Source organism: Leptospira terpstrae serovar Hualin str. LT 11-33 = ATCC 700639 (genome assembly GCF_000332495.1).
Taxonomy (GTDB): Bacteria; Spirochaetota; Leptospiria; order Leptospirales; family Leptospiraceae; genus Leptospira_A; species Leptospira_A terpstrae.
On sequence record NZ_AOGW02000016.1, the window covers coordinates 1 to 57,671 of the forward strand.

Consider the following 57,671-nt stretch of genomic DNA (forward strand, 5'->3'; position numbering starts at 1 on the left):
ACGCACACACTAATTTACGCACACTTTACTTTAATTGAATTTCCTATGTAATCAATCATTTCAGGATCATTTGTTTCGAGTAATGTTACCTGGTAAGAACAAGGACCTGTCCAAACAATTTTTTCTTTCAAAAACACCAGTATGGAAACGGGAACAACGAATTGTTCCTTCTTTTGTTAAATTCATATTACTGGAATGAATTGAGAATACAAATAATAAACTAATTGCAATCAGCGTTATATATTTCATTCAACGACCGCAGACTTATTGATAGTGATCAAAAAATCTTTTTTTATATCTACTAACTCACGCCAATCATTCACTACCCAAACCCAAATTCCTACAAATAGGGATGTGGCAATCCAAAGTCCAATGGTGGAACCGGGTATCAAAAGAAAATCAACTACCCCGTGTTGCATGACTGCTAACACAAATCCAAAACCAATGTATAACCTTTTGCTCGCAGAATCCATTTTCGTGTTACTCTTTAGTAAAAACATTGAAAAACAAAGATTGATAAGCAAATGGATGTTAGAAGAATGAACTGTCCGAGCAAAAAATAGATCTAACTTTTTTTCGTCCGGTTCTCTTGCAATATAATGTGTGTTTTCGATAAAAGAAAACCCCATCGCTACAAAAGATCCAAACAATACTACATTAGGAGAAAAGGTTTTAGTTTTTTTATCATAACCCAACACAAAAGACAAAATCATAATAAAAAAGATTTTGAATGTTTCTTCGGTGATCCCTGCTTGTATGAAAGCCAGATGGGCTGTTTGAGAAAGAAGACTTATTTTTTTCTTTGGCATAAAATCAGTTTCTGGCCAAAGGATAGGATGGAGTCTAAGGATGAGATCTGTGGACAACCAACCAAAAAACAATGCCAAAAGAATTCCTAATACTTCCTGCCAACCTTTCTTAGGTTTGTATGCTTTCCATATGACGATGGCCCAAGGAAGAACCGTAAGCGATCCAATCAAATAATCAATAGAACCAACTTCTTTCATTCTGATAACTCTTCCATATAACGGCCGTCAAATAAGTTGATCATTTCTTTTTGTAAGGGGGTGGGAACAAATTCAGGGTCAATCGGACCATTCCAGAATAACTCAGTCACTCGAATGTCATTTTTGGTTCCCGGCGGTGGCATCAGTGGACCCAAACTCTCCACAAGTTGTAAGGTCCGTAAATCTTGGTCTGGGTAATCAGAGGCTTCCACAAGTTCTACATCAATCACATCCCCATCTTGAGTGATCGTGTAGGCAACTACAGAAGAATATGGATGCGGGGCTTTTGCCCAGTAGTCCATATAACTTTCGGGAATACGCATCTTAGCTGAGATATAATTAGAGTAAGTTGGTGGAACTTTTTTCCCGCGAATTTTTTTGATATAACCTTTGACCGGGCCATTGTCTGCGACTTTCTCGTTGGAGATTTTTTCCCCTTTCTCTTTGTTTTCTGTTTCATTTCCAGTAACAATTCCCCCGTTGAGTCCTTTGGTATCGTCGGGGACATTGGGATCAATAAAATAGAATTCCATTTTTTCTGGCCGGTAATGTTCATTTTTTTGAGAAGACTGGTCTTTCTTTTTATTCCTTTGGAGAGTGATAGGAATCAGAAAAACTAGAGAAATCAAGATCAAATGAAAGAGTAAAGAGAGTGGAAGTACGTTCCGAAAACCTTTGCGTAAACCTGGTTTGAAAAATGGTTCTGACTCCCCAATTTTATCTTCCTTAACGCCTAAGTTTTCCAAACTAAATGATTTTTCGAGTAAGTAAGAAGAGTAAAAATAAATTCCGATTAGTGCCAAAACTGAAAATCCCGCATAAGCTACGTTTTGTGCCGAAATAAAAAAATCTTTATCAGGAACTCCGGGTTTTAATCCAAACCCTGCCAAAAATTGAATTCCAAATATGGGACTTAAGTAAGAGAAAACCCAGACTGCAGAAAACAAAAACAAAAGAAGGGTTAAAAATAAAATAGGGAATCCACGCCAATACTCATAAACATAGACATGTCCAAATCCTGGTAGGATCCGATCTCTAAATTTGGCTTTTTCTTTTACGACTAGTTCCAAACGAAACGGGAAGTGACTCTCTGAAACAACGGCAGCCTTCCATCTTTCTCGAATTCGAATTCCTTCCATATAACTTAGGTAAGGTTTTGCAATCAGAGATGGGATTTTGTTTCTATTAAAACTAAAAAGTAAAATACAAAGAGAAATAGAATAATTAAATACAAATTGGTAAACGTCCACAAGTGGTGCCAGTGGCGAAAGAGATTTATTGGGATGTAATTTTTCGGAGAAATATTGAAATCCGAAATTAAGAAGAAGAGCAAGGAATAATACAAGGAGGAGTGTATCAAATTTTGCATCACGGATTCGCATCTCAGTTCGAATTGTGGAATGTGGATTTTCTGTTTGTAGTTTTGTTTTTCGAACTGTCTCTCTTTTCTGGTTACGACTTCTACTATGGAAGTAGTTTGATATGAGTAATAAAAAACAAAGAACTACAAATCCAAACTTCAACTGAAGGCTTCTAGAATCTTTTGCAAGGAATTCGTTGATCACTCCTTCCCATTCCAAGCCGGACCTGTGAAGAAGTTCCACTGGATAGAATACAATCCAAGAAAGGATATAAACTGCAATGACTGCTAAGGCACGAAGGCGTAACCTGAATTCCCCAGGGAAAGCGAATAGGATTCCAAATGCCAGAAATGGTCCCAAAGAAAACAAGGGGGACATCCAAAGGAAGAAGGTTAAGGATTTTTTAGCCCAGGGAGAGAGTGTTTTTACGTTTGCCGAATCCATTCTTTAGTCTTATCTCAAGGAAAATACTTTGAATTTTCATGGAAAACAAAAAATTTGGCGGATATGGCACAGCCGAAAGAGAAAGAAGAGCAGTCGCTCAAACCCATAGTTGCAGTCTCCAAACGAAGAGGCTTTGTTTTCCCAGGATCCGAAATTTACGGAGGCCTCTCCAACACATTTGACTATGGACCGAACGGAATCGAAGTATTAAACAACCTAAAACGACTTTGGTGGGAATACTTTGTGCACAGAAGGGACGATGTTTTGGGGCTTGATTCCTCCATCCTCCTCCACCCTCGCGTTTGGGAAGCCTCTGGCCATATTTCCAACTTCAATGACCCGCTGATGGACTGCAAAAAATGCAAAACACGAGTACGCGTGGATAAGTTTTTAGAAGATAAGGAAGGGGAAGGTGCCGCCACCGGAAAAAGTTTAGAAGAACTGACAAATACCATAAGAGACAAAGCTTACGCCTGCCCAACTTGCGGAACGGTGGGAAGTTTTACCGATGCCCGCCAGTTCAATTTAATGTTCAAAACCTCCCACGGTGCTTCCGAAGAAGGAGCCACTGACATTTACCTTCGTCCAGAAACCGCACAAGGGATCTTTATCAATTTTAAAAACGTAACCCAAATTGCTCGGAAAAAAGTTCCCTTTGGAATTGCACAAATTGGAAAGTCCTTTCGAAACGAAATCATGGCTCGCCAATTTATCTTTCGGACTCGAGAATTCGAACAAATGGAGATGGAGTTTTTCTGTGAACCTGGAACTCAAAAAGAATGGTTCACCTACTGGGTAAACTACTGCATGGACTGGCTTGTGAATGTAGTGGGACTAAAAAAAGAAAACCTACGAGTGAGAGAACACGCCAAAGAAGAACTTTCTTTTTACAGTGATTCTACAAGTGATATTGAATACAAATATCCCTTTGGTTGGGGAGAACTCTGGGGTGTTGCTTCTCGGACCGATTATGACCTCACCCAACATGAAACCTTTTCTTCCGAAGATTTGAAATACCATGATTTGGATGCAAAGAAAAAATACCTTCCTTATGTTGTTGAACCCGCACTGGGCTTAAATCGACTTTTCCTTGCGGTTCTTTGTGATGCTTACGAAGAAGAAAAGTTAGAAAAAGATGAAATTCGCACTGTCCTTCGTTTTGGAAAAAGAGTGAGCCCGATGAAAGTGGCTATTTTTCCACTCATGAAAAAAGACGGACTCGATCTTAAGGCCAAAGAAATTTATTCTGAGCTTCGCAACCATTGGTATGTGGATTATGATGACAGTGGTGCGATTGGAAAACGTTACCGTCGTCATGACGAAATCGGAACTCCTTATTGTATCACAGTGGACTACGATACGATGAGTGATGGAACTGTCACCGTCAGAGAAAGAGATTCTATGAAACAAGAGAGAATTCCTGTGACAGAATTAAAAACTTACCTGATCAATCGAATGGTTTAGGTGATTAGAGACTTAAACGAATCTGACAGAAACCAAACCATCGAACTCGTAAACCAGTTTTACCGAAAAGTAAACGAACTCGAGTTAGATGGTTTGTTTCGCATCCGTCCAAGGGCCGCAACTAAATTCACCGACATTTACTTCAAACTGATAGGCACAGGGAAAGTTTATATGCGTGGTTCCTTTGAGGAAACGGAACTTGTATCCTTACTCATTGGCCGAGTCGAAGAAAAACCCCATTTAGAAGAAGAAAGAAGCCTATTTATTGACCTTGCCGTGACCAAACTCGGCAAAAAGAAAAAAGGATATATGACTTCACTTTTGGAAGACGTAGACCAATGGTGCAAAGAAAAGTCCATCCCTGCCATCGAACTAAGAGCCATTTTACAAAATGAAGAGGCAGTTCGCTTCTGGGACAAATCTTCCTTTGAAAGGTTTTATATTCGTTACCGCAAAAGAATTTTATAGAACCTTCCTACCAAAAGAATGATTTCTCTATAAAGAGAATCGCAAAAAAACAAAATTAAAGATTCTTATGCTTTCGCAATTTTTTTTGCGATAGGATTTCCTTTCACTAATCGAAACATCCGAAAGATAGGACCCATTACATTTTTAAACAATGGAAAATTTGAAAGTTTAATGAGTTTAAATATCAACTCTAATGAATCATTCATTAATAGTTTTGTATTGATGTATGACTTGGAAGAATCAGACAACCAAAAGTAAACAAGGCCCATTTGTTCCATCCAAAGTAATTCAGGTAATATCACAGCAAGGTCATCTCTGATTTTTAAACTCGATGTTTCTAAGGCATCACGAATGATACCCACTGCTTCCTCTCGTATAAGGATAGTCTCTGGACTAAAAGGAGAAAGGGAATGGCTTGGGTCTCCTGCATGCCTTGCTAACACTTGCAAAAAGATTTTATAATCAGAAAAACTTTCTAATTGGGTTAGGATTATGAATTTAAGTCTGGCTTTAAAATCCTTTGTGGTTTTGAAGAACTGGGTGGACAGTTGTTTGACATCAATTTGTGACTCTCGATAAAAATGTAAGACAATCTCTTCTTTTGTTTTGAAGTGATAATAAGTTAACCCAAGCGAAACTCGAGCTTCTCTAGCGATCCGACGCATAGTAGCAGGTTCATACCCTTCTTTTCGAAACAAAGAAATCGCAGAATTATAGATTCTCTCCTTAGTGGCTTCTCGTTTAGTCAATGTTTGGTTAGATATTTTTTTAGGAACTGAGTTTGGCATATAGAATAAAACTAAAATTAATTTAAGATAAACTGCAAATTCCGGAAGCGCAAGTAATAACTGAACATGTTCAATTATTACAAAAAACCAGGCTTTTTTTCAAAATGACTACGAAAATATCCTTGCCCCAAATAAGGCAGATTGACACAGTTTTATCTTAGAAAATTCAGAGGTGAAATATTTATGATCCGAAAAGGTCTTTTAGCCATTTTTATCACAGTTGCTTTAGCAAGCCCCGTTCTCGCTAGTTCCGGTTCTTCTTCAAAACCACTTGCCGGTACTTACCCTATCATCCTTTCTCATGGCCTTTTCGGCTGGGGCGAAAACTCCGGTGGAATCATTAGCATTGTAAATTACTGGGGTGGAACAGACGATTACCTTAGAAGCCAAGGTGCTACCGTATTTGCTCCAGGTAAAACGGCAGCAAACTCCAATGAAGTCCGTGCTGGGGAATTGAAAGCAGCCATCCTGACTTATGCTGCTGCCACAAACTACACAGGGAAATTCCATATCCTTGGCCACTCCCAAGGTGGACTCGATAGTCGTTATATGGTTTCAAACCTTGGACTTTCAGGACGTACGGCATCCCTCACAACTCTCAATACTCCACACTACGGATCTCCCATTGCAGATATCATTAAAACTGTGCTTCCAGGTTGGATCCAACCATTTGTGGCAAGCATTGTTGAAACTCTTGTCAAAGTAGTTTACGGTGGAACCAACCAACAAAACGCTTTGGCAGCATTGTCTTCTTTAACCAAAGAAGGACTTAGTTCTTTCAACGCCTACACTCCAAACAAAACTGGTGTGAAGTATTTCTCTTACGGATCTTACATCACTCTTCCTGACCTCATCCAACACCCGCTGATGGGAATCCTTCACCCTGCTTGTGCCGCTGGTGGACTTTTCCAAGGCCAAGGTGCTACTAACGACGGACTCGTTCCGCTTTCTTCTCAAAAATGGGGAACTTGGAAAGGTGGACCATCTTATGGAATCTTCACTACTGGTGTAGACCATTTGCAGGCTTCCAACACTCTTCGATCTGGAAGTCTCTGGTATGATGTAGAAGGTTACTATCTAAACATTGCTTCCAACATGAAGGCCAATCAGTAAATAGATCCGATGATTTTTCGAAAACCCAAGCGTTTGCTTGGGTTTTTTTGTTTGCAGAACTTTCCATCCACCTTTTACTACAATACCATCTCCCATGAATGTTAAAAATTTACGTTACCTTAGTTACGGCATTGGAGCTTTACTCCTTGTTTACATTATCTTTCGCACCTTTAGTCCCAACACAATGGAATCCACAAATGATGAAAATCCGAATGATAAAGCAGAATCTTACTTTCGCACCCAAAGCGATGGATTTTCTGTAGACCCTTTTTATTTAGAATCAGCAAAGACCATCTTTACTGCGGATGGACAGTTTTTACGATTTGAGGATATCCTCTCTCGTGCAAAATCAGGAGAACTAAATTTAGTCTCTGAACTTTGGAACTTACGTAGGCAATGTCCTGAAGGAAGCACAAGGGAACAATGCCATGAATACATTAAAGCATTTATCCAAAATGAATACAGTGGAGAAGACGCCAAACGATTGATTGGTATGTTATCCAATTATTTAAAGTACGAAGAAGCAATGGTTCAATTAGATCCAACAAGTAAATCATACACAAACCAAGAAAGATATGAACAAATCAAACAACTGAGAAGGAAGTATTTTGCTAAAGAAGATGCAGAACTCATCTTCGGCTTAGAAGAAGCCACAGCTGATTTTAGTTTTAATAGAAAAAATTTCCTGGATGAAACCAAAAATCTAAAGGCAGACGAAAGAATTCGTTTGTATGAAGACTATCGCAAAAAATCCTTTGGAACTTTCTATAACGCAGTGGCAGCAAGAGAACCTAAGTTTGATAAATTTGAAACTGAAATGGATCTCAGACAAAATGAACTTTCTAAGTTATCTGGAACCGAACGAGAGACAAAAGAAAAAGAAGTTCGGATTCGTTACTTTGGTAAAGATGGAAACGACCGGATGGAAAAGGTTTTAAAAGAAATGAAAGAGGAGGAGGAAAAAATTTCGAAATTACAAGTGGAAGAAAAAAACCTTCTAAAAGCTTATCCTAATCTTTCAGAATCGGAGCGTGAAAAAAAATTAATGGAGCTTAGAGTGCAAACCTTAGGTTCTAAGGAATTGGCAGAGGAATATTCAAGAAGAATGGAATATGAGAAAACACTCAAAAATTCCGGAAATTAAATACCCTCTTCTTTTACTCCTACCAGCTGCGATATTTTTTGCCCTGGCACTCGAACCCTTCGGATTTGCCTCTGCAGGGTTTGTTTGTATTTTCCTAATTCTTTATTTCACCAAACAACTCACAATTGTATCCAGTGGGAAAAAAACACTGCTTGCGACTTTTCTTTTTTCTAGTTTTGTGACTCTCACTAGTTTCTATTGGATTTGGAATGCGATTCGTAATATTTCCGGGCAGGGAGTTGTCATTTCCTCTCTCCTATTTTTAGTGTATGCACTCGTTTCCTTTTATAAAGTGGGAATCATTTTTTTTGGGTCAGTTTATCTCACAAAATTTCGCAACATCAAGGACTCACATTTTTTATTATTTGTCATCCCTTCTCTTTTCTTAATCTCTGATTGGATTTGTCCCATGATCTTTCCTGTGTATTGGGGAGATTTATTTCGGAACAATATACTATGGCGACAGATGGCAAGGTTAGGAACTGAGGTCCTGGGATTTGTCTCCGTTATTTCTACATCCCTTATCTATTTGATGATTCTAAAATCCGATAAAGGTATTCGAACTTATAGCCTATACCTTTTCCCAATTTTTTGTTTTTTCTCACTCAATTTATACTTTCTTTCAGAAACCATCCCCCAAGGCCCAACTCTCCATCTCGCATTACTACAACCAAACACAGAATATGCGAAAAGAGAAGTTCAGGAAAACCATGCCTGGATGACAAAAACCATTCAATCAGTCTATGATATTGGTTTGGAGGCCATTCGTAATTCTCCAAAACCAATTGATTTACTCGTGATGCCAGAGTCCGCCATTCCATTTCTGGGAACCCTTGATTCCAAGGATACCGAATCAACATATAGCAAAAGTTTTGTGGATGTCACGGAGAGTCTTGTCCGATTCAATAATGCACCCCTTGTATTTAATGAACTGGTCTCAGACCAAGGATCGAGAAACTCCCTCACCCTACTGCATCCTATCTCCATGGTTTCAGAACGGAGATACAAACAAGTCTTACTTCCTTTTGGAGAGTATTTACCAGGAGAAAAACAAATTCCCTGGCTCCGAATTTTATTACCGGAGACAAGTCACCATGTTCCCGGAAAACTAACAGACGCTTTAGGGTTTCAAACCAAAACGGGCGAAATAGTTACATTTAGTCCGCTCGTGTGTTATGAAGTAATGTATCCTGAATTAATTCGTAAAATGATGGTTCATTCCCCCTCGGAATTCATTCTCAATCTCACTAACGATTCTTGGTTTGAAAGTCTTACGGAAACACAACAACATGCAGGGGCGGGAAGGCTTCGCTCCATAGAATCTGGAAGGCCTGTTGTGCGAGTAGCAGTGACAGGCCTCACAACTGCTTATGATCCCTGGGGACGAGAGATGATGGGTGAATTACAAACATTCCAAAAAGCCATTGGGTATTTGGATTTGCCGACAGTATTAAAGGAAAGAACAACTCCTTATATCCAAATTGGTCCGAGTCCTTGGCGAATCATGGCCGTTTTTCTTCTATTTTTTGTTTTTTTCCGTAGTCCACGTCGGATACTCCCTCATAAAATGAAAAATGAAATTGAAATTTAGGTAAGGAAAGAAAGGCTATTCGAATATGGAATGGGAAAAAATACTTCGCGATGCAGTCAAAGAAAACTCAATTAAGGAATTGTATCTCCGAAAGGTACCTTCTTTAAAGACCTGCGAAGATTGGAATAAGGTCGTGGAAGTGGGAATGGTAGACCACAAAACGAAGTATGCTTATTATAAGGGTGGTCTTGTAAAATATGGAGAAAGATTGTTTTTTGTAACCCAAGAACGTTTGGATGCAGTCTCTCCCTTTCGTAAATGGGATTTTAAAAACAAAATCAAAGTCACTGATCCGGAACTCACGGTCGGCGAAAAAAAATAAGTCAATTTCTTTCGATTTGGCATGTTTCTAAAAAAAAAGACCAACACATGTTGGTCTTTTTCGTTTATGGGGAGTTTTTACATACTACCGATTCAATCGGATGATCATATTTAATTTTTCTGAGATGGCAATCACTTCCATCACTTTGGATTTCTCAATAATGATTCCCGTTGGGCTCACTTCTTCCAATACAAACTTTTTCCCTTTGATCTGACCGAGGAGTAGTTCCATCACTTGTGAGTCTTTGGTTCTAAGTAGAACCGAGTCCTCTGTAATAGTCACAATGGGTAGATTATTTCCCCAATCATCGAGTAAGAAGAGTAAGTTTTGTGCGAGTTCCGCTTTAGAGGATTCACGTAAGAAATGAATGAAAGTTTCTTTGTCGTACCCAAGGAGAATTCCCAATTGGAAACTATCTTTCGTAAGTAAAAAAGTATAAACTCTGTCGTAGTCTTTCAACTCACAGAATGCTTTTAACAAATGAATTCCATGCAAAGACACTCGATCTGGGAATGCAATGATCGAGAAGTCAGGGTTAATGGTGATTCCACCTTTTTCTGTGACAGTCACGAGAGCTTCATGGTTGAAGTAATGAGCTCCCAGTTCCGAAAGGCTTAAGTTTCGTTGCGGGTATTCCACTTCGATGAGGCCAAACAGTTGTAAGTAGAAAATAGCAGAAATGATTTCTTTTCTTAAATCAGCCAAATCTTCTTCGTAAGTTTTGATTTGGAAAGTAGGTGAAAAAACCAAATGGTCACGAATGATATGAGAAAAGATAACTGATGTGTTGATCTTTCCGTGTGCCATGATGAGTTTTACTGTTTTGTCTAAAATTCCTTTTTCGTAGAAAGGAACCTCAGTAGCAGTAAATACTTCAGCAGGATTTAGACGACGAGTCCTTGCTTCATTCACTTCATGAATCACAAGTTTCATGATTTCAAAGATATCTTTCTTTAGAAATTCATCTGTATCCTGAACTAGAATTACATTCTCACCTTTGATATCTACATAACCCAAGAGTTTCAAGATAGGAAGAATGAGCTCAATTTGGTAAACTTGGCTCTTTTCAGGGAAAATTTCAATATCAGGAGATAAAAGTTCCGTTTCCGTTCTTTTATGATCTGCCTGTTTGATTTTTCCTGATTTCGCAAGGTTCAAACCTTTACGGGAAATATAAGAAATGAGTTTTTTAACGTTTAAGAAAAAATCAAGGCCATTGGCAGAAATTTTTTCCTGACGAACTCGAGTGCCTTTTTTTACCGGAGGTAAAATAGGGGAAAATTGCAAATGATCTAAAATTTCTTTCGGAATCACAATGACCCGAATGAATTTATCTTCTACATAATATAAATCACGTACAAGGTAAAGAGATGTTAGATGAGGAATAGTTTGTTCAAACCTACCTCGGTTCACAGTAATATAGTTACGGATTGTATCCGCTTCAATCACACCACCATGAATATAAATCTGATGAAGAACGTCTTTGTCAAAATCAGATAGTTCATCGATTAGCTTTTGAAGGAATTCTGCATCGAGAGCATTCTTTAAGAATGTTTCAATGTGTTCGCCTTTTTTAGCACCAACTGCTTCTTTCCATTCCTCAGGAAGTTCCGCAAGAGTTGCTTTGTGTAAAGCCTTCTCAATGGAGAACTTAAACTTCTCACCCTTTGGATTTGTTTCTACCTTAATGAGTCTTAAGTATTCATCATAGGTATGGTATTTGTCTAAATTGTTAGTTAGGCGTTCGCGATTCTTTCTTTGGTATAGTAGATAGTATTTGCGGAGAACATTTAGTTCCATCTCCACGTTGATAGGTGGAATGTTGACCTTTCTCGAAATTTCTCCGAGTGTCATCACCCCTTTGTTCTTTAAAATGGATGTTAGAATATTGACTTGTAAAGGGGTGAACTTTTCCAGGATCCCTTTTAGGTAAAACTCGTTCTGGAAAGTCTCCATGAGGCCCAAAATTGTCGATTTTTTGTCCTTTCCCGGGATCTTTTGGATGTTCCAAAGGCTTGCGATTTTTTTGATCTCGTTGAGATCGAGTTTCTCTAACTCTTGGTACAGGACAGTTTCTTGGCTCATGGGTGCGATTTGATAAGTTTTTGTTTGAGACCTATTCCTGCAACTCTATTTCAATTGCAGAAGCGAAGGGGATTTTCTCGTTTCCAATCCCGATTTAGGTCTCAAACTAGGGCGTATGGATTCCCTTTCTGAACTTGTTTCTTTTGGTTGGCAATCAAGCCTTCGAGTCGCTCATTCCAGTTTTGTGTTCACTTCCAAGGCGATAGGGATTCTCACCCAGCTAGCGAAAGGACAACCCAATCACAGAGACATTGCGATCACCCTAAGAGAAGCATTTGCAAACCTTGGTGCCACCTACATCAAATTAGGTCAGTTCATAGCCAGTGCCCCTTCCCTCTTTCCCAAAGAGTATGTAGAGGAAATGCAGGCCTGTTTGGATTCTGTCCGCCCCGTTGCCTTCCGGGACATACGATCCTCCGTAGAACGGGAATTGGGTGGAAAATTAGAATCGTTATTCCATAGTTTTGAAGAATCTCCTCTAGCCTCTGCCTCCATTGCACAAGTCCATGCGGCCGTCACCAAAGAAGGTCTTGATGTCGTTGTCAAGGTCCAGAGGCCTGATGTCCACCTAACGTTAAAAACTGATATGCAGATTTTAGGAATCCTTACTAAAATTTTGGAGTTCATTGCACCTGAATTTAAAAAATCCGGACTTACTGCAATGTTTGATGAATTCCAAATTTCTATTTTACAAGAAATTGATTTTATCCAAGAAGCAAAGAATATTGAAGAGTTTGAAGAATACTTATTACGAGTGAAAGAATCTAGAGCCAGAGTTCCCCGAGTTTATCATACTCTTTCCACAAAAAAAGTTTTGACCATGGAACGATTCTATGGTGTCCCCATTACCGACGAAGCGGGTCTACGGAAATTCACAAACAATCCAAGAAAGGTTTTAAGTGATGCACTCGAGATTTGGTTTTCTTCTTTATCCAACCAAGGTTTTTTTCATGCGGATGTCCATGCAGGAAACTTAATGATTCTAAAGGATGGAACCATTGGTTTTATTGACTTTGGAATTGTGGGTAGGATCTCTCCTAAAATCTGGAAGGGACTTATGTTATTTACCCAAGGAATTGGAATTGGTGAACCTACATTAGTGGCTCAAGGTTTGGTCGAAATGGATTCAACTGATAGCGGTGTAAACCCTACGCTACTTGCAAAAGAATTAGATTCAGTTTTTAATGAATTAGAATCAGTTTATGTTCATTTGACCGACAATGAGATGTTTGACGAATCCAGGGTAAATCGAATCATGTATGACATGAAGGAAATAGCCGAAAAAAATGGATTAAAAATCCCAAGAGAGTTCGCTCTCCTCATGAAACAAATGTTATACTTTGATCGTTATGTAAAATCCATGGCTCCTGAAATCAACCTATTCCGCGACTCACAGAAATTTGCAATCTCGTAAACCAAAAACATGACAATACAAGATTTAAAAATTGGAGAAACAGCGGAGATAGTTTCTTTGGATTCTAAACTACTTCCCAAACCCATGTTAACTGAGTTACTAGAACTCGGCTTTTTCCCAGGTGCAGTAATCACACTCAAACACAAATCATTGTTACTTGGTAAAATGGTTTGTACCTTGAGCGGAACAACCATTGCTTTACGAATCAATGATGGGAATGCAATAGAAATTAAATTAAGACAAACATGAAAGAAAAACGAATTTATTTAGTTGGAAATCCCAATTGCGGAAAATCAACTCTCTTTAACCAACTTACAGGCCTCAAACAAAAAACCGGAAACTTTAGTGGAGTCACAGTCGAAAAAAGAGAAGGCATCCTAAGCTTAGATGATTCTGACTGGATTATCACCGACTTACCAGGGACATACGGTCTTGGTGGAATTGCAGAAGATAAAAAAATTGCCTACGAAATTTTACTTTCTAGAAAACCGGAAGAACAAGTCATTTATGTTTTGGATGCTTTAAACTTAGAGCGGGGTCTTCAGTTTTTACTTCAAATCATTGATATGGGAGTTCCTGCAATAGTGGTACTTACCATGAAAGATGTTTTAGAAAAAAAAAGAATCCAATTGGATCTCGAAAAACTAAAAAAATCGATAGGACTCCAATTTATTTTGGTAAATGCAAAATCGGGTGAAGGAATTGATACCTTAAAAGAAGTATTAAAAAACCCAAATAGTTTTCAGAAACGCACTCGTTTATGGACTTGGGGATCGAAAGAGGAATCTTTTTTAACCTTAGCAAAACGAAAGCTCGGAATTACAACAAACGAAGCAGAATTCTTTTTGTCTCAATCTCTAAAATATATAAATAAAGATCCACATTTAAGTGAAGAACGTTATTTCTCTAAGTTTCCCGAAGATACAAAACACTGGTTACGAACAGAGGTAGAGGGAAAAGGTTTTTCCTTTTATTACCAAGAAGAAATGATTTATCGGTCTTTCTTTATTAAAAAAGTTTTGGCAGATGTGATTACATATCCGAAATCCACTCCTGGTAGTTGGGAAGAAAAATTGGATTTAGTTTTATTACATCCAATTTTTGGATTTGTATGTTTTTTTCTTTTGATGGGACTTCTTTTCCAAAGTTTATTTAGTTTTGCCGAACTTCCTATGGACCTCATAGAATCAGGGATCACAAACTTACAATTGTTTGTGGAATCTTTCTTAAGTGAAGGTCTATTCAGATCTTTGGTGGCCGAAGGAATTATTGGAGGAGTGGGAAGTGTGATTGTTTTTATTCCTCAAATTGCTCTTCTCTTTTTATTTATCGGAATATTAGAAGAGTCAGGTTATTTAGCCCGCGCCAGTTTTTTAATGGATCGGATTATGGGTAAATTTGGTCTCTCTGGAAAATCCTTTATCCCTTTGTTATCTTCTGCGGCCTGTGCGGTTCCTGCAATCCTTGGAACAAGAACCATCGAAAATAAATCTGACCGTTTTACAACGATTATGGTGTCACCACTTGTGATGTGTTCCGCAAGGTATCCGGTATATATTTTAATTGTGGGAACAGTATTTAGTTTTCCACCTGTATTTGGAATTTTTAATATCCAGGGGTTTGTTTTGTTCTCAATGTTTTTTTTGGGAATGATCACTAGTTTTGGATTTGCTTTACTCTTTCGCAAAACCGTATTCAAAGAAGTTGCTTCCTATTTTGTGATGGAACTTCCAAGATACAACATTCCTTCTATAAAAAGTTTATTTCATACAGTTTATGGAAAGGTAAAATCATTTTTATCTACTGCAGGTCAGATCATTCTATATATTTCTGTGCTTCTTTGGTTTTTAAGCCACTTCCCTGCTGAATATAAAAATAACGAATGGAAAACTAGTCCCATAGAAAGTTCTTATATTGGAACGGTCGGGAAGGTTATGGAACCTGCAATTGAACCTCTTGGTTTTGATTGGAAAATTGGGATTTCCATTATCACTTCCTTTGCTGCCAGAGAAGTGATGGTCTCCACCTTAGCGGTATTATATGGATCGGAAGAAAACGAAGAAGGTGAATCATTACGCTCCACACTTCGTACAGAAACAAGAGCAGATGGAACTCTCGTTTGGACGCCACTTTCTGGTCTTTCTCTTCTAGTATTTTTTGCCTTTGCGAGCCAATGTATGTCCACCCTTGCTGTTACCAAAAAAGAAACAGGGACTATATTTTGGCCGATCGTACAATTTTTATATATGACAACTCTTGCCATTACCGCCTCGTTTCTAATTTTCCAATTGGGAAAAATTTTAGGATTTTCTTAATTTGCCGACAATGAAGGAAAGAAGGGCAACTTGGATTTTAAAATTGGCACAAAAACTTTAACTAGAAAATCAGAACCATATCTGGTAGCAGAAATCGGCCTAAACCATAATGCCGACATGGAAATTGGAAAACGAACGATCGCAAAAGCCAAAGAGTCCGGAGCCCATGCGGTCAAATTCCAAACCTACCGAACCGAAGAGTTTATCGATGAGTCGAATCCCGATGTAAAGTTTCTTTTTGATATATTTAAAACTTATGAATTGAATGAAACCGAACACCTAGAATTGCAAAAGACTGCTCTTGATTTAGGACTCGACTTTTTTTCCACTCCTCTTTGTGAATCCGCAGTAGATCTGTTATGTGGACTGAATGTTCCTATTCTAAAAATAGCATCTGGTGATATTGTCAACCTACCCTTACTTAAAAAATCAGTCCAATCAGGAAAACCACTAATCGTATCCACAGGGGCTGCTTTACCCGAAGAAGTGACGAGAGCTATTTCATTTTTTCAAAATAACCAAACGGAAGTTTGTTTACTCCATTGTGTGTCCATGTATCCCACTCCCTTAAACAAAGTAAACCTTCAGTCCATTCCTTTCTATTTAGATACAACTGATTATGTGGTAGGATTTAGTGACCATTCCGATGGAACTATGGCTTCTTCTGCTGCTTGTGCTTTAGGAGCCGTTGTTTTTGAAAAACACTTCACTTTGGATCGAAACCTAGAAGGGCCCGACCATGGAATTTCTATGGATCCAATTATGTTTTCAAAACTTGCCAATGACTTAAAACAAAGTTTTGAAATGGGTGGGAAGTATGGTAAAAACGCTCATTCAGAAGAAACCAGTGGTTGGTTTTATGGCAGACGGTCTTTATACAAAAAAGGTAGTTCTATTTTGAGCCTAAGGCCAGCATTACACACGAAAGATAAAAATGTTTTGGATTCTTGGGAGATCGATAGAGTGGGAAATCCTTCTGGAATACCAGAAGGACCGGTCCGTTTATCACCTACTTCTAAGTAGGTGATAAATTCAAATTACATTTTTTGGATGATTTGTTCGAGGAGTGTTTTTAGAAAAATTGGATTTGGAGTTCCACTTTCAATCTTTCTATCATTGACATAAAGGGAAGGAGTGGATTGAATATTTAACTTTTCTGCTTCATCAATTTCAGAATTCAATTGGTTTTGTGCTTCTTTGGATGCCATACATGCCTTCAATGAATTCACATTAAGTCCTATCGAATTTGCTAAATTCACTACACTAGATCCAGAGTGAGCCACACCTTTTTCTAAGTTATCATAAAGTCCACGATACATAGGTTCGAACTTTCCTTGTTTGTCAGCACAAATAGCAGCAATGGCAGCGACGCAGGAAGAGGCATCAGGTCTTGGTTGTTGCATCAGACGGTTACAAGTTCCATCTAATGGGAAGTTTTTATAAACCACTCGAACCATTCCATCATATTCGGAAAGCACCGTATGTAAGATATGGCTTGTATGCAAACAATGACCGCAGTTGTAGTCTGCATACTTAACAATAGTTATAGGTGCATCCTTTTTACCAATAAAAGGGGAACCTGCCACTTGGATTCCGAGAGTTGGTTCTTGAAAATATACAGCAATTTTAGATTGGATTTCTTTTGAGTCCATTCCTCTTGAAGTTGCTAAGGTATTGGAATTAGATCCGCTGACCCACATTTTGCTTGATGCATATCCCAACGAAAAACTAAAAAAATAAACGAGACCTAAAGTTGTGATCCCTTCTTTGATTGCCACAGGGAAATTAAGTTTTGGTTTTCCTTCTGTTTTCCAAAGTAAAAACAAAATACCAAGTAAAGCTATTGTTACAATATAAGTAACAAAACAAAGTTGGCAAATGGTTCCGATGATACCCACCGAAATTCCAAAGAGAACCAAGTCAAGAATCAATCCCAAAACTAAAACTGGAAACAGGAGAGAAATGAACTTAGAAACTTCTTCGTTTGATTTGGCTCTGGTCACCAAAAAGAAAGAATAAGCTAACAATCCATAAAAACCAAATCCAAGTAAGGCAATGGGTACGTTCCCTAAAAAAGGAACTCCAGGAATTGCCGAATAAGCACTCTCTGCTACCTTTAAACAAGAGTCACCACCACCTAACGCGGAGCATGCGGAATTGGCTATGTTTTCGGTTCCAACGCCAAAGTATTCGATTGCCAATAGGAAAGAGACAATGAGTCCAATGACTCCACCGATCACTCCTGCTAATGCTAAATTCTTACGATTCATCAATTTTCATTCCTCTTCTTACTTAGAATCCTGATACTTTCTTTTAGGTCCAATTTTCCTTCATAAATGGCTTTTCCAGTAATAGCTCCAAAGAGTTTTCCTTTAGAAGCTTCATACAAATCCACTAAATCCTGCGTTGAAGAGACCCCACCCGAAGCGACAAGTTGCAAATCGGGGAATAAGGATAACAACTCCAAATACACCGCAGTGTTTGGTCCCGCCATCATTCCATCTTTTGATATGTCTGTAAAGATCACATGGCGGATTCCCATTCCATACATAGTTTTTAAAAATTCAGTATATTTAATTCCAGAATTGGTCTCCCAACCTTTGGTTCGAACCAATCCGTCTTTGGCATCCACACCAATCACGATGCGATCCTGGCCAAAAATTTTTAAACCCTCTTCTACAACTTTTGGGTCTTCGACAGCAACAGTTCCTAAAATGAATCGAGTTACCCCTAACCCATCATAAAATTTCATATTTTCAAGAGAACGAATCCCACCGCCTAATTCTAATTCTACGGAACAATTGTCTTTGATTTTACGGATTGCTTTTTCATTTTCTGACTTTCCGGTTTTGGCTGCGTTTAAATCCACAATGTGGATGAGAGTGGCACCTTGTTCTTCAAACACTTGGATCATTTTTTCCGGTTCAGAAGAATACACAGTTTTTTTGGAATAATCGCCCTGGAGTAAACGTACGGCTTCGTTATCTAAAAGATCAATCGCAGGTAATACTAACATATTAAAGTTCTATAAAATTTTTAAGGATTCCGAGTCCCGTTGTATCTGATTTTTCTGGATGGAACTGGGTTCCAAACACAGTTTCTTTTTCCACAACAGCAGGAAAAGACTCTCCATAATAATGACAGTTAGCTGTGATATCCATTCTATCTACACCAACGGGCCGGTAAGAATGGATAAAATACATAAAAGATTCGTTAGGAATTCCTTTGAGTAATTTTGTATTTTTTGCTTTGATATCAAAAAGTTTGTTCCAACCCATGTGCGGAACTTTTAGATTTTGTTTTCCTTCAAACTTTCTAATTTTACCACGAATGAGTCCTAAACCGGGAATGGTGGTTCCTGTTTTGGATGTCTCATCTGAATCTTCAAATAACACTTGATATCCGATACAAATCCCAAGAAGTGATTTTTTAGCTTCTACATGTTCTTTTAAAACAGATGAGAATCCTGCTTCGTTTAAATTTTGCATTGCTTTATCAAAATGTCCGTCGCCCGGCAATATGATTTTATCTGCTTTTTTAACTGTTTCGATATCACTTGTAAATTGAAAATCACTTGTGTATAAAGAAACAGCCTTGAGTAAGGAATGGATATTCCCCATTCCAAAATCTAAAACTGCAATCACTCCAACATACCTTTGGTAGACGGGATTTGATCACTGGCAGCAGCATCAATGGCAATCGCTTGGCGTAATGCCTTACCTAGTCCCTTAAAAATGGACTCGTGGATGTGGTGGCGGTTTTCTCCATAGTGAACCACTACGTGTAAATTCATCTTGGCATTCAGAGCAAATTTTTGAAGGAACTCGAGTGTCAGTTCTGCATCGTAAATTCCGAATTTCCCATCCAAAGGTGGGCCCGTGTATTTAAAATAAAACCTTCCCCCAAGATCCACTGCAACAGTGGTCAGCACTTCATCCATGGGCAAAGTAAAATGACCATAACGAAAGATCCCTTTTTTGTCACCTAACTGGTTGTGGATCATTTGTCCCATAAGGATGGCAGTGTCCTCCACCGAGTGGTGGCAATCGATACCAATATCTCCTCGGAGTTTGAGGTTCATATCAATGAGGCCATGTTTGGAGATATGGGAGAGCATATGCTCAAAAAACGGGATTTCTGTATCGAACTGGTAAACCCCGGTGCCTCGGACGTTTAGGTCGAGCCGGATGTCTGTTTCGGATGTCTTTCTTGATTCCACCATATTCCTAGCATGTTTGGTAGAAAACCCAGGTGTCAAGAGAGAATGTGGGGAGGTTTAAGAGGCGAGGCTTAGAACCCCGGCCAAATCATACCCAACAAACACCCAGAAAAAATAAACCATGGCAATGACAGAAAAGATAAGAATGCGTTTCCAATGTTCCTTCAAAGAAGTCCCTCTATGGAAACCAACAACTACCCGAAAGATTCTTCTCAGTTTTTTAGGGAAATCCTATGGATTTTTTCAAACAAAGGAGAGAAACTTTTATTTCCCAAAACGTTGGTTGAACATACGTACAAGCTCCGAAATGGAATCTTCTACATACTTAAAGTGTTTGGGTTTCATAGGATCCAAGGGCATCATATCATGGATTTTTTTATAACGGTCAAATGACTCACGAATGTATTCCAAATATTTTTGGCTTGTGATTCCATACCGTTTGAATAGAGGTTCGTTCTCTAGGAACATCCTCTTGAAATCATCCGCATAGGTTCCATCGTTTAAGAAGTAGAAACGCAGGTCCGTTTTTGCCTGAGAAAAGGCGATATCAATATTGGTAATGAATTTTGAAGTTTTAGCTGTTTCGGGACTAGTTTCTGGGCTCTGTTCAGACAATTTAGCGGCCGCTTGTTCGATCGCTTTTTGTTCCGAACTACGTTTTTCTTTTTCGAATTCTTTTGCTAATTTTTCGCGTTTGAGAACCTCTTCCACTGAGGATTTCTTGTCTACAGGCATGATTCCATTATCCTCATCTTAAGAGACTGTCAAGAAATTAGACGAAAAATTATTCTTTTGCCTTTCGTAAGGCGCAATTTACTAACCACTCACAACGCAAACAAATCGGATCCTCGGTGTTATACGTAGACGGAGGACAAATATTGGCATTTGCCACTTGCATTCCTTGTAAATAATTTATTATCGATGGCAGGTCTTTTTTAGAATCAATCTGACCGAGAACGTTTTCATTGATTTTTTTTTGATCAAGGAAAAGATCTTCAATGACTTGTGGTTTGGTTTTGGACTGGATTTTGGTCTCTCTAGGTGCTTCCCATTCCAATCCAGGAATATAAGGAAGACTTCCTGGTTTGATTTGTTTTTGAAACAGTTTGTAGAGGAGCAAAGCCGTAAGGGCTCCACCCAAATGGCAGGTGTTAGAGATCGCTCCATTTCCAATTTGAGAGATTAAGTATCCAATCACTAAGGAAACCCAAACCGCATTTTTTGCCTTCACAGGAAAAATAAACAGAAGCAGTTCCGCATTGGGATAAAAAATTCCAAAGAGAGCTAGGAGTCCAAAAAGAGCACCGGAAGCACCGATGGTTTGTGTGGTCATAGATTCTAATAAAGGAATGTTTCCACCTAACATTTCATTTAGATAGGCTGACAAAACTACAAAAATTCCAGCACCAATTTGGGAGGCAAAATACAAAATCGTAAATTTAGTTTTTCCAATGATAGGAATGATGTTGGATCCTAACATGTACATTCCATACATATTCACAAGTAAATGAAATGGAATCAGTTCTACCGCATGTAAAAATCCATATGTGAATACTTGCCAAACAGCTCCACCTAACACGAAATCAGGTGTTAATCCAAATCGATAGATCAACTGTTGGTTTGCAAAGTATTGGAGGAAAAAAATAAGACAATTGATTATGAGAATTACATTCAGGGGATGAAGGATGGGATTCCCAAATAAACTAGGACTCTGGCCTCGATTTCTAGACATGTAACCTCCAGAATTTAGATGGCTTGGAAAGAAACAAGGGAAATAAAAAAAGGGGGTATCCTTTCGGAAAGCCCCCCCGGGAGTGACTTAAGGTAAAATCAGGCAACAGACCCTACCTTGATTATCAATCACTACTACCATCGGAATTCCGGTGCTTACGCTTAATAGACCTGAGGAAAAAAATTAGGCGATTTTTGAAAGGGAATACAAAGCTTCCCTGTTCAGAATATCAATGCGGTTTTTGTCTACGGAAATGAATTCCCTTGCTTTGAGGTCAGAAAGTGCCCGAACCAATGTTTCCGTTTTGGTTCCGATAAAGGTAGCGAGGACATCTCGTGTCACTTTTAATTCCACTTGGTTTTTTCGACCTTGTGCATTGTCCAAAACGATCAGTATTTCTGCTAATTTTTCGTGAACCTGTTTGGTTCCCAGAGAAACCACATGTTCCTCCATTTCCTGCCATTCCTTTGCCATTTGTCTGAAAACTTCTTTTTGGAAGTTGATATCATCGGCAACTAAGGCTTCGATAAGGACACCTGTGATGTAACAAGCATGGGTGTCTTCTACAGCGATCACATTATGGTGAGAAATTGAATCGGATATACAATCCCGAAATCCAACCCAGTCCCCAGGACCACTGAGACGTAAGGTTTGTTCCTTCCCGCTAGCGAGTTGGACATAACTGCGAACAAGACCCGACTTGATAAAGAAAAAACCATCGGCTTTGACCCCAGAAGTCACTAAGTGTTTTCCCCTAGGAAAAATGGTAAAGTCCTTACCCTCATTGATTCTTTCTATGGTTTCATGTGCAGCACAATGCAGAACATTGTGATTTTTATAATCACAAGCAAAACAGTCAGGATTGAGAGGAAGTTCGGCCATTTTAGTTTTGATCTAACCTCTTAAAAAATCCTTGTCGAGTCATAAATTTAGAAGTCTTCTAAATTTTTCATTTGCCGGTAAACTTTGGTTCCCGCTTTTCTAGGATACTTTTTATCGTCTCTTTAAAGTCGTCCGAAATAAAGTTGCGGGCTTGCGATTCTGCTTCTTTTTTTAGCGCGGAATCGAGTTGTTTCCAGGAATATAAATTTTTCTTTAACTCTTGTAAGGCGAGTGGCGCAGCTTTGGATAATGATAAGGCAAGGTCCATTGCACGAGAATACACTTCTGATTTGGGAACACTGTCAAGAGCGAGGCCACAAGTTTTTGCAAACTTACCATCAAACGTTTCTCCCGTGAGTAACAACCTACCTCCTAAACTTTTTCCGAGTAGTTCAGGAGATAAAAAACTAGAACCCATACCTGGATGGATCCCAAGTCGTACAAAATTAAAGGAGTACTTTCCTTCCTCTGCAAAAATTCTCAGATCACAACCAAAGGTTAGGGATAAACCAGCACCAATGGCATGTCCATTGACTGCAGCAATGACAGGAACGGGAAGTTTACGAACAGATAAAAAGAAACCGTAAAACTTTCTCATATCACGTCTGTTTTGCGAAAATGTTTTTTCAGAAAAGGATCGTAATAAATTTAAGTCTCCGCCAGCACAAAATACATCGTTACGGCCAGAGATGATTACAGCTCGAGGTAGGACTTTTTCTTTTTTAATGGAATGGATTAGGTCTGCGAACTCTTCCCCCATTTTCCAAGTCATGGAATTGCGAGAGGTAGGATTGTTTAAGAAGATGGAAACGATTTTTCCATCTTCGGTTTCACGGGATTCAATTTCTAGGAATTCATACTCTTTGGATTCAAATCGCGATTTCATCTATCTGAAAGGATTCGTACCAGGCTTTATCTTGTAAAGATAAAGGTTTATTCCCGATCTCCATATTTTCAAAGTAATTGAGTAGAATTTCTAGGTGTTGGGTTTCCAAATTTTCATTGGGAAGAGCCGCATCGATCCCTTTGCTTACTAAAGCTTCTGCTCTAATTTTGTCTTTGTAATGGTCCGGTTTTCCACTAAAGATCAAATGAGCAGAGATTAGGTCAAATCGGATGGTATCCACAATTCTTTGGAGTGACTCTTCCGATTCTAAAAAATAACGTGAGGCCACTTCGGTTTGAAAATAATCTCCCCAAGTGATGAGGTCAGGAACTGATCCTGTGCGTTCCAAAATTTTCTTTTGGGTTTCCTCATCTGTATATAACGAACCCGCGAATCGTTCTACAATGACAAACAATTCGGTTAGGATAGCTAATTTCTCCGGACTGAGAAGCCCTTGTCGGATCATTGGCATAAGTTCAGGATTGACTTGTTTTGGGAGAGTTAGTTCCATATACTTCCCATTTCGGCGAATTCTGTAGTTTCCTAGCACATTTTCCTCACTTGAAAATCGATTTTAGCCTCAAAGAAATCGATAATTTTAGTATGGCGATCGGCAGAACAGATTCGATGCAGGAACTCATAACGATCTTAGAATCGTTATTTGAAGAAACTATCATTGGGTCAGATGTCAATATTGTAAAACACCTCTTTTACTACCTGAAGGCCGATAACAGAGAATTTGAATTTATCTACGAAGAAGACACTCTTGTCGCTGCTGTGGAAGAAATTGAATCCCATACAGTCACCTTAATGATTCCCGATTTAGTAGAACAAGGATCGAGGCGAGCTAGAGTTCGATTTGAAGTGATGAATATCAACTACCAATTTGAGGTAGTGATTCTTGATATCCAAAAAGAAAAAATCGTAATAAAAACTCCGACTGAGTTACAGTCTTACCAACTCAGGACAAACAAACGGATCCCAGTAGACGATTTGTTTATGAACTTCATTATTTTATTTCGAAGTTTGACAGGTGGATCTCGCGAAGTAGGAAAAAACCTCTATGCGGAAAGCCGGTTTCCTCACCTAATGAAGGAAGTGCGAAAGGATCGCCCCGATAGCAAACTCATTAACGTAATGTTAACGGAAGCTATCGAAAGGATTTCAAAAGACTACGAAATTCATTTTTTCGAACCAGAAGAAAAACTGAATGAATATGAAGACTTTGTAAAAAAAACCATCCTTCGTACTGGTAAATCCATTTATATTCCGGATTGCAATCGTATTACATCTTATATCAATGATCCTGGGGACGATGTCCTCTTTAACTACCTTAACGAACACAAAGAAATGGCAAAAGAATTTGGAGAAGAATTCGCTTTGGAATTTTTTGAATCCATGCGTAAACACGAGTCTCGTGACTTTTATGTTTCTTATGTGATCACCCCAATTCGGTTGTATGAGGATGTTGTTGGGTTTATCAAAGTCTATTCGACTGCGATGGAACGCTTTACCATCTCACAAAACCAAGCCGTTTATATTTTTGAACTAGCAGAAATCATAAGTTATGTATTCACAAAAATTGCCATCCAACATGGAAGTTACGAAACCATGCAATCGACAACAAAAGTCGTGGATATTTCTCTTGATGGACTTTTATTTGAAATCTACGATAAACGCCTGTTTCAGTATTTAAAACGACACAATATCATTAAAATGTTTATTCCATTAAACAAAGAAAGGACAATGATTATCAGAGGAGAAATCATTCGATTTTTAGATAAAGGGGATCATTACCACTTAGGGGTAAACTATTTTAGTTCGGCCCCAGACGATATGTTACATTTAGAATCTTATCTGTTCGAAAAGAGTATGAAAATTCTCTCAGAATGATCCAGATCCAGATTGTTTTTCTGCCAATCGAATCGCATTCAATAGATCTTCTGATAATGTAGTTTCGCCAGTATAGTAAAGGCGTAACAACTTTCCATGTTCAACAAGTTTATCTCTGTATTCTGTTTCTTTAACAGAACCACGAGTTTCTTTCCATTTCAAATGATAGAACTCACATGCAAGCTTATGAAGGTAATAGTCCGATTTTCTTATTGAATAGGCTTTCTTTAAATATTCTTCAGATCGTTCCGCCCACTCATCTCTTTTTTTCCTACCGTCAACACCAGTATCTGCCATATTTGTATGAAGAAGATTTAAAAAAGAAGTTTCAAAACTATACAACCAAACTTCATAATTTTTTGGATAAAGATTACGTGCTTCTTTTGCCACTTGAGGCATAAGATCCAACTGTTTTTTATTTTCTTTACCTTCTACTTTGAAATAGAAAGTCAAAAACCTTAAATAATCCACCAGGAATAACAAGCGTTCTTGCGCATTGGAAAATCGTTCCCTATTTTTCCAAGCCATAGAATATTCAAATGCGGTGGAAACGTAACCTTCTCCATCCTTCCAGTGAGCTTTCCCAAGAGCATAATGAGAATCAGGGGAACCTTGGTCAAGTGACACTGAATGTTTATACATTCGAAGTGCCTCTTCCATTTGGCCTTTGGCAAAATAATGATCCCCTTGTTTTTTAGCCATAAAAGCTTCGTCGTATTTTGTTGTATCAAGTAACCTTGCGGCCGTTACAGGACGATCTTCAATCAATCGAAGGTATCCTTCCCCACGAACCTGCCATCCAAAAAAAGTGGTTTGGTATACGGACTTTACAGTGATCATTCCCACAATGTTTCCATCACGAAATGTTTTGTGGTCTTGGTTTTTTTCTAATAAATATAAAATTTGACCGACACGAATTCCTTTGGGATCGGCTACCTTAATTGTGACCGTATCTGGTCTTGTATCCACTTCTAGTTCTTGGGAGAGAGTATCCACTTCATAATAACTGGCTTTTTCAATTCCTACAACCTCACCTACAACAATCATTCGTAATGGGTCAAGGGAAGCTTGGCTACGAAAGGCAAAGGCCAACCGATCCGAAGAGGACTGGGCAAAGGTTGCCGTTACAAAAAATGCACTGAGTAGAAAGGAACGGAACATCTGGATTAAGGATCGACCAAAATAGATAGTCTCGTAGAAGAAAAAAAGGAAAAACCCCACTAAATGAAGTGGGGTTTTTTATCAATTTACCGTGGCCGAAATTCCAAACGGAACCTACCTTCTCCTACTTGCTCCTTAGAATACAGGATCTTTCGATGAACCCCATTGATATATTCCTCTACCAAGTTTCCATAAAAGGGACTAGCAAGGTTTCCACTATTTCCAATGGGAAGTTGAGTCACTGACTCCTCGAAACGTCCGTAATCGATGACACGTCTCTTCGAAGGTCCAGCAAAAGCTGTCCAATCTTCTTTCATCAATTTATACTTCAAGTTGTTCACAACTTCGGCCCCACCTGCCGATGGTAGTGGTCCAATGTCAAAAATCCCACCTATCACAGGCAATACGCCAAGTGGATGTGGATGTTTGATTTTATATAGATTTTTCCAAGTCCAAAGGCTTGGAGAGGCAGATACATGATTTTCCAAATACCTTCCTGTTTCCTCAACTGCTCTTTTCAAAATATCATCTCTAGATTCAGTGATCCCTTCGGTTCTTAGGTCATCCCAAAAAGTTGAATCCGGGTTACGCACAAAATGACGATACGCGTTCCAATATTCGGCTATATCTCCGTATAACTCAAAATTGGCGGTTCCCATTTCATCAATCAACAATTCACGAAGGGTGATATAAAAGAAAACATCGTATACAGCAGCACCTTGCGATTCTGGGAAATGTTCAAAGTTCCAGGTTTTTAAAATCCCCAAAACCTTTTTTCCATTTGGAGTTTTTGCATCTTTAACAGCGGATAAAATTAGATCCAAATACTCGGGGGCAAAGGAAGATACTGTATCGTTCTGAATGGCGGCAAGCTCTTCCAAACTCCACTTTTCTTTTGTTTCCAAAATACCAACTAACCTTTGAAAACGATCTGGTGGTTGCCAGTTTCCTTCAGGTTTTCCAAGCCCCGGGAGAGCTTTATTTGTTACTTGGTTATTGGCCGTCACAATGATTCCATTTTTAGGATTGATGATCTTTGGATTGTTCTTTGCAGGAACATAACCAATCACATCGTTTTCCCCAGTGGAACCTTCTAAAATTTTACGAGAATTGCCGGATTTTAAAATCGGAAATCTTCCTACAGCATAGTAGGCAATGTTTCCATTTTTATCTGCATAACTAAAATTAAGACCAGGTGCCCCAATCATAGAAGATGCGGAATCTAGCTCTGTAAAAGATTTTGACTTCCCCATTTGAAATAAAACATCAAGGAGTGGATTTTGTAAATGGTGGTGGGCCCAATACAAACTAACGGGACGACCTTTAAATCCTGTGATATGTTCTGTGATGAGAGGACCATGATTTGTGATTCCGACTTCAAAAGGAATTTCTGTTCCATCTTTCCTGCGAATAGGATCACGATAATATGTTAGGTCCTTCCAACCAGTACCTGATTTGAACTTACTCCCATCAATGGTTTCCAAATACAAATTCACATCGTCTTGTTCTAACATGGTAAGCCCCCATGCCTTTTCCCTATTATGTGCAATGAGGGGAAAAGGAATGATGGATAAAAAGTATCCATAGTTTTCATAACCTGGATACTCTATATAGGCTTCATACCATGCACCTGGATTGGATAGAGCGATATGTGGGTCATTAGCAAGAACGGCGCCACCACTTTCCGATCGACTTGGCCCCACAAGCCAGGAATTACTTCCTTCCAATGGTTCAATTGGTAACTGGAGCTGACCCACAAAGGATACAAGTTGTTTTAAGTTAGTTACATCTTGTATTTTGGATCTGTTTGGGGATGAAATTTCTTTTCTTTGTTTTTCTAAGTAAAAATCTTTTGCCTTTGCCAACCTTTGAACACCAGGTTGTGTTTCCAAAATAGTAGCATTTGTTTCAAAGTCATAACGAGGGAAAAGTTCACTTGCAGAACGACCCTTTAACTCTGATTCCATAATTGTGTACAAACTGTCCGATTTGATTCCTTCTGCGAAAGAAAATCCCATATAAAACAAGAAGGAAATGGCATCCACTCGATCAAATGGCTTTGGTTTGATCCCAAGAATTGTGTATTCGATTGGTAAATTGTCTTCGGAGAGAAAATGGTTCACACCCTCCAAAAACCAATCCAGTTGGTTCCATGCTTCGGGATAAATATGTTCCTTTTGGTTTGCATATTCTTCTGCTGTTTTTTTCAAAAGAAGGGACTTTAAAAACTGATCTGTGGGAATTAGTTTTTCGCCAAAAATTTCAGTGAGTTCCCCTTTCCCAATCCGCCTTTGAAGTTCCATTTGGAAAATTCGATCTTGGGCCATCGTATAACCTAATGCAAAATAGGCAGACTTGGCATCTCCGGCGACAATATGGGGAATCCCAGCTTCGTCTCGGATCACAGTTACCTTGGAGGTAAGTTTATCAGAAACAATTTCCCCCTGGTAGTTTGGAGCTTTTAAGGCTACGAGTCCCCAAAACAAAAAATGTAATGTGACAGGAAGGGTAAGGATAAAAATTAGAAAGAGACTTAAAAAAGGTCTCTTTCGTGTAAACTTTTTTACTTTATCTAACATAAGTTACTGCAATGTTTTAATTTGACGAATGCGATTTTGTTTATCTGCCGAATCCCAAGCTGCATTCGAGAAGGATTCCACTTTATAATACTTCGTTTTGTATTCATCCTTATAAGGAATGACAAGCTCACGGTCTGGTTCTGTAGTTTTAGCTGCTTGGATTTTACGAAGACCTTCAGCACCTTGATTGAACCACTCGGGATCAATTGGCAAATTCACACGGTGGCCACGGAAGGATGTGGCTAAATAAGGTCCGTCCAAATCTTTATCACGCAGGATTTTACCAAAAAAAGTAAATTCTACTTCGTTAGACCCAGAAACCAAATCACCATCATACACAGCATAGGCGACGTATTCACCGTTCTTTTCGTCCTTTAAATTCGCCTCTAAATGGTATTTTCCTTTTTTATAAACATTCACAACTGCCCGCACAATAAGGGAACCATCTTGTAAGGAATCAGAGAACACTCCATTGAATTCTGCAGGAATGGATGGACTGGAAAAAAAACTAGAGGTTAAAGTTGTCTTTAGGTTTTCTGGCCCGTAAGTGATCTCTGCAACAAGAGACATTTGTCCCCAATCGGGTTTTTGCGGTTTCCAAGAAAAAGTAAAAATATTATCTCCTCTTGTTTGATCACCATCGGTTCCATTGTCATTCACTGATGCACTGACAACTCCAAACCTTTGGCCTTCCCATTCTTTAAATACTTGGTGAGAATCAATAGATACCTTAACGCGGTTTCTTGCCTTGTCACGACATTCCAAAGTGACATACATCATATCTTTGTTACCGATGACGGCCCAAGTTTTTGGTTGGAATAAACATACATAACCTGTTGGTTCATTCGTTTTTGGATCGATCGAATAATCAGGAGAGGTTTCGATAATAAAAGGAAATGCTAAGTCATGATTTAAAATAGACATAGGTCTTGAAAATGGAGGGTATTCAGACCATTCTAAATACTTTTCTAAGATATATTCAGGAGTGGCACCATCATCTGGTATCCCACTTGATCCATCAGAACCAGTACCAGAACCATCATCACCTTGCGTTGGATCAGAGCTACTTGCCATCCGTTCTTGTCTGGCTTTCTCTCTAGCATCTTGATCAGAACCCGCATTATCCTTAAATAAAAAGAAGATAAGGCCAATTACAACCAATATAACAACTGCTAGATACACACCGTATCTACGAATTAAATCCATACGCTCCCATCCTTTTGTTTTGTAAAACGGATAAGAGCCTTGTCGGTTTTGGAACTATGTAAAGTAAAATTTAAATCGAAAGAAGGCTCGCAACAGTTTCAGAAATCATACTTTGAGTTGGAACAGGCATGGATTTCCAATCTTCATAGTAACGGTACACTGATCGTGAATACTCTGGAATGCCTCCAAATCGTTTATAACCAGCAAGTCCTGCATTATAAGATAATAATGCTGCTTCCACTGAATCAGTTCTTTCCAAAAGATAATTCAAATACAATACACCAAGATACAAATTGGTTTCTGGATCATATAAATCTTTTTCGGAAGAAAAAGGGATTCCTTCTTTGGCAGCCAACCATTTTGCAGTAGCCGGCATCACTTGCATAAGGCCCAGAGCACCTTTATGGGATTTAGCCCGTTTGTGAAATTGCGATTCTGTATGCACGAGGCCAACCAAAAATCCTAATTTATCAATACGTTCCTTTTTCTTACCGAGAGGCAGTCGTAAGTTCAGAGAAGCTCGTTCCATCGCAGAAACAAGATCCGATCTCTCCTGAGAAGAGAGACTGGGGCGGTATTTGGCAATATAGACTTCCAGTTTTCTTTTGGAAGATTCGTTTCGAAGACTTAGGCCAGCCGAACTAATCTTTCCATAAGATTCCGTTAGAAAAACAAGAACCAGAAAGCTGGTTCCCAGGATTTGGGTAAGTGAGTTTCTTTTTCGCATTGGGTCCTCTTGTAGGAGATTTTCCTTTGTGCATCGCACAATAAGTCCATGATTTCCCCGAGACTCTGGCGGGCAAGTCCTATTTTGTGCATCGCACCAAGAAAACCGTCCCAGAAAAACGAAATGCTTGCCTAAAGTCAAACATCAGGGATATCTGGATTGCTTGGCTCCCTTACTGAATCTATATAGTTTCTTCTATTTTGGGCTCTGTTTGGTGAGTGGGATTGCCTTTGTCTATTTTATGTCTCGTAAGGAGGACTTAACTCCTACCTTTCGTGGCCTCCTCATCCCCCTATTCTGTCTTTTTTTCTGGTCTGTGGCTTGGTCGATTTGTAATTCTTTTGTGGCACCTTGGACTGCCTACGTATTTGTATTTTTAAAAAATCCTGTCATTTTGGTTTTGGGAGTCGCCTCATCCCACCTTGCTTTTGGTTTTCAGGAAAATAGTTTTCCTAGGTGGAAACTGTGGAGCCTTCGCATCCACATCCTTCTTGCAACCCTTGCTACCATTGCCAATGGAATCGGATTCTTTTTTAGAGAGATCCATTTTGATCCAAAAATGGAATTTTACGTTCCGGATCAAAATTCTCCCTCAATGATTGTCCAACTTTCCATTATCTCAATCGCAGGGGTCTTGTGTTTAATTCTAGGGAATACGATTGCAGCACTTACAGCAAAGTTCCTTCGGTTTCAAGGTTCAAAAAGAAGAAATACAGGAGGATTTCTTTTAGCCATTCTAGGGATCCTTTCGATGGCATTTGCTGATATCTTAGTAGACCTAAATTACTTTAGCAAGCCAACCTTCTTATTTTTGTTAACCAACCTAACAATCATTATTATGACAATTCTTGTGTTAGTGTCACTAAACCAAGAGACTATTCCTTCCACTGTTGGATTCAAAATTATGACATTCAACTTAACTGTTTTATATTTAATACTTTCGATCGTAGCAAACTTTCTCTTCAATCGATTTCGAGTAGATTTTCAAAATGAGATGAGTCGCGAAAAACATAGCATAAAAACTCAGTTTGAACTAGGATCTACTTATCCATTTGTATACCTATCCGAACTGGTTATCGATATTCAGGATCAAAATTTTAGGATTAACAAAATTAATTTTAAAAAAGAAAATATAAAACAAATTCAAAATCGGCCTGCAACTTTCGAATCCTTTAAAGTAGAATCGTTTTCCGATGAACCAAACGGAATTTATTGGACATCTGATTTTTATGCAAAAAACCATCATTTCTTCATCGCCATCCCTTATATTGAATACAGAAACATAGTCCACCAAACTGTAGTTTGGCTTATTGTAACATTATTATTTTCCCTATTTACAATCTTTATGTTATATCCGGTATTACATAAAACTAGTATTGTTTACCCATTAACAAGGTTACTTGCAGGAATTCGGAAAATGCATTCCGGTGATTTGTTTGTTACTGTCAAAGTATCAAGCAGAGATGAGATCGGAGAATTATCGAATAGCTTCAATGAAATGATATCAATTGTTCGGGATGCAAGACTGCAATTGGAACAAAAAATTGAAGAACGAACCGAATCATTAAACCAAACCATTTTAGAATTAAGAGAAACTCAAGAACAACTTCTACAAGCGGAAAGAATGTCCACACTTGGGAAAATCGCCGCTAGTGTCGCTCACGAAATCAATAACCCACTAGCAGCCATTAAAGGAAGCATTCAATTTATCAAAGATGGACAATCCAATGTATCCAATCCCGACAAAACAGAAATTTTTTTTATAGCCGAAAAGTTCATCGCAGAATTCAAAAATAAAAAACGTTCCGAAGTGACTTCTCGGTTTAAAAGAAAAAAAGAACTCATTGCCTTCTTCAAATTAAAATCAATTCCTGATCCCATTTCTCTTGCGGATACCTGTTTTGATTTTAACATCGAGACCGTTCCCGAAGAATACCAAACTCTTTTTGATACTGAAGAAGGAAGGACTATTTTCCAATCCCTCCTCAATGACTTTGTCATTGGATTTCATTTGGGAATTATTGAAACGGCAGTGGAACGAGCCTCAAAAATTGTTTTTGCCCTCAAACACCATTCTTACTCCGGTCCGAAAGAATCTCAAAAACTCCTCTCTCTCAAGGAAGGAATCGATTCCGTTCTTTCTATGTATTCTACTAGTTGGAAACTAAACATCGAAATCGAATGGAAGGTAAGCGGGGATCCGGTGATCTTCGGCCATGCAGACGAACTAGTCCAAGTATGGACCAACCTCATTTACAATTCCATCCAAGCCTGTCCCAAAGAGGGAGGGAAAATCCGAATTTATCTGAAAGAAGAAGAAACCGAAGCCCTCATCACCATTGAAGACAACGGGAAAGGGATCCCCGAAGACATTCTTCCCCGCATTTTTGAGCCATTTTTCACTACGAAAGAGTTAGGTATGGGAACCGGTCTTGGCCTTTCCATTGTTCAAAAAATCATTCAGAACCACAACGGAACCATCCAAGTCGAAAGCCAACCAGGGAAAACCCTCTTCTCCATCCACATCCCCCTAGCAAAATCCTAGGACCCAATCCTAAAGATTGTCAGAGAATCCCTGACAATGGCAAAATTATGTTAAAAATTTGTCTAAATTTGGAAAAAAATTTCTTGTCAATCTTTTGCCAAACTTATAAAACAAAGAGAACATACCTTCGGAAACAGGAAAACCAAATGCGAACCATATTAGCCACTATTACAGCCTTTCTCTTAGCGGGATCCCTAAGCGCGCAAACATACACAGTCTTCATTCATGGAAAATCGGACAAAAACCATAACGGCGTAGGCACGACAGACGTAAACAGCTACTGGGGTTCCTCGGTAAACTCAGTGGGTGGAACAAGAATCTTCATTGGTTACGACGGAACTTCTGATCCTAGAAGTTACGGATCGTCTCGAGCTCAAACAAACATTGCGACTGGACTCACTAACTATTGCAAAGGATCAAACTCTTGTAAAATCGTATGTCATTCCGCAGGATGTTATGCTATTGAGTATTGGTTGTCTAACCTCGGTTCTACGGCTTCTGCAAAAGGATTCAATTTAACAAAAGTGACAGCACTTGCGGCTGCTTCTGGTGGATCGGAACTTGCGAACGCACTCAACGGGATCACTTTTGGTTTCGGTGGAAACGCAATGGACAAATCACTCATCGTCACGACAGCACGTGGTGCTTTCAATCATAACAACACGGCAGGAGTTGCAGTAAACCATGTCCCTGGTTACAAAGGAATGTTTGGTGCTTCAGTCATTCTTCCTGGGGAAGATGATTACGCTGTTGCTTACCACTCTTCTTGCGGATACAACCGTGCAGGAGGCCTAAACAAATGCCAATCTTCACTCACTCAGTATGAAGGTCTTTGGCCTTTTGGATCCAACAAAACATACAATCAATACAGTGGTCACTACCGTGCACCATCTGTTTCTTCTACAGGACTTTATCTAGACCACGGTCAAATCAAAACCGAAGGTTGGAGATAGGTTAAACGGAATCATTTAAAGAAAGGAAAAGGAAAAAAGAGATGCGTAGCTCAATCACAACAATACTTGCGATGCTTTTTGCAGGATCGCTCAGTGCCCAAACTTACACTGTGTTCATTCACGGTAAGTCAGACAAAAACCACAACGGTGTGGGAACGACAGATGTAAACGGATACTGGGGATCGTCCACTAGCACCGTTTCTGGATCTAAAATTTTCATCGGTTACGATGGAACTTCTGACCCTAGAACTTACGGATCGGCTCGTGCTCAAACAAACATTGCGACTGGACTCACTAACTATTGCAAAGGAACAAACACTTGCAAAGTGGTTTGTCACTCTGCTGGATGTTATGCGATCGAGTATTGGTTGTCTAACCTTGGTTCGACTGCCTCTGCAAAAGGTTTTAATCTAACAAAAGTGACAGCTCTAGCTGCAGCTTCTGGTGGATCGGAACTTGCTTCTGCTCTGAACGGTGCAACGTTTGGATTTGGTGGAAATGCGATGGACAAATCACTCATCGTATCGACTGCACGCGGAGCATTCAATCACAACAATACGGGCGGAATTCAGATCCACCATGTACCTGGTTATAAAGGTGCATTTGGACCTTCTGCAATTCTACCAGGAGAAGATGACTACGCTGTGGCATACCATTCTTCTTGTGGATACAACCGTTCTGGTGGGCTTGACAAATGCCAATCTTCCATCGTGAGTGGTAGCACTACTTATACACAATACACAGGCCACGTGAGAGCACCTTCTCTTACTGCTACTGGATTGTATAAGAACCATAGTGAAATTAAAAACGAGGGAACTCGTTAATTAAACGTCTGATACAAAAAACCCCCTTGGAAATTCACACCAAAGGGGTTTCGCTTAAAGGCTGAAAGTAATTTCAGCCTTTTTTATTTTAGAATCCAATCCTAGATTTATTTTCTATTAACCATGTTTGATCGCTCCTTGTCTTGATTTTCCGATAAACCAGTAGTATAAAACCGGAACGGCAAAACGACTGAGAACAGTTGCTGCAATTTCACCAAACATCAGTGAGATTGCAAGGCCTTGGAAGATAGGATCGAATAACATCACAAAGGATCCAACCACAACCGCAGAGGCAGTGAGTAACATGGGGCGAAACCGAACCACACCTGCATGAACCACCGCTTCTTTCAGAGGAACTCCTTTTTTGATTTCACCTTCGATAAAATCTACTAGGATGATCGAGTTTCGAACGATGATCCCTGCACCTGCAATAAATCCAATCATGGATGTAGCTGTGAAGTATGCTCCCATCACCCAGTGGCCTGGCAATATTCCAATGAGAGAAATGGGAATTGGTGCCATGATCACAAGTGGAACTGTATAACTTTTAAACCAACCTAAGACCAAAACATAAATGAGAAGGATCACAACAGCAAAGGCACCACCAAGATCGCGAAACACTTCATAGGTGATAAACCATTCCCCGTCCCATTTAATCACCGGTTCTCTTGTATTCCAAGGAACGTCGGCTGTTTGTGTTTGGTATTTGATTTTTGGTGCGAGTTTGAGCATTCCATAAACAGGAGCTTCTTCTGCACCAGAAAGTTCGCTCATCACATAGTTGACTGGCTTTAGATTTTTTCGAAATAACGCCCTATCTTCTTCTTTGTATGGATTTCCTAATACCCGTTCCGAGGAAATAACACCAGATTCCATGGACATGATATTTTGATTTTGGAAAGGATTTTTGGAACCTCGAGCACTTTGAATGATTGATAGATTCACCGATACTTCTTCTGGTTCTTCTGCTGTTGCCAAACTCACGAGAGGGGACTCAGAGAAAAGGATAGAACCTGTTGCAGCCAAAGCAGAAGTTTTGATTCCATAAAGTCCAGATTTTTCAAAATCTATGGGATAAACCATTTTAGGACGACCATTCCGTAACGATGTATCTAAATCCACAACGCTTGGCTCTTCCCGAAATACATTGTAAATTTCTTCGGTTACTTTTTTTCTCACCGCAGCTGTTGGTCCATATACTTCTGCTACCATAGTAGCCATCACCGGAGGGCCTGGAGGAATTTCTAAAACTTTTGTAACCACTCCGAAACGATCACCAAACTTTCGTATGTCGGATCGTAAGGATTCAATGATCTCATGACTAGATTCCTTTCTATCGTTTTTGTTCTTTAAAATGATTTGTAAATCATTCATGGAATCTAAGTTTCTTAGGAAGGAATGTTTTACCATTCCAGAGAAAGAAAAAGGAGCCGCTTCGCCTGCAAAAATCTGAATTTTTTCGACATTGGGATTTTTTAGTAAAATCTTTGTGAGTTCTTCAGAACGAGCCATACTTTGACTCAGAGTTGTTTTCGGTTCGTAATCAAGGAGAACTTGAAACTCTTCTTTGTTGTCAAAAGGTAACATTTTTACTTTTACCCACTTAAAACCAACAAAGGCCATAGAAGCTAACAGTAGTCCGATGGTCACTGCACCAAAAAAGATCGCATTCTTTTTAAAACCAAGTAACCAATTCATAAAGCGAACATAAATTTGGTCTAGTTTGGAGATTTGATTCTCCCCTGAAACATTTTCTTCATGCGGATGGTTCTCTTTCAATAAACGAATGGAAGCCCAGGGAGTGATGACAAAGGCAACAATCAGAGAAAGAATCATTGCAAGACTTGCCCCAACAGGAATCGGTTTCATATAAGGACCCATAAGTCCTCGCACAAATGCCATAGGCAATATGGCAGCAATCACAGTAAAGGTAGCAAGGATGGTGGGATTTCCTACTTCCGATACAGCAACAAGAGTGGCCCGAATGATTCCTAACTTTGGATTTTCTTCCAAATGCCTTTCAATGTTTTCGACAACCACAATCGCATCATCGACTAAGATTCCGATAGAAAAGATCAAAGCAAAAAGTGTGACACGATTCAGTGTATACCCAAGGAAATAGTAGATTGCCAAGGTCAGTGCTAATGTGACTGGGATCGCAATAGCAACAACAAGTGCGGAACGCCAACCCATCCATAATGCGATCAAAACTGTGACAGAGATCGTTGCAATGAGGAGATGTTCTATCAATTCATGAGATTTGTCTTCGGCTGTACTTCCGTAATCACGGATCACACTCAACCGAATTTCTTTTGGTAAATCTTTTTGAAATAGGTTCGCTCTTTCTAATAAATCCTTGGATAAATTGACAACGTTAGTTCCTTTACGTTTGGCAAATACAATGGTAACCGCATTTCGTTTTCCTTCTCCTAGAGATTTGTCATAAAGTGCTGAGGACCTGGTTCTTTCTTCTGGTCCCTCTTCAACAATCGCAAGGTCTTGGATACGAACCACTCGTCCTCCCCTTTGTGCTACAGGAAGGCGTTTGACATCGGCTATTTTTTTAAGGACTCCGCCTACTTCAATGTCCATCACAGAATCAGATGACCAATTTTTTCCAGCAGGGATGAGAGCATCGTTTTGTTTTAAACTCATCGCAACTTCCAGTGCTGTGACCCCAAAGCGGTTCAGTAGGTTTGGATCTACTTTGACTCGAACCACTTTTTTTAATCCACCCAACATTTGTACGCTGGCCAAATCGGGAGTTGAGGATAGTTCACGAGCTAGGGGTGCTACCGTTTGCCTTAATTCATAATCATTCATTGATTCCGCACTAAAACTCAATGCAAGAAACGGAACATCATCTATCGAATAAGATTTAACGATGGGATTTAATGTATTATTGGGAAGGGAATTCTTTAACTCCATCAGCTTATGGTGAATTTTTACAAGCGAAGGTTCGATCGGTTCTCCCACTTTAAAGCGAACGGTAATATAACTTCCATGCCACTTACTTGTGGAATAAACGTATTCCACACCTTCCAATCCCCAAACAGCCCGTTCCACAAATTCAGTGACTTTACGTTCCGTTTCTTCTGGAGAAAATCCAGGAGCCGGAATTTGAATATCAATCATTGGAACAGAGATTTGTGGTTCTTCTTCTTTGGGTGTTAAGTATACGGCAAATAGTCCGAGCACCAAACTCGCAACTGCGATCACCGGAGTGAGACGAGAATGTAGGAAGGTTTCTGCAAGCCTTCCTGCAAATCCTTTTCTAATTTCTTCCAATGGATTCATTTGATTCTTCCTTATTTGAAAATAATGATGTTTCTGTTCTGACTTGTAAAACGGCGATTTCCGTTTCCATCAAAACTCGAGAGAGTTCTAATGATTTATTTAATGTTTCTGCAAATTGGAGAGCATTGATGGCTCCACTTTGAAACAATCTTTGCATATTCACAATTTGTTCGTCTTGGTATTTTACAGTTTCCCTTACTAACTCAAGGCTCTCTTTTAGTGAAATTTCCTTTTGAAATAGAGATTTTACATGAGCTTCTTCTTCTTTCGTTTTTTCTTCTATTTTCTTTAAAGCTGCTTCTGCATTGAGTTTTGATTCTTCGACAACTCCCATATCTTTTGGGTTATAAAGATTCATTTGCAGATATACTCCCGCCTGGTAAGCGTTAGCCGTATTTCTACTTCCTTGGTACCCATAAGCTTCTGAATAAGCACCGATTTTTGGCAAAAACTTTGCCATTTCCATTTCACTTTTGAGTTTTTCCCCTTCCGCATATTTGATTTGTGCATTCATTTGGTTGGATCTTTCGTAACCAATCGGGCGTTTGAAATGAGTGTCTAAAAAAACATTCAAATCTGATTCGATAATTTCTAACTCTGATGGAGGAAGATCAGATAGAACATATAAGGTTTCTTTGTAATCGTTGATTTGTAGATCTGATTGTTTTTCAAGAACTGAAATTTGATTTTTTATGGATTTTAATGCTAGGTAACCTGCATATCCAACTGGGTTTCCTTTATTCCCCAGAGAGTAATTCGACTGGAATCTAGATTCAATTTTTCTAATTTGTTCCAATCTACGTTTGTATTCATTTAAAGTTTGGATGGCCCTGTAATAATAACCTGTTTGTGCATATTCTCTGTCACGAACAGCAAGCCATTCAAACTTAAGACCCACAGATCTTTTTTCATTCATCGCAGCGAGTGTCTTTCCGGACCCACCTTCATAAAGTGGTAAATCCATACCGAGTGTTCCACGCGAATAAGTATGACTTCCAGGATTATTAAGAGTATCTTTTGCAAATAGATTCATAGTATCCGAGTTTAGTGTGGAATAAGGTTGGTTATTCGAATCTAAAAAGTTTCCTGGTCTGTATCTTGTAGACGCGGTAGAAAAATCAGAGTCAGTAGCACTCCTTTGGCTTAGTTTTCCCATAAAGTTGAGAGTTGGGTCATTGGTTTGGAATGTACGTAAGTCTGTATAGACTCTAGGTAACCAGTGTTTATCGGACCGGTCTCTTGCAATTTCTCCGGCTTTCCATTCCAAATACTTCGATTTTCTTGCAGAGGAATTCTCTTCGATTCGTTTCCATAGATTTTCAAATCCAACGCTCTCTGCAAAGAGAGCCATCGGACCAACCAAAAGCAAAATGCTTATGATAAATTTCATGTTCTTAATCCCTCACTTTGGGTTCAAAACCAAGTTTGTTCAAAAGAATTGCCATCGGACAAAAACCAATGGTGGAAAAAACTACCAAGTTCACACCCACAAGTAGGTTCAAAAGATACCACCAAGGTGAAACAAAGGTTCCGATTGCGACACCGACTAAACTAAACAGTCCAGCGATGAAATAAACCACTCGTTCCAAATACCAAGTTTTTGTTGAAGCTAGAAACATTACCATACCCCCTATAGTATATAGAATCTAAATCCACATATACCCTGTGGGGTATATGTGGCAAGCGATATATGGATTTTTTTTAAAAGGTAAGGGTGATTAGAGAGAGAAAGCGGCGGTAATGGCCTTTTTAACGTCTGTTTCGATACTTTGGCTGGATTTCTTTTCTTTAAAACATGTGTCCATATACTCGTGGATGTATGCTTCCCCAAACTTTTTCATCGCTTGGTGGGCCGCTTTTAAAAGTAAGATAGCTTTTTCGCAGTCTTTTTCTTCCGTTGTGATCGTATTCTTGATTGCTTCCAGCTGTCCCTGGATTCGATTGATACGGTGGATCAGTTTAGTTTGGTTTTCCGAAAGGCTCATACTACATACCCGGCAGGGTATAATAATCCATCAAGTAAAAAATGACACCCTTCCCCTTTTCTAAATCTCCCGCTTCCGTCCTTCCTCAATCACCACCCTACTATATTTCCAATTTCGGATATTGGGATGGTGAATCCTCATACCAAACGGCAGGACTTAGATTTGTTATCGAATTTGCAAAGGGTTGCCAACTGAACTCTCAAGCAAAAATATTAGAGGTAGGTTCTGGACTCGGGGGTAGTTTGGTGTATTGGAAAGAGAAGTTTCAACCAAAACTTCTTTCTGCGATTAATTTAGCCGGAGAACAATCTGAATTCGCAGAACAACTGTTTGCCTCTACAAAGACAGAGGTAAAACCTTTTCTGAAAGGCAGTTGGGAAGTAATGGATCAGTTTCCAAGTAACACTTATGATTATGTTTTTTCTTTAGATGCCTCTTATCACTTTATAAACCTTTCCACATTTTATCGAGAATGTTTTCGAGTTTTAAAGCCAGGTGGGAGTTTTGCGTTTACTCATTTTCAAATATCCGATAAAAAATTTAAAAACTATTGGTGGCTCTATTTGCCTTTTCTGATCCCCAAAGGAAATTTAAAACTATCCTCAGAGACTATTTCGGATTTAGAATCCATTGGATTCAAACAAGTCCAAAACCTAGATTGGACAAAACCAGTCATTTTAGGTTTTACTAACGACTTTAAAAACTTACCGAGTTCATTAAAGGCATTCGCAAAGTTACTTCATTGGTTTGTGAATCATTTGGGACTTACCTACCACTACTATGTTTTTGAAAAATAAAATCGAATTCGAATTACCTTTGGATTAAGTCATCAAGCTTTTGATTAGCAATCTTTGAGGCAACAAGAAGGCCTGACTTTGCTCCTGCCTCTAAAAGAGGAATTCCATAAAGAGAATATGAACCACATAACCAAAGATTACATTTTGGATCCGCATGTAAGTTTGCGATTCTACCAATGGCTTTTGCAGTTCTTTCATCCATCACAGGCCTTTCAAACTTCGCCAATTTTAAAGTATCAGTTTCTTTAGGTAGTTTGTGCGGATTCCATGTTTGAAAAATTTTTTTTCCTTTGAGTTCAGGAATGATCCTACCTAAGTCCAAAGTCACTTCTGGTTTGTCGAATGTATTTCTGATTTTAAATACTAAAGAAACAGATGGGTTTGCAAAATAAGATTCATCCGTATGTAGAACAACATCGCTCGATTCATAACGAAATTCATTTAGGATTTCTTTTTCTAATTCATAACCCTCCCCTAGCAGATCTTTTGCTTGGTTTGCCTGTGTAGAAAGGATAACATGTTCAAACTCTTTTTCTTCGTTTGCAAATTGAATGAGGATTTTACTTCCTCTTTTATAAATCTTCTGGATTCCAGCATTTAACTGTAGGTTCTTTAATCCGGCAGTGAGGCGATTGACAATATCTCTTGTTCCAAAACTTGCCGTTTCTTGCGGGGTATAAGAATAACCACGGGAATGGTATCCAATGATAGTTTCAGCAGGATAGGCGCCCACAGTCTCCGTCTTACAAGTGTTCACTAAGGCAAAGGTAGGGAGTAAAAATTCATAAATAAATTCTTGGGAATACCCATATTTTAACAAAAAATCCAAAATGGAAATGGATGGGTTTTCCTTTTTCCAATCGTCTTTTGCGTTGGCATAAAACTTTAATAAATCGGAAAAAATCCTTCGCCCTTTCCCCGTTACAAAAGAATCCATTGTAGGCACACCAAAAGAAATTCCTAATATTTGGTGAGAACGAAATCCAAAAATTGTTTCTTCATTTGACTCTACTCTAAATGAATAATCCACTGCCCTTGTTTGTATGCCTGCTTTATCATAGACCTGAAAAAGAGTGGGATAGTAGTCACGTTTAATGGTTCTAAGCGGAATATCAAATTCCACTTCTTTTCCATCTACCATTTGTTTGGCGCCAAAGGCTGCCATCCCAATTTCTGGATGTTTCTCAAATAAAGTTACATCTTTATATTTTTTTAATGCCCAAGCTGCCGTAAGTCCCGTGATTCCCGAGCCAACAATACCTATCACTTCATACTTCCGGTTTTTAAGAACTGGACATGCCAAGAAAGTGCTTTTTCCAAGTCATGAGGAGTATGTTTTCCTTTGGAAACGCGAAGAGCATTTTCATAATATTCACGGAGTTTGTCTCGATAAATTGGGTGAGCACAATTGTTTATGATAAGTTCCGCGCGTTTTTTGGGAGGGCATCCCCTAAGATCAGCTAATCCTTGTTCCGTAACAAAAATCATTGTTGAATGTTCGTTATGATCCGTATGAGAAACCATGGGAACTACTGCAGATATATTTCCTTCTTTTGCGAGAGAAGGAGTCATAAAAATACACAAATGAGAGTTCCTAGTAAAATCACCAGAACCACCGATCCCATTCATCATCGAAGTTCCCATCACATGAGTAGAGTTTACGTTTCCATAAATATCCACTTCGATTGCAGTGTTCATTGCAATGAGGCCCATACGTCTAATGACTTCTGGATGGTTTGATATTTCTTGCGGTCGAATGACAAACTTAGATTTCCATTCGGATATGTTTTCATGAAATCTTTTAAGTCCCTTTTCTGAAAATGTCAAAGCTGAAGTTGAAGCAATTTCAAGTTTCCCTGCATCAATCAAATCAAATACAGAATCTTGAACCACTTCTGTATACATTTGAATGGAATGGAAGTTAGGATCTTTTGCCATACTGGCAAGAACGGCATTGGCAATATTTCCAACCCCATTTTGGTACGGAAGATATTCTTTAGGAATTCTTCCCTTTTTTATTTCATGTTGGATGAATGATAAAACATGGGCTGCTATATTTTGACAATCTTCATCAGGTGTTTTGAAAACTGTCGCCGCATCCGGTTTGTTTGAACGCACTATCCCTTTGATTTTATCTGGAGAAACTTGTATATACGGTAAACCTATTCTGTCTCCTGGGTTAAGGATATTGATGGGGAGTCCCTTTTCGTGATGATTGGGAAGATAAATATCGTGATAACCTTTTAACTCTAAAGGATGAGTATCAGTTAACTCAATGTAGACGGACTCTGCGTTTTGAATGTAAGTAGCACTCATTCCAGAAGATGTGGAGAGATAAATTTTACCATCGACAGTCACCTCAATGGCTTCTACTATGGCTGCATCAATTTTTGGCAAAATTCCATGTTCGATGTATTTTACAACATGGGATAAATGCATATCAATGAAATCCGTTTCCCCTTGGTTGATAAGATTCCGAAGATGGGAGTTGGATTGGTATGGGATTCTTAATTTGAGAGCACCCGTTTTTGCCAAAGCACCATCTAATTCTTCACCTGTGGAGGCACCTGCATACAAATTGATAGAGAATTCATTTCCTAATTTTTTTTCATCTTCGATTCGTTTGGCAAAGGCAACAGGAATGAGTTTTGGATATCCAGCGGGTGTAAATCCGGAACAACCTAGAGTTACATTCCTAGGCAATAAAGCTGCCACTTCTTCTGCTGATTTAATTTTTTGTTCAATGAGTGCGTTGGTAACGGCCATAAGTGTAAATTCTCTTCTTTGACCAAAGATAAAGAGATTGCCTAAAAATAAAAAGTCCAAATTCTGAACGTATGGATTTTCTATTATATCTGTATTGTCTGCTCTTTGGAATCATTCTGATCGCACCTTTTTTATTGTTTTATTACCGATTCCGTGTTGATGAATCACCATTTGGAAAGGAAGAGGGAGCCTATCTCAGGCCCATAAATGAAAAGAAAAGTAACCTCCTCGATTCACTGAGAGATATCAGATCTGATTTTGATTCAGGAAAATTAACAGAAGAAGAATTCCAAACTCAATCCCTTCCTTATATTGAAGCATTAGATTCTTTGGAAGTGGAATTAAAAGAGATAAAGGCAAATGTGGCAATCCTTCCTACTCCAAAAATTATTGAAAATTGGACCTGCGCCAACTGTGGTTCGTTTGTTGCAGTTCCTAATGCAAAGTTTTGTCCCAATTGTGGAACTGGTCGCCTAGCATAAACGATTCTGTTTGATTAAGTAGAACTAGAAAATTGCATATCATACAAACGTTTGTATTTAGAATTTTGGTTTTTTAGTAGATCCGTATGGCTACCGCTCTCTACAATTTCTCCATTCTCTAAATAATAAATTGTATCAGCAATTTTAACTGTAGATAAACGGTGAGCAATAATGATTACAGTTTTATTTTCATACAACCGAACAAACGCTTGTTGGATCAGCCTTTCTGACTCTGTATCCAAAGCAGATGTGGCTTCATCTAAAATCAATACTTCTGGATTTGCTAACAAGGTTCGAGCAATGGAGATTCTTTGCCTTTGCCCTCCAGACAACATCACACCACGTTCGCCAACGATGGTATCATAACCTTCCTCGAAAGCTTCGATAAACTCAGAAGCAAATGCATCCTCGGCAGCACGTCGAATTTCTTCTTCAGATGCGTCTGGCCTTCCGAAGGCAATGTTCTCGCGAACAGAACCATTGAACAAAAAGATATTTTGAGAAACAACTCCGATCCTTTTTCGTAAGTTGTCTAAACTCAAATCCTTCGCATTCACATCATCCCAAAAAATTCCGCCATCAGTTGGGTCAATTAGTCGTGGCAAAAGATCAACTAACGTAGATTTACCGGCACCTGAAGATCCTACGATAGCTATGGTTCCGCCGCGTGGTAAAGTAAGATTAATATTTTTTAGAGCATATATATCTGTATTAGGATAAACGTAAGATACATTTTTGTATTCAATACCTTTTGACAATTGGCCGAGTGGACTTGGGACTTTTGGTTCCTTCACATCCACATCTCTTCCTAAAATTTCGAATACACGATCACTAGCAATTACAGAGGCTTGGATTAAATTCACCAAAATACTCATCTGTTTTAATGGACGCATAAGAAAAATCAATGTAAGAAAAAAAGCTATGAACATCCCTTTAGAAAAACTTGCATCTTCTAACAAATAAGCACCAATCCCTAAAAATACCATAGTCACCACAGAGCCAGATAACTCAGTTAATGCGGGTCCAATTTGGTGATAAAAATGTGTTTTGAATGTTTTGTCCGATAAGTTTTGGTTTACTTTAAAAAAACGATTTGCTTCTTTATCTTCCATCGAAAATGCTCGAATGACCCGGATTCCAGAAATCACTTCTTGCAGGTCTCCATTCAATTCAGACAATTGTTCTTGTTGGTTTTTGGTAGTTCGCCGAATGCGATCGGCAAATGTGCTCACGGGCCCTACAATTAAAGGTATGACAATAAATAATAAAAAGAATAATTTCCAACTTAACACAAGTAAGATGATTAAGTGAGTCACAATATAGAAAAAATCATTAATGGCATCTTTTAGGTCGTTTGAAACCACTTTCCCAACAATATCGACATCATTGATCACCCGACTCATGAGAACCCCTGTTTTCTCACGATAAAATTCGTTCAGTGGTAATACTTGGAGTTTTTTATAGAGTGCTTGCCTAAGGTCACTGACGGCAAGAAGGCCTGCAGAATTGACAAAGTAGACCGTACCTGCCAGGCAAATGAGTTTTAAAAAGTAAATCGGAAGGATGATGAGGCAAAACAAATATACTAAGTCGTCTGGTTTTTTATCTGCAAGTTCTTCATTTGTATTTTGTTTGAGATGGGCAAATTGCCATTCCCAATATGTGAGTCCTTGGAGGTGGTCAGGTTTTTTGTGTTCTGACAGTAATGCCTGGTCTTTTTTTGTAAGCGCAATTTGGAACTTGTAATTTTCACCAGTCCCCAAAGAATCAAAGATAGGGATGAGAGACGTGAGGGAGGCTCCATTGAATATGGAAACAAATATAGACAAGAAAACACCGAGGCTCAGTCTGTATTTGTATTTTGTTAAGTATGGCCAGAGTTTTCGGTAAATCTTCACGTATGAGAACCTTATCCCTTGTTTTCTTTCTCTTGTCCCTCACTTTTTGCCGGAAGGAAACTCCCCATTTTGACTTAAAAATAGCCCTTCCCTCGGACCCTGCCCATTTAGATCCCCTGTTCCTTACCGATTTGTCAGGCCAGAAATTGGCAAAATTTCTTCACCAAGGCCTCTTTGTCCAAGATGCAAAAGGGATCCACTCTCCTTGGATTCTCTCTTACAAAAAACTTCCAGGTCCAAAAAAAGAACTCTGGCAAATCCATCTGAATGCAAACGCCCCTTCTGCTAAAGATATAGAATACAGTTTATCTCGTTTAGTTTTTGAATCTTATCCAAGAAAGGGAGACTACCATTTTTTACTGGGTGTAAGCTCTAGGTCAGAAACAGAATTAGAGTTAGAATTCAAACCAGGTACATTAGAATCAGAATGGAAAGAGAAACTCAGTTTGCCTTTTGCTTCCATCCTAGGAAAAGAAGAATGGAAACAGGACCACTTAAAGTCCTTTGGAAAATACACACTCCTCACATGGAAAAAAAATGAATACTTAGACTTGGAATTTCAAGGAGAAGTAAACTCGAACTTTCCTAAAAAAATTCGGTTTCTTATTTTACCACAATCATCTACTTCTTTATTTTTGTATCGAAAACAACAGTTAGATGCATTTAAACTTACAGATTTCCTTCTTTCTCTACCTGAAGCCAATTCAGAATTTACACTCACAAAAAAAGGAAGATCAGTTCAATACGTGGCGATCAATCAAAACAATCCATGTTTTGATAAACACTTTCGCAGAGCACTCAACCTATCTGTCCCGAGAGCATTGATCATTCAAAAACTATTAGAAAATCATGCAGACCTTACCTACGGCCCCATTCCATTACAATATATGGAAAAAATTGCAAAGGGAAAATCGTGGAAAGAACCAGTGTATCACAAACAACAAGCGTTAGATGAATTGAAACAGTCTACTTGTTATCCCAAAATCAAATCAACAAGTTTGGAATTTCGAATGCGAGGTGATGATGAGAACCAGGCCAAAGGCCGCGCCATCAAACAAGCATTAGAGGATATTGGACTCAAGATTAAACTGAGGCCAATGGAAAAAGCACCATTGTATAAAGAAAATGGAGAAGGAAAAGGAGATCTTACCTTACTCACCTGGTATTCTGATTTTGATTCTGTTTGGAATTTTTTAGATCCACTCTTTCATCCAGAGAAGGTAGGTAACGGAGGGAATCGGTCTTTTTATAGAAACCCTGAGGTGGGTAAAATCTTAAACCAACCCTTCAAAAACAATTTGGATGCTTTACAAGTGATCGAAAGAATCAATGAAGATAAACCCTGGATTTTTCTTTGGTCCATCCAGGAGAACTATTTAGTCTCTAAGGATTTTCTTCGTTATAACGCGCTCGTCGATTTTCTATAAGGGGAGGTTCCAATTCCACAGAGTCTACAGCGGTTGGTTGGATACGGCTACCTTGTGCATCATAAGTTGAAATTTCAGAATCATCGATGAGTTCCGGTTTAGGAATGGTATTTTGGATGGGAGGTTCTTGTTTCAAAAAACCGGCACGTTTCGGTGGTAAATCACCAATATAATAATACTGAGCATAAAGTGGCACCTTACAAATGTAATCTGGAGTCGATTCCAAAATAGTTCCATCATCAGCACATACATCCACCTTAACAAAATCTCCCACAAAATTAGATATCAATTGATTCCCCATACCCAATTTTGATTTTACATTCTGAGTGTACCTGTACCAAATCCCGCCAGATACTCCAGATCCCGAACCAGGGAAAGGGGCTCCTTCGTCATGACCAACCCAAACCACTGTTACATTCCTTGGAGTGAGTCCGGCAAACCATACATCCCGAACACCCTTAAGACCTTTCCACCTTGAAGATTTGAGTTTAGGAGATTGAACAGTTCCTGTTTTTCCGGCATACAAAAATGATTCCCCCTCCTTCTTCTTTAAAGTCATAGTACCTTCTTCGGTAAGAACAGACTGTAGGGTATTGATAGCCATAGCACAAGCCACTGGATCCAATATTTGTTCGGCGGCTTCATTGGCAACAGTGCTATAAAATTCATTTCCGTCTAAATCAGTGATTTTGATAATTTTTCTTGGTGTCACTCGCCTTCCCCCATTCATAAGGGTTGCATAAATGACAGAAAGTTCCATGGGACTTAGTTCGCCTGAGCCAAGTGCTAAAGATAAATTTCTTTGGAACCGGATCTCTGCCTCTTCTTCCGGTATTGAAAGGATAGCACTTAGTTTTTGTATAAAATAAGAAATGCCAATCTCATGTAGTAACTTTACTGAGACAGTATTTACTGACTGAGCAAGAGCTTGCCGAACTGTGATATCACCCTTATATCCCTTATACCAGTTTTTGGGTGAATAACCAGAGATATCTAATTTTTCGTCTTTGATTTTGGATGATGGATTTACGATTCGTTTTTCAAAAGCAAGCGCATAGACAAGAGCTTTGATTGTGGATCCCGGTTGGCGCCTGGCATCTTCGGCTCGATTAAAACGAAATACATTGGATATTTTATATCCGCCCACCATGGCTTCAATATCCCCTGTTTCAGGATCCAAAGAAATCATAGAACCGCTGAGTTGAGGTAATATGGCACGAGTGACTTCGGCTAAATCCGCCTTACCTTTGTTTTGGTATTCGGTTTCTTGTTTCGTTAAATCGGCTCTGACTGAATCGACTCCTACACGTAACGCCTCTTCTGCGAGTCTTTGTTTTTCTAAATCTAAAGTAGTGTAAACAAGTAATCCACGTTCTTCTAAATCTTCATTGGAAAATCGTTCTAAAATAAATCTGCGAATTTCCGAATTAAAATCAGGAGCCAAATTGACTCGGAAATCTTTATCCGCCCCATATTTTCCAATTTCGCTAGAATATTTCGGATTTCCTTCTTCGTCTTTGGATTCTTTAATTTTGTATATGGTTCGGAACTTTTTTAAATTTAGTTCAATGGAATCAGAAAATTTATGAGGAATTTCTTTCTGTGAAGGATGCAGTTCTGGATTTCTGGCCATGTCATATAACACGCGTTTTTGTCTAGATAGTGCGATTCCTAAATTACGAACCGGGTTGTAAACACTGGGTGCTGGAATGATTCCGACAAGAAGAGCTGCTTCTTCTGGACTTAGCTCTGAAGCAGGTTTACGAAAATAATACCTAGCAGCCTCTTCTACTCCAGTGTTGCCTTCACCCAAAAAAATTTGATTTAAATACATAGCCAAAATTTCTTCTTTTGAGTATTGGCTTTCTATATAAAAAGTACAATAGAGTTCTGTTAGTTTATTGAATAGATTACGTTTTCCTAAATTTAACGTAAGTTTGGCTAACTGTTGAGAGATAGTAGAGCCACCTTGTGACAATCGAAATTGAATTAAATTAGTCACTACCGCTCGACCAATGGCTGTGTAATTCAATCCTGAATGGGCAAAGAATTCTCTATCTTCAGACGAAAGTACTGCCCAAACGATGACATTGTGTTTGGCTAAATTGTCAGTACGAATGGGCCTAAAGTTTCTGCGATAGAACTCACCCATTACCTTTCCACTGCGGTCTAAAATTTTTACTGACTTTGGCTGGAAACTATCATAAAAATTGGATACTTCCGACCGGTATTTTTCAAGTGATTTGTGTACACGAGCTTCTTCACCAGACCAAACTACATAGGCTCCACCCAAAAAGAAAAATGATAAAAAGATCCCGAAAATCACTCCCAAAGTGAAAAACTGAACTCGACGAATCCAAAAAAAACGGAAAAGATCTGTTAGGTGGCCGTACAACACTTCCAGGATGAGGAAAAAGGAATTGGTCTGTTGGTTCATTTTTTCTTACCTTTAGATTTCGGAAAAACGAGTTTTTCCACTTCTTCAAAACGAGTGACTGGATAAAAAGTAACACCACGTTTTACATAGTCTGGAATTTCTTGGAATGCCTTTTCATTGTCTTTAGGGAAAATGATTTTTTTCACTCCGACTCGTTTTGCGGCCACAATTTTTTCTCTAAGTCCGCCAATCGCAAGTACTTCTCCAGTTAACGTAAGTTCACCGGTCATACCAAATCCTGGAGCAATCACTTTGTTTGTTACAAGTGATAAAATCGCAGTAGCCATTGTAATTCCTGCACTTGGGCCATCTTTCGGAGTGGCACCATCAGGAACATGTAAGTGAATGGCTTTTTTTTCAAATAAAACATCATTGTTGATATAGTTTTTCACAAAAGAAAGAGCAATGTTTGCTGACTCTTCCATCATCTTTCCCATTTGTCCCGTAAGGGTGAGTCCACCTTTGCCTGGAATGAGAACAGCTTCGATAAGAAGTGTAGATCCTCCCGCATTGGTCCATGCAAGACCAAGTGCTGTACCGGCAACTTTGGGAATTGTCATTCGATCATCAACAAATGGAGGAGGTCCTAAGTATTCAACCAAATCCTTTTCTCTGATTTCTTTGGAATACTTGTCCTTTAACACTTGTTTTAAGGCAATTTTACGAACTAATTTATCGAATGTTTTTTCTAATCCACGTAAACCAGATTCTCTTGAATACGAATTGATTAGTATTGAGACCGTTTCTTTTTTCATCGAAAAGGAATCCGGATTTAAACCATTTTTTTCAAAAATCTTTTTCCAAAGATACTTTTGAAAGATCTGCACTTTTTCTTCTGTGATGTATCCTGAAAGTTGGATTACTTCCATACGATCGAGTAAAACGCGAGGGATTGGCTCAAAAGTGTTCGCTGTTGCGATAAACAAAACATCAGACAAATCAAAAGGTAAATCTAAATAGTGGTCCCTGAAATTTGAATTTTGTTCTGGATCTAAAACTTCAAGGAGTGCAGCTTGCGGATCACCTTGGTATCCTTGCGACATTTTATCAATTTCATCTAATAAAATCACAGTATCTCGTTCTTTTGTGATCTTTAAGGCACTGATTAGTTTTCCAGGCATGGCACCGATATAAGTTCGTCTATGGCCTTTGATTTCTGCTTCATCTCTCACTCCGCCGACAGAAAAACGATAGAACTTTCTGCCTAATGCTTCTGCTACAGATTTTGCAATAGAAGTTTTACCAACACCTGGTGGGCCCACCAAACAAAGGATAGATCCTTTACTTTTTGGATTCAATTTATGAACAGCCAAAAATTCTAAAATTCTTTCCTTCACATCTTCTAGTTTGTGATGATCCCGATTGAGTATTTTTTTGGCGTGTAGAAGGTTGACATCTTTTTCCTTTGGTTTTTCCCAAGGCAAAGCATCGACTAAATCTAAATAGTTTCGAATGACATTGTAATCACTAGAAATTGGATCTGAGTTTTTAAATTTATCAATTTCTCTTTCTACTTCGGCAATAATTTCATCACTTACAGGAACCGCTTTTAATCGTTCCAAGAGCTTTTCGTATTTAAGTTCCGTTTTATCTTCGCCAACACCTAACTCTTGCTGAATGGCCTTTAATTGTTCCCTGAGGAAAAATTGGCGTTGTTGGTTATCAATTTTATCGTTGATTTGTTCTTGGATCTTTTTCTGAAGAACCACCAACTCAATTTCTTTTTTAAGAAACAACAATACCTTTTCTAAACGATCATTGATTTGTATAGCTTCTATAACAGATTGGTATTCTTCTTTTTCTAAGTTCAGAATGGAACAAACAAAATCAGCCATTTTAGCTGGTTCGTTTACATTCATCATCGTTAGTTTCATGTCTTCTGTAAACAAAGGATTGTTTTGTGCAAGTTCCTTTGTTAAAATAAGCAAGGTTCTCATTAAAGCCTTGATATTATTTTTACTTGTACCGAGTTCTTCTTCTGGGTATTTTACATTGGCAACAAGAACTGGCTCTTTTGTATGAATGGAATTGATTTTGAATCTTTGGATGGTGTTTACTAAAATATTCATTCCACCATCAGGCAGATTGATTTTTTTCAAAATTCGAGCAACCACACCAATCTGAAAAATATTGTCTTCCGATGGAAGTTCGGACTCATCTTCTTTTAAAAGAATCAGTCCTAAAAACCCCGCCCCTTTTGAAGACTCTTCAATGGATTGGATGAACCGACCCGGAGGTACAATTAAGGGAGTGATGATTCCTGGGAATACAGGCCGTACCTTAATCGGGAGAAGGAAAATTTGTTTCGGGAGAGAATCTTCCAATCTCGCCAATTTTGTTGGGTTTTCCCAAAATTCATTTGTTTCCAATCCGTATCCTACCTTATGATTCTATTTTATCTGGGCCGAGTGCTAACATTTTATCACGAAACATGGCAGCTTTTTCAAAATCCAAGTCGGATGCGAAACGCAACATTTCTCGTTTTAATGCATCACGTAACTTGTCTTTGGTTTTGTATTTCTTCAAGGTAAATTCTTTTTCCATTTCCTTGAGAGCTTCTTCTTTACTGTCTTCTTCCGCCATCTCTCGCGGTAAAATATCATGAATTTCCTTGATGATACTTTGAGGGGTGATTCCCATCTTTGTGTTGTGGGCTTCCTGGATTAGACGGCGGCGTTCCGTTTCGCTGATTGCTTTTTTTATCGAATCAGTCATTCTGTCTGCATAGAGAATGGCCTTACCATTCACATTCCGGGCTGCACGACCAATCGTCTGGACAAGCGATTTATAATTCCTTAAAAAACCTTCTTTGTCTGCATCTAAAATGGCAACCAGAGAAACTTCTGGTATATCCAAACCTTCTCGTAGTAAATTGATCCCAACAATACAATCGTAAACACCCTTACGTAGGTCTCTGATGATTTCTGTTCTTTCAATAGTATCAATTTCGGAATGGAGGTAGGCAATCTTCAAACCCACTTCTTTATAATAATCCGTTAAGTCTTCTGACATCTTTTTTGTCAGAGTGGTAATGAGTATCCTTTCTTTTTGTTCAATACGAAGTCTGATTTCGTTTAACAAATCTTCGATTTGGTTTGTGGTCGGGCGAACTTCCACCACCGGGTCAAGTAGTCCCGTCGGACGGATGATTTGTTCAATCACCGCCTCACTTTTGTTAATTTCATTTTGATCAGGAGTTGCCGATACATACAATGTCATCGGAGTCAAAGTTTCAAATTCTTGAAAATTAAGCGGCCTATTGTCGAGAGCACTAGGAAGTCTAAATCCAAAATCAACTAATGTTTGTTTTCTTGACCTGTCACCTGCATACATTCCTCCAATTTGCGGAAGTGTTACGTGAGACTCGTCAATGATGAGTAAAAAATCCATGTTTGGAAAATAGTCAAGTAAACAAGCAGGCCTTTCTCCTTCATTTCTTCCTGTTAGGTGGCGAGAATAGTTTTCAATCCCACTACAATACCCAAGCTCCACAAGCATTTCCATATCATAGTTGGTTCTGGATTCTATGCGCTCAGCTTCCAGATGTTTCCCTTGTTTGAGAAACTTTTCTTTTTGGTCAGCCATCTCACTTTTAATTTTTTCGATGGCATCTTTGATTTTTGGACCTGAGGTAATGAAGTGTTTTGCCGGATAAACAACTACTCTGTCTAGTTTGGTTTTTACCTTTCCCGTGAGTGGATCAATTTTAGATAAACCATCAATTTCATCACCAAAAAGTTCAATTCTGATTCCTTCCTCTTGGTAAGAAGGCATAATTTCTATGGTATCACCACGAACTCGAAAATTTCCCCGACTAAAATCGATATCATTTCGAGCGTATTGGATATGAAGAAACTTTCGAATGATTTGGTCTCGATCGATTTTATCTCCCACGTGTAACATAACCACAGAGTTCATATAGTCTTCGGGAGAACCTAAACCATAAATACACGATACAGAACTTACGATGATTACATCATCACGTTCGAGCAAACTAGAAGTTGCACGTAACCTGAGTTTGTCGATTTCCTCATTCATGGACATATCTTTTTCAATGAATGTATCCGAAGAAGGAACGTAAGCTTCTGGTTGGTAATAGTCGTAATAGGAAACGAAGTATTCTACTGCATTGTCTGGGAAAAACTCTTTAAACTCACGAAAAAGTTGTGCAGCTAATGTTTTGTTATGAGATAGAATGAGAGTTGGTTTTTTGACACGGGTAATGACCTCAGCCATGGTAAAGGTTTTTCCAGAACCCGTCACACCCACCAGAGTAATTTTATTTTTACCTTCACCAAAGGACTTCGCAATATTTTCAATTGCTTCGACCTGGTCTCCGGCAGCCTTAAAAGGAGAAACCATTTTGAAATTTGCCATAGGAACCTATGTTAGTTTACGAGTTGCTTTCAGTATAGCTTGTTTTCGATTGTCGCTGATTTCAAGATCTACGGAATCAAAAAGTTTTTGCATGACCATCATACCACGCATGAGTGTTGCTGTGGAAGAAAACTTACCTCTCTGAATATCATCTTCTAGATTAAAGTCTTTTACAGTATTGATCATTTCTATGGAAAAGGTTTTGTGTTTATCGATTTGGAAATTCACTTCCACACCGCCACCGTCACCATACTTGGCTGCGTTTTCCACGGCTTCCACAGTGGCAATACAAAGGTCCATGCGTAACTCTTCTTGTATCCCATTCCGTTTCAGAAAATAATCAAGCCTTGCCCTTACATACTGCATGGGGTTGTAGGAAAGTGCACCGAGAATTACAAACTGTTCGGAGGTTCCCATCTTACGAATGATAGGAGATGTATCAGGGAGTAAATATTCACGAGGATCGATAGGGTTTGTAGTGATGATTCCGTCTTTGATTAAATCATCTAGAAGTGAAGTAATTCCTTCTAAAGTGGTATTGGGATGATCCTTGAATTTACGTTGGGTTTCCATAAACACCCAAGAGTAAAAATCGTTCACATTCCCCGAGAGGCCATTGGAGAACAAAGTTTTCACTTCTTTCTCTAACTCAGTTCTGGAGAGAGGGAACGGCATATATTCCCATTTCAAGGGGAACGGAGGACTTGTAAATTGTTTTATCCTTTAGGGATTAGTCCGTGTTTTTTCTTGGCGCAGTGCTTCATAAAGTACAATGGCAACAGCGTTGGAAAGATTGATAGAACGACTCACCTCTGCCATAGGTAAGGAAATAATATGGTCTGGAGGGCAAGACTTGTGGATTTCTTCCGGCAGACCCGATGTTTCCCTCCCAAAAAGGAAAACATCATTCTTTTCAAAGTCTACATCCCAATACACACGGGTTCCAAATTTGGAAACTAGGAAAATTCGGCTCCCTTCCGCCTCTTTTTTGGATCGAAATGTTTCGAAGTCAGGAAACCGCCGAAGATCCAAATCCTTCCAATAATCAAGACCAGCCCGCCGGACGGCCTTTTCAGAAAGATCAAAGGACGGCTCCCCCACAATGGAAAGAGGGACTCCGGCATTCACACAAAGTCTTGCAATATTTCCCGTGTTAGGTGGAATCTCTGGACGAAAAAGTGCGATCTCCAAATCGTGAATTACTTCTTGTTCTTTTTTTCCAAAGATTTTTGAAGGGCTAGTCCAAAACTAGAAACAGATCCAGAAGTTTCTTCCTTGGACATATACTCTTGGTATTCCATCCGATCCTTTGCCTCACTTGCTTTAGAAATCGATAAAGCAATTTGTCTTTTTTCTGGATTGATTTCCAAAACAAAAACTTCCAACTTTTGGCCGGGATTGAATACAGTATTTAGCGGAGTTCGCGAAGGAACCCCTGTTTCTTTATTTGGTACAAGACCAGAAAAATCATCACCTAACCGAACAAAGAGGCCAAACGGTTTGATAGACTCTAAAGTTCCCGTCACAATGTCTGATTCTTTAAAAGGAAGTTTGCCTGACCATGGATCAGATAAAAAGTCTTTTACACTGAGAGAGATTTTGTTAGTAGCCCAGTCAAGTGTAAGGATTTTTGCACGGAGGGTTTCTCCCACACGAAATTCTGTAGTGAGGTCAGAATTTTTTTTGTAAGTTGCTTCTGATTGGGGAACCAAGGCATCAAATCCATCCATGTCCACAATGAGTCCAAATTTATGAATACTTTTGATTGTGCAGGAAACAAAAATTCCAACTTTTAACTCTTCGCGTAACAATTGTTTTTTGGTTTCTCGTTCTTTATCTGCAATTTTTTTCTGCGATAAAACAATTTTGTTTTGTTTTTTGCCAATCTCCGAAATTACAAATTTAATTCGTTTCCCGGCAATGTTTGTTCCTTTTAAGGATCCATCCAACTGGCTAAAAGGTACAAAGGCAGGGTGACTGCCAAGTTTGACTTCCCAACCACCGTTTGCTTCTGTTAACATCTGACCAAGAACAGGAATTTCATATTGAGATGCCATTTCCATATGTTCTTCTGTTAGGTTGTCTCCAGAAAGACAGGTAGTAAAATAAAAATCTCCAGAGTTTTCTTTTAAAAAATAAACAACAAGAGTATCCCCTACTTTGGGCAAAACTTCTTCTCTCCATTCTTCAATTGGTATATTTCCAGTGATTTTATTTTCTACAGTGCGAATGAATACATAATCATTCTTAACAGCTGTTACTTTAGCTTCATGACGTGAGCCGGGTTCGATGGATTGTCTTTTTTTAAAACTTTCTTCTAATAAACGGTCAAATTCTGAGGATGGGCCTTTCATTTTGCGGTTCCTTCCTTGGTGGGTTTCGGGGTATAGACCAATTTTCCTCCTAATACCATGGATTCAATTGGAAATATTCCGGAAGCGCGTTTCAAAGGATTTTCATCGTGGACTGAGAAATGGGCCGGTCCTCCGACTCGTATTTTCCCCTCATGGTCGGCACCGATAAAGGAACAAGTTCTTAGAGTCAAAGTTTGAATGATTTCTCTCCGGATTTGGGGTAAGGATTCCGGGTCGGCATTTGTGGAAAGCAAACTAGGCGAAAAGGAACCAAAAAGAGAAGCCCAAAACCCAGGTTTGTTTTTAGTAGATTCCACTTTTCTCACGACAGGTTTTGCCAAAAGGGACTCCCAAAGCCGCACTTCGACAATGGCAGCTTGCCCCGGAAACAGTCCCCAATACCCAGCCCCACTCGCAAAAAGAAGGTTTTTTCTGGCTTCCGCTTCCGTTTGGAAAGTAGATTGGTATTGGGTAAAAGACTGATTTTCTTCTGTTCCTTCCTCTTCGCCTTCCGGCTCTATGGATAATAAATCCTTCCAAAGGGAACCAAAAACCGGATGAAGGCGGGACCAGACTTGGATCTCTTCTTTCCAAAGTTCTGGGTTCCTCTTTAAGTCCTGGAGATACAAAATAGACAATAGGGGAGCCCAACGAAAGTCACGTTTTTGGGCCCGGTAAAGATTGGTTCCCTCGGGCATGGGATGGAAAATCACTGGAAAACCGGTATC

48 protein-coding genes (1 of these 48 running past the window's edge) are annotated in these 57,671 nt (G+C 39.0%); 17 read left to right on the forward strand and 31 right to left on the reverse strand.

Going from position 1 to position 57,671, the window contains the following annotated elements; genetic code table 11:
• Positions 1 to 245: 245 nt before the first annotated feature.
• Both LEP1GSC203_RS15325 and LEP1GSC203_RS15330 read right to left on the reverse strand, forming a co-directional pair.
• Positions 246 to 1,007 (reverse strand): PrsW family glutamic-type intramembrane protease, encoded by a 762-nt coding sequence (locus LEP1GSC203_RS15325; protein ID WP_002975099.1) that lies wholly within the window; start codon positions 1,005 to 1,007, stop codon positions 246 to 248.
• Positions 1,004 to 2,812 (reverse strand): energy transducer TonB family protein, encoded by a 1,809-nt coding sequence (locus LEP1GSC203_RS15330; RefSeq protein WP_002974988.1) that lies wholly within the window; start codon positions 2,810 to 2,812, stop codon positions 1,004 to 1,006. The genes LEP1GSC203_RS15325 and LEP1GSC203_RS15330 overlap by 4 nt, the downstream gene beginning before the upstream one ends.
• Before the next feature lie 63 nt (positions 2,813 to 2,875).
• On the opposite strand from LEP1GSC203_RS15330, the gene LEP1GSC203_RS15335 reads away from it, so the two are divergent.
• Both LEP1GSC203_RS15335 and LEP1GSC203_RS15340 read left to right on the forward strand, forming a co-directional pair.
• Positions 2,876 to 4,276: a glycine--tRNA ligase gene (locus LEP1GSC203_RS15335; protein ID WP_039938197.1), complete on the forward strand. Its 1,401-nt coding sequence runs from the start codon at positions 2,876 to 2,878 to the stop codon at positions 4,274 to 4,276.
• Complete coding sequence (locus LEP1GSC203_RS15340; RefSeq protein WP_002974997.1) at positions 4,277 to 4,744, forward strand: GNAT family N-acetyltransferase; 468 nt, start codon at positions 4,277 to 4,279, stop codon at positions 4,742 to 4,744. It begins immediately after the preceding gene.
• 65 nt (positions 4,745 to 4,809) lie between these two features.
• On the opposite strand, the gene LEP1GSC203_RS15345 is transcribed toward LEP1GSC203_RS15340, so the two are convergent.
• Complete coding sequence (locus LEP1GSC203_RS15345) at positions 4,810 to 5,532, reverse strand: TetR/AcrR family transcriptional regulator (RefSeq protein ID WP_002975093.1); 723 nt, start codon at positions 5,530 to 5,532, stop codon at positions 4,810 to 4,812.
• A 183-nt stretch (positions 5,533 to 5,715) separates the two neighbouring features.
• Here LEP1GSC203_RS15345 and LEP1GSC203_RS15350 point away from each other — a divergent pair, with 183 nt between their 5' ends.
• From LEP1GSC203_RS15350 to LEP1GSC203_RS15365, 4 genes are all read left to right on the forward strand, one after another.
• Positions 5,716 to 6,645: an esterase/lipase family protein gene (locus LEP1GSC203_RS15350; RefSeq protein ID WP_002975088.1), complete on the forward strand. Its 930-nt coding sequence runs from the start codon at positions 5,716 to 5,718 to the stop codon at positions 6,643 to 6,645.
• A 94-nt stretch (positions 6,646 to 6,739) separates the two neighbouring features.
• A complete protein-coding gene (locus tag LEP1GSC203_RS15355) occupies positions 6,740 to 7,789 on the forward strand; it encodes a lipase secretion chaperone (RefSeq protein ID WP_002975069.1) in 1,050 nt (349 codons plus the stop codon).
• Positions 7,758 to 9,380 (forward strand): apolipoprotein N-acyltransferase, encoded by a 1,623-nt coding sequence (gene lnt / locus LEP1GSC203_RS15360; RefSeq protein WP_002975169.1) that lies wholly within the window; start codon positions 7,758 to 7,760, stop codon positions 9,378 to 9,380. Before LEP1GSC203_RS15355 ends, lnt begins: the two co-directional genes overlap by 32 nt.
• A 25-nt stretch (positions 9,381 to 9,405) precedes the next feature.
• The gene (locus LEP1GSC203_RS15365) at positions 9,406 to 9,702 is read left to right on the forward strand and encodes a hypothetical protein (RefSeq protein ID WP_002975054.1); all 297 of its coding nucleotides are present in this window, start codon (positions 9,406 to 9,408) and stop codon (positions 9,700 to 9,702) included.
• Between the two features lie 84 nt (positions 9,703 to 9,786).
• Here the strand turns inward: LEP1GSC203_RS15365 and LEP1GSC203_RS15370 are convergent, their stop codons facing one another.
• Complete coding sequence (locus tag LEP1GSC203_RS15370) at positions 9,787 to 11,787, reverse strand: hypothetical protein (protein WP_002975144.1); 2,001 nt, start codon at positions 11,785 to 11,787, stop codon at positions 9,787 to 9,789.
• Positions 11,788 to 11,902: 115 nt separating this feature from the next.
• Between LEP1GSC203_RS15370 and LEP1GSC203_RS15375 the strand changes: the two genes are divergently transcribed.
• The 4 genes from LEP1GSC203_RS15375 to LEP1GSC203_RS15390 are packed head-to-tail and all read left to right on the forward strand — an operon-like array spanning position 11,903 to position 16,539.
• Positions 11,903 to 13,201 carry an ABC1 kinase family protein gene (locus LEP1GSC203_RS15375; RefSeq protein ID WP_002975031.1) on the forward strand — a complete coding sequence of 433 codons (1,299 nt, stop codon included), beginning with the start codon at positions 11,903 to 11,905 and terminating at the stop codon, positions 13,199 to 13,201.
• 9 nt (positions 13,202 to 13,210) lie between these two features.
• The gene (locus tag LEP1GSC203_RS15380; RefSeq protein WP_002975062.1) at positions 13,211 to 13,450 is read left to right on the forward strand and encodes a FeoA family protein; all 240 of its coding nucleotides are present in this window, start codon (positions 13,211 to 13,213) and stop codon (positions 13,448 to 13,450) included.
• Positions 13,447 to 15,516, forward strand: a complete 2,070-nt coding sequence (gene feoB / locus LEP1GSC203_RS15385) for a ferrous iron transport protein B (protein WP_002975002.1) — start codon at positions 13,447 to 13,449, stop codon at positions 15,514 to 15,516. The genes LEP1GSC203_RS15380 and feoB overlap by 4 nt, the downstream gene beginning before the upstream one ends.
• A 30-nt stretch (positions 15,517 to 15,546) precedes the next feature.
• Positions 15,547 to 16,539 (forward strand): N-acetylneuraminate synthase family protein, encoded by a 993-nt coding sequence (locus tag LEP1GSC203_RS15390; protein ID WP_002975074.1) that lies wholly within the window; start codon positions 15,547 to 15,549, stop codon positions 16,537 to 16,539.
• Positions 16,540 to 16,553: 14 nt separating this feature from the next.
• On the opposite strand, the gene LEP1GSC203_RS15395 is transcribed toward LEP1GSC203_RS15390, so the two are convergent.
• The 9 genes from LEP1GSC203_RS15395 to LEP1GSC203_RS15435 all read right to left on the reverse strand — a co-directional run bounded on the left by LEP1GSC203_RS15395 (position 16,554) and on the right by LEP1GSC203_RS15435 (position 23,746).
• On the reverse strand, positions 16,554 to 17,786 hold the full coding sequence (locus LEP1GSC203_RS15395) for a vitamin K epoxide reductase/DsbA family protein (protein ID WP_002975070.1): 1,233 nt from the start codon (positions 17,784 to 17,786) through the stop codon (positions 16,554 to 16,556).
• Positions 17,786 to 18,532, reverse strand: a complete 747-nt coding sequence (gene hisA, locus LEP1GSC203_RS15400) for a 1-(5-phosphoribosyl)-5-[(5-phosphoribosylamino)methylideneamino]imidazole-4-carboxamide isomerase (protein WP_002975042.1) — start codon at positions 18,530 to 18,532, stop codon at positions 17,786 to 17,788. The genes LEP1GSC203_RS15395 and hisA overlap by 1 nt, the downstream gene beginning before the upstream one ends.
• 1 nt (position 18,533) lies before the next feature.
• The gene (gene hisH, locus LEP1GSC203_RS15405; protein ID WP_002975172.1) at positions 18,534 to 19,160 is read right to left on the reverse strand and encodes an imidazole glycerol phosphate synthase subunit HisH; all 627 of its coding nucleotides are present in this window, start codon (positions 19,158 to 19,160) and stop codon (positions 18,534 to 18,536) included.
• Positions 19,157 to 19,738, reverse strand: coding sequence for an imidazoleglycerol-phosphate dehydratase HisB (gene hisB, locus LEP1GSC203_RS15410; RefSeq protein ID WP_039938200.1), 582 nt, complete (start codon positions 19,736 to 19,738; stop codon positions 19,157 to 19,159). Before hisB ends, hisH begins: the two co-directional genes overlap by 4 nt.
• Before the next feature lie 261 nt (positions 19,739 to 19,999).
• Positions 20,000 to 20,470: an LIC11177 family protein gene (locus LEP1GSC203_RS15415; RefSeq protein WP_002975086.1), complete on the reverse strand. Its 471-nt coding sequence runs from the start codon at positions 20,468 to 20,470 to the stop codon at positions 20,000 to 20,002.
• Positions 20,471 to 20,519: 49 nt separating this feature from the next.
• A complete protein-coding gene (locus LEP1GSC203_RS15420; protein WP_002975151.1) occupies positions 20,520 to 21,467 on the reverse strand; it encodes a rhomboid family intramembrane serine protease in 948 nt (315 codons plus the stop codon).
• Positions 21,468 to 21,650: 183 nt separating this feature from the next.
• Complete coding sequence (locus LEP1GSC203_RS15425) at positions 21,651 to 22,349, reverse strand: Crp/Fnr family transcriptional regulator (protein ID WP_002974989.1); 699 nt, start codon at positions 22,347 to 22,349, stop codon at positions 21,651 to 21,653.
• Between the two features lie 67 nt (positions 22,350 to 22,416).
• Positions 22,417 to 23,235 (reverse strand): enoyl-CoA hydratase/isomerase family protein, encoded by an 819-nt coding sequence (locus LEP1GSC203_RS15430; RefSeq protein WP_002975058.1) that lies wholly within the window; start codon positions 23,233 to 23,235, stop codon positions 22,417 to 22,419.
• A complete protein-coding gene (locus LEP1GSC203_RS15435) occupies positions 23,219 to 23,746 on the reverse strand; it encodes a hypothetical protein (RefSeq protein ID WP_002975133.1) in 528 nt (175 codons plus the stop codon). Before LEP1GSC203_RS15435 ends, LEP1GSC203_RS15430 begins: the two co-directional genes overlap by 17 nt.
• 92 nt (positions 23,747 to 23,838) lie before the next feature.
• Here LEP1GSC203_RS15435 and LEP1GSC203_RS15440 point away from each other — a divergent pair, with 92 nt between their 5' ends.
• A complete protein-coding gene (locus LEP1GSC203_RS15440; RefSeq protein WP_039938240.1) occupies positions 23,839 to 25,128 on the forward strand; it encodes a PilZ domain-containing protein in 1,290 nt (429 codons plus the stop codon).
• Here LEP1GSC203_RS15440 and LEP1GSC203_RS15445 read toward each other — a convergent pair.
• The 4 genes from LEP1GSC203_RS15445 to LEP1GSC203_RS15460 all read right to left on the reverse strand — a co-directional run bounded on the left by LEP1GSC203_RS15445 (position 25,120) and on the right by LEP1GSC203_RS15460 (position 30,801).
• Positions 25,120 to 26,289: a tetratricopeptide repeat protein gene (locus tag LEP1GSC203_RS15445; protein ID WP_002975134.1), complete on the reverse strand. Its 1,170-nt coding sequence runs from the start codon at positions 26,287 to 26,289 to the stop codon at positions 25,120 to 25,122. The two genes, LEP1GSC203_RS15440 and LEP1GSC203_RS15445, sit on opposite strands and share 9 nt — an antisense overlap.
• Before the next feature lie 86 nt (positions 26,290 to 26,375).
• Positions 26,376 to 28,868: a penicillin acylase family protein gene (locus tag LEP1GSC203_RS15450; protein WP_002975008.1), complete on the reverse strand. Its 2,493-nt coding sequence runs from the start codon at positions 28,866 to 28,868 to the stop codon at positions 26,376 to 26,378.
• A 3-nt stretch (positions 28,869 to 28,871) separates the two neighbouring features.
• Positions 28,872 to 30,074, reverse strand: coding sequence for a hypothetical protein (locus LEP1GSC203_RS15455; protein ID WP_002975106.1), 1,203 nt, complete (start codon positions 30,072 to 30,074; stop codon positions 28,872 to 28,874).
• Positions 30,075 to 30,144: 70 nt separating this feature from the next.
• Positions 30,145 to 30,801 (reverse strand): lytic transglycosylase domain-containing protein, encoded by a 657-nt coding sequence (locus tag LEP1GSC203_RS15460; RefSeq protein WP_039938203.1) that lies wholly within the window; start codon positions 30,799 to 30,801, stop codon positions 30,145 to 30,147.
• Between the two features lie 163 nt (positions 30,802 to 30,964).
• On the opposite strand from LEP1GSC203_RS15460, the gene LEP1GSC203_RS15465 reads away from it, so the two are divergent.
• The 3 genes from LEP1GSC203_RS15465 (at position 30,965) to LEP1GSC203_RS15475 (ending at position 35,123) form a co-directional block, all read left to right on the forward strand.
• Entirely contained in the window at positions 30,965 to 33,346 is a 2,382-nt protein-coding gene (locus LEP1GSC203_RS15465; protein WP_002975102.1) for a HAMP domain-containing sensor histidine kinase, read from the forward strand.
• A 146-nt stretch (positions 33,347 to 33,492) separates the two neighbouring features.
• Positions 33,493 to 34,299, forward strand: a complete 807-nt coding sequence (locus tag LEP1GSC203_RS15470) for a hypothetical protein (RefSeq protein ID WP_002975059.1) — start codon at positions 33,493 to 33,495, stop codon at positions 34,297 to 34,299.
• A gap of 41 nt (positions 34,300 to 34,340) precedes the next feature.
• Positions 34,341 to 35,123, forward strand: a complete 783-nt coding sequence (locus LEP1GSC203_RS15475; protein WP_002975014.1) for a hypothetical protein — start codon at positions 34,341 to 34,343, stop codon at positions 35,121 to 35,123.
• Between the two features lie 117 nt (positions 35,124 to 35,240).
• Here LEP1GSC203_RS15475 and LEP1GSC203_RS15480 read toward each other — a convergent pair whose 3' ends face one another.
• The 4 genes from LEP1GSC203_RS15480 to LEP1GSC203_RS15495 form a co-directional block, all read right to left on the reverse strand.
• The gene (locus LEP1GSC203_RS15480; RefSeq protein WP_002974995.1) at positions 35,241 to 38,420 is read right to left on the reverse strand and encodes an efflux RND transporter permease subunit; all 3,180 of its coding nucleotides are present in this window, start codon (positions 38,418 to 38,420) and stop codon (positions 35,241 to 35,243) included.
• Positions 38,398 to 39,810, reverse strand: a complete 1,413-nt coding sequence (locus LEP1GSC203_RS15485; protein ID WP_002975157.1) for a TolC family protein — start codon at positions 39,808 to 39,810, stop codon at positions 38,398 to 38,400. Before LEP1GSC203_RS15485 ends, LEP1GSC203_RS15480 begins: the two co-directional genes overlap by 23 nt.
• A gap of 4 nt (positions 39,811 to 39,814) precedes the next feature.
• A complete protein-coding gene (locus LEP1GSC203_RS15490; protein ID WP_002975163.1) occupies positions 39,815 to 40,039 on the reverse strand; it encodes a YgaP-like transmembrane domain in 225 nt (74 codons plus the stop codon).
• A 99-nt stretch (positions 40,040 to 40,138) separates the two neighbouring features.
• Positions 40,139 to 40,405: a metal-sensitive transcriptional regulator gene (locus tag LEP1GSC203_RS15495; RefSeq protein WP_002975053.1), complete on the reverse strand. Its 267-nt coding sequence runs from the start codon at positions 40,403 to 40,405 to the stop codon at positions 40,139 to 40,141.
• A 41-nt stretch (positions 40,406 to 40,446) separates the two neighbouring features.
• Here LEP1GSC203_RS15495 and LEP1GSC203_RS15500 point away from each other — a divergent pair, with 41 nt between their 5' ends.
• The gene (locus tag LEP1GSC203_RS15500) at positions 40,447 to 41,202 is read left to right on the forward strand and encodes an SAM-dependent methyltransferase (protein ID WP_002975142.1); all 756 of its coding nucleotides are present in this window, start codon (positions 40,447 to 40,449) and stop codon (positions 41,200 to 41,202) included.
• Between the two features lie 13 nt (positions 41,203 to 41,215).
• Here LEP1GSC203_RS15500 and LEP1GSC203_RS15505 read toward each other — a convergent pair whose 3' ends face one another.
• The gene (locus tag LEP1GSC203_RS15505; protein ID WP_002975071.1) at positions 41,216 to 42,469 is read right to left on the reverse strand and encodes an FAD-dependent oxidoreductase; all 1,254 of its coding nucleotides are present in this window, start codon (positions 42,467 to 42,469) and stop codon (positions 41,216 to 41,218) included.
• A complete protein-coding gene (locus LEP1GSC203_RS15510; RefSeq protein WP_039938242.1) occupies positions 42,466 to 43,968 on the reverse strand; it encodes a succinate CoA transferase in 1,503 nt (500 codons plus the stop codon). The genes LEP1GSC203_RS15505 and LEP1GSC203_RS15510 overlap by 4 nt, the downstream gene beginning before the upstream one ends.
• A 71-nt stretch (positions 43,969 to 44,039) precedes the next feature.
• Here LEP1GSC203_RS15510 and LEP1GSC203_RS15515 point away from each other — a divergent pair, with 71 nt between their 5' ends.
• Positions 44,040 to 44,450, forward strand: coding sequence for a zinc ribbon domain-containing protein (locus LEP1GSC203_RS15515; protein ID WP_002975076.1), 411 nt, complete (start codon positions 44,040 to 44,042; stop codon positions 44,448 to 44,450).
• 14 nt (positions 44,451 to 44,464) lie between these two features.
• On the opposite strand, the gene LEP1GSC203_RS15520 is transcribed toward LEP1GSC203_RS15515, so the two are convergent.
• Positions 44,465 to 46,348 (reverse strand): ABC transporter ATP-binding protein, encoded by a 1,884-nt coding sequence (locus LEP1GSC203_RS15520; RefSeq protein WP_039938205.1) that lies wholly within the window; start codon positions 46,346 to 46,348, stop codon positions 44,465 to 44,467.
• 2 nt (positions 46,349 to 46,350) lie between these two features.
• Between LEP1GSC203_RS15520 and LEP1GSC203_RS15525 the strand changes: the two genes are divergently transcribed.
• Positions 46,351 to 47,775, forward strand: coding sequence for an ABC transporter substrate-binding protein (locus LEP1GSC203_RS15525; protein WP_002975167.1), 1,425 nt, complete (start codon positions 46,351 to 46,353; stop codon positions 47,773 to 47,775).
• Here LEP1GSC203_RS15525 and LEP1GSC203_RS15530 read toward each other — a convergent pair.
• The 7 genes in view from LEP1GSC203_RS15530 to LEP1GSC203_RS15560 are tightly spaced (at most 48 nt apart) and all read right to left on the reverse strand, a layout consistent with a single transcriptional unit that may run on beyond the window.
• Positions 47,732 to 50,212, reverse strand: coding sequence for a transglycosylase domain-containing protein (locus LEP1GSC203_RS15530; protein ID WP_002975046.1), 2,481 nt, complete (start codon positions 50,210 to 50,212; stop codon positions 47,732 to 47,734). The two genes, LEP1GSC203_RS15525 and LEP1GSC203_RS15530, sit on opposite strands and share 44 nt — an antisense overlap.
• Positions 50,209 to 52,581 carry an endopeptidase La gene (gene lon, locus LEP1GSC203_RS15535; protein ID WP_002975077.1) on the reverse strand — a complete coding sequence of 791 codons (2,373 nt, stop codon included), beginning with the start codon at positions 52,579 to 52,581 and terminating at the stop codon, positions 50,209 to 50,211. The genes LEP1GSC203_RS15530 and lon overlap by 4 nt, the downstream gene beginning before the upstream one ends.
• 13 nt (positions 52,582 to 52,594) lie before the next feature.
• Complete coding sequence (gene uvrB / locus LEP1GSC203_RS15540; protein ID WP_002974996.1) at positions 52,595 to 54,589, reverse strand: excinuclease ABC subunit UvrB; 1,995 nt, start codon at positions 54,587 to 54,589, stop codon at positions 52,595 to 52,597.
• Between the two features lie 6 nt (positions 54,590 to 54,595).
• Positions 54,596 to 55,264, reverse strand: a complete 669-nt coding sequence (locus LEP1GSC203_RS15545; RefSeq protein ID WP_002975118.1) for an ATP-binding protein — start codon at positions 55,262 to 55,264, stop codon at positions 54,596 to 54,598.
• Between the two features lie 48 nt (positions 55,265 to 55,312).
• Positions 55,313 to 55,780 (reverse strand): tRNA (cytidine(34)-2'-O)-methyltransferase, encoded by a 468-nt coding sequence (locus tag LEP1GSC203_RS15550; RefSeq protein ID WP_002975168.1) that lies wholly within the window; start codon positions 55,778 to 55,780, stop codon positions 55,313 to 55,315.
• An 8-nt stretch (positions 55,781 to 55,788) separates the two neighbouring features.
• The gene (locus LEP1GSC203_RS15555) at positions 55,789 to 56,943 is read right to left on the reverse strand and encodes a S1 RNA-binding domain-containing protein (protein WP_002975161.1); all 1,155 of its coding nucleotides are present in this window, start codon (positions 56,941 to 56,943) and stop codon (positions 55,789 to 55,791) included.
• Positions 56,940 to 57,671: the 3' portion of a hypothetical protein gene (locus tag LEP1GSC203_RS15560; protein WP_002975004.1), read on the reverse strand. It continues 648 nt past the right edge of the window; the window shows 732 of its 1,380 coding nt (coding positions 649-1,380); the start codon falls outside the window, past its right edge; the stop codon is at positions 56,940 to 56,942. The genes LEP1GSC203_RS15555 and LEP1GSC203_RS15560 overlap by 4 nt, the downstream gene beginning before the upstream one ends.

Bases quoted from the DNA above. Each gene is read 5' to 3' on its own strand.
- LEP1GSC203_RS15495 (WP_002975053.1), bottom strand. From the start codon at position 40,405: ATGAGCCTTTCGGAAAACCAAACTAAACTGATCCACCGTATCAATCGA.
- LEP1GSC203_RS15370 (WP_002975144.1), bottom strand. From the start codon at position 11,787: ATGAGCCAAGAAACTGTCCTGTACCAAGAGTTAGAGAAACTCGATCTC.
- LEP1GSC203_RS15345 (WP_002975093.1), bottom strand. From the start codon at position 5,532: ATGCCAAACTCAGTTCCTAAAAAAATATCTAACCAAACATTGACTAAA.
- lnt (WP_002975169.1), top strand. From the start codon at position 7,758: ATGAGAAAACACTCAAAAATTCCGGAAATTAAATACCCTCTTCTTTTA.
- LEP1GSC203_RS15380 (WP_002975062.1), top strand. From the start codon at position 13,211: ATGACAATACAAGATTTAAAAATTGGAGAAACAGCGGAGATAGTTTCT.
- LEP1GSC203_RS15435 (WP_002975133.1), bottom strand. From the start codon at position 23,746: ATGGAACTAACTCTCCCAAAACAAGTCAATCCTGAACTTATGCCAATG.
- LEP1GSC203_RS15455 (WP_002975106.1), bottom strand. From the start codon at position 30,074: ATGGATTTAATTCGTAGATACGGTGTGTATCTAGCAGTTGTTATATTG.
- LEP1GSC203_RS15450 (WP_002975008.1), bottom strand. From the start codon at position 28,868: ATGTTAGATAAAGTAAAAAAGTTTACACGAAAGAGACCTTTTTTAAGT.
- LEP1GSC203_RS15480 (WP_002974995.1), bottom strand. From the start codon at position 38,420: ATGAATCCATTGGAAGAAATTAGAAAAGGATTTGCAGGAAGGCTTGCA.
- LEP1GSC203_RS15525 (WP_002975167.1), top strand. From the start codon at position 46,351: ATGAGAACCTTATCCCTTGTTTTCTTTCTCTTGTCCCTCACTTTTTGC.
- uvrB (WP_002974996.1), bottom strand. From the start codon at position 54,589: ATGGCAAATTTCAAAATGGTTTCTCCTTTTAAGGCTGCCGGAGACCAG.
- LEP1GSC203_RS15545 (WP_002975118.1), bottom strand. From the start codon at position 55,264: ATGCCGTTCCCTCTCTCCAGAACTGAGTTAGAGAAAGAAGTGAAAACT.
- LEP1GSC203_RS15355 (WP_002975069.1), top strand. From the start codon at position 6,740: ATGAATGTTAAAAATTTACGTTACCTTAGTTACGGCATTGGAGCTTTA.
- hisA (WP_002975042.1), bottom strand. From the start codon at position 18,532: ATGTTAGTATTACCTGCGATTGATCTTTTAGATAACGAAGCCGTACGT.
- hisB (WP_039938200.1), bottom strand. From the start codon at position 19,738: ATGGTGGAATCAAGAAAGACATCCGAAACAGACATCCGGCTCGACCTA.
- LEP1GSC203_RS15430 (WP_002975058.1), bottom strand. From the start codon at position 23,235: ATGAAATCGCGATTTGAATCCAAAGAGTATGAATTCCTAGAAATTGAA.
- LEP1GSC203_RS15555 (WP_002975161.1), bottom strand. From the start codon at position 56,943: ATGAAAGGCCCATCCTCAGAATTTGACCGTTTATTAGAAGAAAGTTTT.
- LEP1GSC203_RS15510 (WP_039938242.1), bottom strand. From the start codon at position 43,968: ATGGCCGTTACCAACGCACTCATTGAACAAAAAATTAAATCAGCAGAA.
- feoB (WP_002975002.1), top strand. From the start codon at position 13,447: ATGAAAGAAAAACGAATTTATTTAGTTGGAAATCCCAATTGCGGAAAA.
- LEP1GSC203_RS15375 (WP_002975031.1), top strand. From the start codon at position 11,903: ATGGATTCCCTTTCTGAACTTGTTTCTTTTGGTTGGCAATCAAGCCTT.
- LEP1GSC203_RS15445 (WP_002975134.1), bottom strand. From the start codon at position 26,289: ATGTTCCGTTCCTTTCTACTCAGTGCATTTTTTGTAACGGCAACCTTT.
- LEP1GSC203_RS15530 (WP_002975046.1), bottom strand. From the start codon at position 50,212: ATGAACCAACAGACCAATTCCTTTTTCCTCATCCTGGAAGTGTTGTAC.
- LEP1GSC203_RS15485 (WP_002975157.1), bottom strand. From the start codon at position 39,810: ATGAAATTTATCATAAGCATTTTGCTTTTGGTTGGTCCGATGGCTCTC.
- LEP1GSC203_RS15365 (WP_002975054.1), top strand. From the start codon at position 9,406: ATGGAATGGGAAAAAATACTTCGCGATGCAGTCAAAGAAAACTCAATT.
- LEP1GSC203_RS15460 (WP_039938203.1), bottom strand. From the start codon at position 30,801: ATGCGAAAAAGAAACTCACTTACCCAAATCCTGGGAACCAGCTTTCTG.
- LEP1GSC203_RS15515 (WP_002975076.1), top strand. From the start codon at position 44,040: ATGGATTTTCTATTATATCTGTATTGTCTGCTCTTTGGAATCATTCTG.
- LEP1GSC203_RS15420 (WP_002975151.1), bottom strand. From the start codon at position 21,467: ATGTCTAGAAATCGAGGCCAGAGTCCTAGTTTATTTGGGAATCCCATC.
- LEP1GSC203_RS15425 (WP_002974989.1), bottom strand. From the start codon at position 22,349: ATGGCCGAACTTCCTCTCAATCCTGACTGTTTTGCTTGTGATTATAAA.
- LEP1GSC203_RS15500 (WP_002975142.1), top strand. From the start codon at position 40,447: ATGACACCCTTCCCCTTTTCTAAATCTCCCGCTTCCGTCCTTCCTCAA.
- LEP1GSC203_RS15415 (WP_002975086.1), bottom strand. From the start codon at position 20,470: ATGCCTGTAGACAAGAAATCCTCAGTGGAAGAGGTTCTCAAACGCGAA.
- LEP1GSC203_RS15440 (WP_039938240.1), top strand. From the start codon at position 23,839: ATGGCGATCGGCAGAACAGATTCGATGCAGGAACTCATAACGATCTTA.
- LEP1GSC203_RS15325 (WP_002975099.1), bottom strand. From the start codon at position 1,007: ATGAAAGAAGTTGGTTCTATTGATTATTTGATTGGATCGCTTACGGTT.
- LEP1GSC203_RS15490 (WP_002975163.1), bottom strand. From the start codon at position 40,039: ATGTTTCTAGCTTCAACAAAAACTTGGTATTTGGAACGAGTGGTTTAT.
- LEP1GSC203_RS15470 (WP_002975059.1), top strand. From the start codon at position 33,493: ATGCGAACCATATTAGCCACTATTACAGCCTTTCTCTTAGCGGGATCC.
- LEP1GSC203_RS15330 (WP_002974988.1), bottom strand. From the start codon at position 2,812: ATGGATTCGGCAAACGTAAAAACACTCTCTCCCTGGGCTAAAAAATCC.
- LEP1GSC203_RS15475 (WP_002975014.1), top strand. From the start codon at position 34,341: ATGCGTAGCTCAATCACAACAATACTTGCGATGCTTTTTGCAGGATCG.
- LEP1GSC203_RS15335 (WP_039938197.1), top strand. From the start codon at position 2,876: ATGGCACAGCCGAAAGAGAAAGAAGAGCAGTCGCTCAAACCCATAGTT.
- LEP1GSC203_RS15350 (WP_002975088.1), top strand. From the start codon at position 5,716: ATGATCCGAAAAGGTCTTTTAGCCATTTTTATCACAGTTGCTTTAGCA.
- LEP1GSC203_RS15395 (WP_002975070.1), bottom strand. From the start codon at position 17,786: ATGAATCGTAAGAATTTAGCATTAGCAGGAGTGATCGGTGGAGTCATT.